The following is a 56,670-nucleotide window of genomic DNA, read 5'->3' as shown; positions in this document are numbered from 1 at the left end:
TATCATTACGAATATACACTTAAAGGTCGATTCATTGAGGTAGTAATAAGTAAGCTAGAAGAAGATGCTCCTGCTGTTGAAAAAAGTATTCTTGAGAAAGAAGGTAAATTAATCTCAATTAACTTTCAGGACATTCCTGTGCGAAATGTTCTCCAACTTATTGCCGACTACAACAGCTTTAACTTAGTGGTTTCAGACTCGGTTTCTGGAAACCTAACTTTAAGATTGGATGGCGTTCCTTGGCAGCAAGTACTTGATATTATTTTACAGGTTAAGGGGCTTGATAAACGAGTTGACGGCAATGTTATTTTAGTCGCACCTAAAGCTGAACTTGATTTGAGAGAGCAGCAAGCTTTAGAAAAATCACGACTTGAAGAAGAGCTGGGAGAGTTGAAGTCTGAAATTGTAAAAATTAATTTTGCTAAGGCTTCTGAAATCGCAGAAATGATTGGTGGTGATAGTACCGTGAGCATGCTTTCTGAGCGTGGTTCAATCACGATAGATGAGAGAACTAACTCCTTATTGTTGAGAGAGTTACCTGAAAATATTGCCGTTATTCGTGAAATTGTTGAGTCACTTGATATACCGGTTAAACAGGTACAAATTGAAGCTCGTATTGTAACGGTTACAGAGGGCAACCTTGATGAGTTAGGGGTCCGATGGGGCATATCCTCGACAAATGGAAACAACACCATAGGGGGCTCTATAGAGAGTAACCTAGCGACTATTGGTCTCTACGATGGCGGCGGCGGTGATGGTGAAGAAGGAGGCGGTGGATTACCGATCGATGATTTCTTAAATGTTAACTTAGGTGCGACCTCACCGAATGCTTCAAGTATTGCTTTTCAAGTTGCTAAACTAGGGTCAGATACTCTGCTTGATTTAGAGCTATCAGCACTACAGCAAGAATCTAAAGCTGAAATCATTTCGAGCCCGCGTTTAATTACGACGAATAAGAAACCCGCTTATATTGAGCAAGGTACTGAAATACCTTACTTGGAGTCTTCATCTAGTGGTGCTACATCGGTCGCATTTAAGAAAGCGGTTTTAAGCTTGAAAGTCACACCGCAAATTACCCCTGACAATCGATTGGTCTTGGATTTAAGCGTAACCCAAGATAGACCTGGTCAAGTTGTTAAGACTGGTACTGGTGAAGCGATAGCGATCGATACACAGAGGATAGGAACGCAAGTGCTTGTTAATAATGGGGAAACGGTTGTTCTTGGCGGTATCTTTCAACACAGTGTAACCAACACTGTGGATAAAGTACCTTTGCTCGGGGACCTTCCTTTACTTGGCGCATTATTTAGTCGTAGCTATGAAAATGTTGGTAAAAGTGAGCTGCTGATCTTCGTTACACCTAAAGTTGTGATTCAGTAATGAACAATTAGATTAAAAATAAAGTTGCATTAGTGGCACCTAACCTTGATAATTTCGGGTCTTATCACGAATTATCTGTGAGGAATCGGTGCCACAGGCCTTTTTATTTCAGTACGAGTGCTGACCTGCCTTGTGGCGATGTCATTGAATTAACGTTGTAAATTACTGCTAAAAACATGGCTGAGAAACGCAATATTTTTCTTGTTGGCCCAATGGGCGCCGGCAAAAGTACAATTGGTAGACACCTAGCTTCCCAACTTCACATGGAGTTTTTAGACTCTGATACTGTAATCGAAGAGCGCACTGGCGCTGATATCGCTTGGGTATTTGATGTTGAGGGAGAGGAAGGTTTCCGTAAACGCGAAGAATCTGTAATCAACGATCTGACGGAAGAGCAAGGTATTGTTCTAGCGACAGGCGGTGGTTCAGTAATGAGCAAAGAAAACCGTAACCGTCTATCTGCACGAGGCATCGTTGTATATTTAGAAACAACGATTGAAAAGCAACTTGCTCGCACTAACCGCGACAAGAAGCGTCCTTTACTTCAAACAGACAATCCTCGCGACGTCCTAGAAGACCTAGCGATATCACGTAATACACTTTACGAAGAAGTCGCGGATTATACCGTTCGTACTGATGATCAAAGTGCAAAAGTGGTAGCCAACCAGATCGTAAAAATGCTAGAAGAACGTTAAGTTCATTTTTCGGAGAGCAAAACCATGGAACGGATTACGGTCAATCTAGCTGAGCGTAGCTACCCAATCTCTATCGGCGCCGGGTTATTTAATGACCCGGCGTACCTTTCTTTTTTATCGAAAAAGCAGAAAGTAGTTGTTATTAGCAATGTAACGGTTGCTCCACTGTATGCAGATAAAATTCTTTCTTTACTTGAACACGTTGGCTGTCAAGCTTCTCTCTTAGAGCTGCCTGATGGTGAACAGTACAAGACGCTTGAAACGTTCAATTCAGTGATGAATTACATGCTTGAAGGGAATTACAGCCGCGATGTGGTCGTAATTGCTTTAGGTGGTGGTGTTATTGGTGATTTGGTGGGTTTTGCCGCAGCTTGTTACCAACGTGGTATAGATTTTGTTCAAATCCCTACAACATTGCTTTCCCAAGTAGATTCTTCTGTCGGCGGAAAAACAGCAGTTAACCATCCACTTGGTAAGAATATGATCGGGGCATTTTATCAGCCCAAATCTGTTGTTATCGATATTGAGTGTTTATCTACCCTGCCTGAGCGTGAGTTTGCGGCTGGTATCGCTGAAGTGATTAAGTACGGCATTATTTATGACGATGCTTTTTTCTCTTGGTTAGAAGATAACTTAGAAAGACTTTATCAACTAGATGAGCAAGCTTTGATCACTGCGATTGCCCGTTGTTGTGCAATTAAGGCTGAAGTGGTGGCTCTAGATGAAAAAGAGTCAGGAATCAGAGCGTTATTGAACCTAGGTCATACATTTGGTCATGCGATCGAAGCAGAACTAGGCTATGGTAATTGGTTACACGGTGAAGCTGTGTCTTCAGGTACTGTAATGGCTGCGAAAACAGCTCAATTACAAGGTTTGATTTCGCAGGAGCAACTTGAACGAATTATTTCTATACTCAAGAATGCAAAGCTACCAATCCATACACCAGAAAGTATGTCTTTTGATGACTTCATGAAGCATATGATGAGAGATAAAAAAGTGCTCTCTGGTCAATTACGTTTGGTTTTACCAACAGGAATTGGTACTGCTGAAGTTGTTGCTGATGTGCCTCAAGATATCATTGAGCAAGCAATCGATTTCTGCCGTACACTTTAGTTTGGTTGTTAAGCTGTTGGGGTATACCTAGCAGCTAACCCTGTTTACTGATCAACTTTATCAGTAAGGATATCCAATGAGTTTGGCTCATGAAGTAAGAGTGTTGGAATTAGAATCTCAAGTTGAATTGCTTGAGAGATTGCAGCTGCTTACTAATTTTGGTTCTAATTTAGTAACGGTGGCTGGTCAACCTGGCTCCGGTAAATCTTGGTTAGCGCAACGCTACCTTGAAGCGTGGGCGAGTGAACAAAACCAATGTCTTCTCTTGTGTCACCCCAGCCAAGATGACCAACAACGTCGTGCTTTACTTCTTAGTCAAATCGTCTCAGATCCTCTCTTTAACCAGCAAGACTCTTTATCAGATAGCTTAACCCGGTTATTAGATGGGGAATCGTGCGATGTGGTCATTGTGATCGATGATGCTCATCAATTGACAGAAGTCTTGGTATCCGAGCTTTGGATGTTAGTACTCGAAGCTCAAGCAAACCCTCTTTGGAATATTAATATTGTCTTGTTTTCCGAGTTGGGCAATTTAGATGCTTTATTGACTCGCTTAAGTTATGGGCAAGACCACAAGCCTATTGATCTAGAAATCGATACGCTTTCTCAAGTGGAAGCAGAGCAGTTTTTTGAATCTTTGGTTGTTCGTTATGTAGATGATGATTCTGAAAAGAGAGTGCGTTCAGCTTTTAAAAAAACTAAGCCTATCCCCGGCGACCTTATGGCTCTAGGAGAGTTGAAAGTGGAAAAAAGGATTATTATTCGTTCGATCATTGGGTCACCAACCACGATAGCAATATTGGTTACTTTGCTTTTGGTGGTTATTGGAGGAGGGTACTGGTGGATGTTGAATCAACCAACACCAGATGATAAGGCTCAAGCCTTGATTTCCCCAGCAGAACAAACGGCAATTCCAACGTTAGAAGTTGCTAATGATGATTCAGAAGATCTTAAAGTTGAAAGCTCTCAAAACCATTCCAACGGGCAATTACTTGACCCAAGTTATAAAGGGGCAACGGATGATTCATCAGCTTTACCTCCTGTAATTATTGAAGATATGGCTGGAGTTGGTACTGTTTCTCAAGATCAGCAGCGCGTAGTTATTACCTCTGATGTAGTTGATGCTTTGCTAGATGATAAGCCAGAAAGTGTTGATACCAGTACGATAGAAGCTGCGGTTGAAGAGAATACGGTGTCCGTGCTTGTGCCTGAAAATAACGTTCAGCAGCAGGTAACTAATCAAGACAATGTTCAACAGCCTATAAACCCTTCTAGTAGTGATGCTGTCGTTCAAGTTGAAGGTGTTAACGAGCAAGAAACAGCACCGAATAAAACGATTACTTTTTCTTTTGCTAGGGAAGAGCTGAAAGCATTGTCACCGAGAGCTTATACATTACAACTTGGTGCGATGACTTCTTTAGAAGATGTTCAATCATTTATTGAGCAATATAGTATTCAAGAGCAAGCCAGAATTTATCCAACGGTAAGAAATGGAGCTGAGTGGTTCATAATTGTTTACCAAGATTATCCAACCATACAAGTTGCTCGAGATTCAGTAGAAACATTACCTAAAGATCTACAGAATTTAGGTCCTTGGGCTAAGTCACTTAATCAAGTTCACCGAGAAATTGATCGAGTGAAATAATGAGTGGCTCTTTACGCCTATTTACTCGAAAGATAACTAATCAAGTTTCATGTTTTTTTAGTAAATAGGCTGACGATGGGCAGTAAATAATGAAGCTTGGTAAGAAAGAGCTAAGCTCAGCAATAAATATCTGGGCTCAGCAAGAAATAACTGAGCTTAGGTCGAAAATATGTTACATTCCGCAGCCTTATTTTTTGGTTGATAGACAGAGCAGTAAATGAAAAAGCAGCGTGCCTTTCTAAAATGGGCTGGTGGTAAATATGGCCTAGTTGAAGATATCAAACGCCACCTGCCACCTGCTCGTAAGCTAGTTGAGCCCTTTATTGGCGCTGGCTCTGTGTTTCTGAATACAGATTATGACCAGTACTTACTTGCAGACATCAACCCAGATTTAATCAACCTTTACAATCTGTTAAAGACCGATCCTGAAACTTATATAGCGGAATCGAAGCGTTGGTTTTGTGCTGAGAATAACCGTAAAGAAGCGTATTTAGATATACGAGCTCAATTCAATGATACTGATAACGTGATGTATCGTTCTCTTGCCTTCCTTTATATGAATCGTTTCGGTTTTAATGGTCTATGCCGTTATAACAAGAAAGGTGGCTTTAATGTTCCTTTCGGTTCATACAAAAAACCTTATTTCCCTGAAGCTGAATTAGAATTCTTTTCTGAAAAAGCGAAGAAGGCTACATTCGTGTGCGAAGGTTATTCTGAGACTTTTAGTCGAGCTCGCAAAGGGTGTGTTGTTTATTGTGATCCGCCGTATGCACCACTATCGACTACTGCGAATTTCACTTCTTATTCAGGTAATGGTTTTTCTTTAGATGACCAAGCAGCACTAGCTGATATTGCAGAAAAAGCGGCAATGGAACGTGATATACCCGTTTTAATCTCTAACCACGATACAACCCTAACGCGTCGTTTATATCACGGTGCAGATCTGAGTGTGGTTAAAGTTAAACGCACGATAAGCAGTAAAGGTTCAGGGCGGAATAAAGTGAATGAACTACTGGCACTATTCCATGCAGATAAGAATCAGCAGCATTCATCCCTTGTAAGTGAAGAGTAAGCTTCGGCAGATTCAATCATTTAAAGATGTCTAACTAAGCCTTTAAAGGCTAGCCATAACCTATCTTTAAACTGGCAGATTAAAGTGTTTCCATGAACACTTTGATAAACAAATCTATTGAACTGCTAGGATCTGCTTAATCGCTTATGTAGAATTGCCGCCTAGATAGCATTGTCTTCCGTCTTGCCGATAATGCTACTACGAATGCAATTTACTCACTCTTAAGAGGTTAGGTATGAAAGATTTTCTCATCGCTCCATCTATTTTGTCTGCAGATTTTGCTCGTCTTGGTGAAGACGTAGAAAAAGTACTAGCAGCTGGTGCTGACGTGGTGCACTTTGATGTGATGGACAACCACTATGTACCTAACCTAACTTTTGGTGCTCCAATTTGTAAAGCTTTACGCGACTACGGCATCACTGCTCCTATCGATGTTCACCTAATGGTTAAGCCAGTAGACAGTATCGTACCTGAGTTTGCTAAAGCCGGCGCATCAATGATTACCTTCCACGTCGAAGCATCTGAGCATATCGATCGCACCCTACAACTTATCAAAGAACACGGCTGTAAAGCGGGTGTGGTATTGAACCCTGCAACGCCGCTTTCTTGCCTAGATTACATTATGGATAAAGTAGACATGATTCTACTGATGTCTGTAAACCCAGGCTTCGGCGGTCAATCTTTCATTCCCCACACACTAGATAAGCTCCGCGCTGTTCGTAAGCTAATTGATGAGTCTGGTCGTGATATTCGCCTAGAGATTGATGGTGGCGTAAAGGTAGATAACATCCGTGAAATCGCAGAAGCGGGTGCAGACATGTTCGTTGCTGGTTCAGCTATCTTCAACCAACCAGATTACAAAGAAGTTATCGACGAAATGCGTGCAGAGCTTGCAAAAGTAAACGCATAATCGTAGAAATATAGATAGGTTGAATATTAAGGGGCTAATAGCCCCTTTTTTACGTCTTATAGCTCCACTTATGAGACGAATATAATTAATAGGAAAGTAAGATGTCATTAAGCTCAATAAAACTGATCGCCTTTGATTTGGACGGAACTTTATTAGATAGTGTGCCTGATTTAGCGGTTGCCGCTGACCAAGCTTGCCAGGAACTGGATTTTCCTTCAGTGAGCGAAGAACAAGTTCGTGACTATGTGGGTAATGGTGCGGATGTGCTTATCGGACGTTCACTTAGCCGCAGCATTACAGTGAGCTCTGAATTAGATCCTGAACTGCTTAAGAAAGCTCGTATCCTTTTTGATGACTTCTATGAAAAAAGTGGTCATAAGTTGAGTCACTTATATCCATCAGTTAAAGAGACGTTAGCAGAGCTACATAAAGCCGGTTTTACTTTGGCATTGGTGACTAACAAGCCATCTAAATTTGTTCCTGATGTCTTGGCGCAACACGGCATTGATAAATACTTTGTGGATGTATTGGGCGGTGACTCTTTCCCAGAGAAAAAACCAAACCCAGTAGCGTTGAATTGGCTACTTGAAAAGCATGGTGTAAAGCCAGAAGAAATGTTGATGGTGGGTGATTCAAGCAACGATATCAAAGCGGCTCAAAATGCAGGTTGCTACTCGTTTGGTCTGACTTACGGCTACAATCACGGTGAGCCGATTTCAGCATCTAATCCTGATTATGTCGCGGACAACGTCGCGCAATTACTAGATGTGGTTCTAGTTTCAGCATAAAGCGGACAAAAGTTAGCTAACCTACTAGCAAAATACTTATCAATGAGTACACTGGATGAGCCGCATAGAAAGAGCTGTGCGGCTTTTTTATTTAAGTTAAGAAGCTAACAAGCAAAGGAATTATAACCATGAGCAAGCCCATCGTATTGAGTGGTGTTCAACCATCAGGTGAACTAAGTATCGGTAATTACTTGGGTGCTCTACGTCAATGGCAACAGATGCAAGATGATTACGATTGCCAATACTGTGTTGTAGACCTTCACGCGGTTACGGTTCGTCAAGACCCGAAAGCACTGCATGAAGCGACCCTAGACGCACTAGCAATCTGTCTTGCTGTCGGTGTTGATCCAAAGAAGAGCACGCTATTTGTTCAGTCACACGTACCAGAGCATGCTCAACTTGGTTGGCTTCTTAACTGTTACACGCAAATGGGTGAACTGAGCCGTATGACTCAGTTTAAAGATAAATCTGCCCGTTACGCGAGTGATGTAAATGCAGGTCTATTTGGCTACCCAGTACTAATGGCTGCCGATATTCTGCTTTATGGTGCGCATCAAGTGCCAGTCGGTAATGATCAAAAGCAGCACCTAGAGTTAGCTCGTGATATCGCAACTCGTTTTAACAATGTGTATAGCACTCCAGAGCAACCAATCTTCCAAATTCCAGAACCGTACATTCCAACAGTGAATGCACGTGTAATGAGCTTGCAAGATGCGACGAAGAAGATGTCTAAGTCAGATGATAACCGTAAAAACGTTATTACTCTGTTAGAAGAGCCTAAGTCGATTATTAAAAAGATCAATAAAGCGCAAACTGATGCTGAAACACCACCACGTATTGCAAGTGATTGGGAAAATAAAGCGGGCATTTCTAACCTAATGAGCCTGTACTCGGCGGCTACTGGTAAAACGTTTGAAGAGATTGAGGCGCAATATCAAGACGTAGAGATGTATGGTCCATTCAAGAAGGATGTTGGTGCAGCAATCGTAGAAATGCTTGAGCCGATTCAATCTGAGTACAAGCGTATTCGTGAAGATCGTGCTTACATGGATGCGGTAATGAAAGCAGGTGCTGAAAAAGCGTCAGAGCGTGCAGCTGTTACTTTGAAAAAAGCTTATGAAGCCGTAGGTTTCGTTTCTCGCCCTTAGATACTTGATTCTGCTTAAAATAAACCGCCGACTGAGGCGGTTTTTTTATGCGTGAACAAAAAATAAAGTTCCATAAAATTGTTAACGATTATTAAATTCTGAGGGGTTCGTCAAAATAAAACGCATTTGCTTACAATTTAATCGCACTAATAACGTTATCTGTTGAAAAAAAATGGTCACTCATAAAAAAGTAGTTTTACTAGTGATAAGAGTCTCATTTGTAACGTGGATGACTTCTTACTGTTACATAAAAAGGGGATATTACGCAGCATCTACTGGTTTGTATGAGTGGTCGGTGTTGTATTTGCTCTTGTTATTGTATTCGAGTTAGCAATGGATCCTGCGCCAAACTTACCAAGCCGTTAAATAGAATAATGTCTTAGATAAGGATTTTAAAATGACTTCAAAGAATGCTATTGCATTGGCTTTGTCTTCTTTATTTGTAGCGGCTAGCGCGAATGCTGTCACTATTTACGAAGCTGATAATGGTGATTTCGTTAAGCTGTATGGCGAAGTAGGGGTTGGTGGTCACATAGGTGCTAACTATGAATACGGTGAATTTTATGCAGACCAAAACTATGTAGACGACTCTTTCGCAACTATGGGTGTGAAAGGTAAGAACGATAAAATGCATTACCGCCTAGAGCTAGATTACGAGCGTGAGAACTGGGCATACGGCACCGGCGATATGGTTCTGGCGATCGATAAAGTATTTATTGGGTACGACCTCTATAAGAGTGACGGTTATTCTCATTACGTAGAAGCTGGTTTAACGGATACGGCTTTCGATGATTACGATAAATGGGGTGACTTCACGTTCGACACTACAGTTGAAACTGGCGAAGCCGGCGACCAAGACATGACGGTCAAGTATGAAGGTAAATACTTCGGCGTAATCAAAGTAGGTGCCTCTTACACTAACCGAGCTGAATCTTCTTCTGGTTCTGAACTTGGCGATATTGTGAATGGTTATGTTGGTTACTTCGGTGATCGCTTATCTGCTGTTGTTGGCTTAGAAGGTCGTGCAGGCTCTGATGGTGCATCGAAGTACGGTGAGCAACAATTATTAGGTTTCGGTGCTCGTTTTGCAGTCACTGATGATATTCACCTAGGTGTGAATGCTTACATTGAAGATGAAGATATTGCTCAAGATAGAACGCTGGTATCGACAGACCCAATCACAGGTGAAAAAACTTACATTAATAGCAATTACCAAACTTTAGAGAATAAAGGTTACCTAGCATCGGCTAAGTATAAGTTCTCTAAAACATGGGAATTTACTGCGTCATACAACTTTGAAGAGTATGAACAGTGGTCAATTGATAATGCGAGCTCTGATGTAAGTGATCATAAGAGCTGGGGTGATGATCGTACGTGGGGCACTATTGGCGTGAACTACAAGCCAACGCGCTCGAGTGTTATCGCACTTGAGATGAACACAGGTGAAGCGGCGCAAGACGCATACGCATACGCTCGCGTTTACTTCTAATCCAATCAGAGAGAATCTAATAATGAACAAGAAAATAACTCTACTTGCTGGTGCGATTAGTGGTGTACTAAGTGGTGCAGCGCTGGCAGATGTTAATGACGTATTAATTACAGAGTACGTTGAAGGGTCTGCAAACAATAAAGCGGTTGAAATCAGTAACACGGGCACAACTGCTCATACCTTCGATGGTACATTGTCGCTTTACTACTCTTCATACAAGAATCAAATTAAAGATCCAGATGGTAATAATGTATTGCAGGGCATTACGTTAGAACCAGGTAAAAGTATCGTCGTACTTAATGGTGAAGCTGGCGCTGATATTCGTTTATACATCGAACGCCTTGGTGGTGAAGATGCATTGGTTGTGGCGGGAACTTTTGATCAAGTTAGTCATAATGCGATGAACTTTAATGGTGATGATGCCGTTTGGTTAGGCTCGGATTCTTCAGAAGCGAATGTTAAAGATATCTTTGCTACATATGGTCACTCAGGCGATAAGCTATGGGCTGACAAGACAATGCGCCGTAAAGCTGGTAGCTCTCAATCTTCTACTTACAATGAATCAGAGTGGGAAGAGTTTGGAAAAGATGCGTTTGGTGGTCTAGGTCATCCTACGGATGTTAATGATGATCCAGTAGTTGTACCTGTAGAGCAAGTATGTACAGATGCAACAGGTGTTGAGAGCAAGCTTATTGGTGAAGTGCAAGGTGAAGGTAAATTCTCTCCACTGATTCCATCTGGCAGCTATGAATCAACAGACCTGTTTAAAGTAACTGGTATTGTTTCTGCTGTAACAAGCTACCCATCAAAAGGTTTCTACCTATATGACGAAAATGCTGACGGAAAAGAATTAAGTTCTGATGGTATTTTTGTACCTACAGCAACGGCTTCTGACAGCATGGTCGGTCAGAAAGTGTGTGTTGTAGCAAAAGTTAAAGAAAACTATGGTTTGACTCAGCTTGTTGCTGAAGACGATAAGTGGGAAGTACTAGAGGCGACACCCGTTACGGTAACACCAGTAGAAATGAAGCGTATTGCAAGTGATACGACTTTTGAATCTACTCTAGAACGTTATGAAGGTATGTTGGTTAAAACTGTTGCTGATATGGATGCAACAGAAGAAGGCAACCAAGATATGCGCGTATCTCGTAGCTTTAGCTTCGACTACGATGCTTTCCGTAACAACATGGTATTAGCTTACAAGCGCCCAAATGCTCAACCAAACCAAGATCATATTGCTGGTTCAATTGACTCTATGGGTCAAGCTGCTGAAAATGATGATTTCCGTTTGATCCTTGAATCAGATGGTAAAGCACCAAATGGTCAGATCCCTTACTACTCTGATTTTGCTTCAGATCCACAAAATAATTACGTTCGTATTAATGACAGCGTAGTTGGTTTAACGGGTGTTATTGGCTATTCATACGGTGATTTCAACATCACAGTACCTAAAACGTTAGAAAGCTCAAATAACAGTTCTGTTTCTTTTGTTCATAATACAGACCGTACAAATGCGCCTGTGATTAATGAAAGCTACGGTGACGATGGCTTTACTATTAAAGTCGCAACTCAAAACGTATTGAACTACTTTAACTCGCCTTATGGTGGTTCTGATAACTCATTCGGTGATAACCGTGGTGCTGAGTCTCAGTTAGAGTTTGAACGTCAGCAAGCGAAGCTTGTTTCAGCAATCTACGGTCTAGATGCAGATATTCTTGGCTTGATGGAAATTGAGAACAATGGCTTTGGTGACTTCAGCGCTATTACTGAATTACTGACTGCAATTAACAAAAAATATTACGATGAAGATTACGGTGACCGTGGAAACCAAAACTCTATCCACAATCGTTATGTATTTGTAGGTTTTGATAAGAATGGCGATGTTATTCTTGATGACCAAGATACGGTAGGCAGTGATGCTATTACTACTGGTATTATCTACCGTCCTTCAAAAGTATCGGTTATTTCAGGTACTGTAATCCCAATGCCAGAGCAGCATGCTCCAATGATTGTGGATGAAAATGGCGCTGCGATTGTTGATTCTAAAGGTGAGATTCGTGAAAGCGGTGACAACTATCAACGTAATACAGTTGCCGCGACCTTCAATGTATTAAATACCGGTAAACAGCTAACGGTTTCAGTAAACCACTTGAAATCTAAAGGTTCTACTTGTTACGAAGACTGGGTTGGTTGGGAAACATGGAGCAACTTTGACCCTGTAAAAGATGACGTTCGTAATGATGATTACCAAGGTTCTTGTGAGAACTTCCGAGTTGCTGCTGCGTACCAATTAGGTACTGAAATGGCGAAAATCGGTGGGGATCAAGTCGTATTGGGTGATATGAACTCATACGCGAATGAAGACCCAATGTTAATCCTGACAAGTAACCCAACGAACAAAGAGATCTACGCATCTTCATATACTTTCCTTGGGAAGCAGCCATCGGCAGTTAATGGTCAACAAGTTACTCAAACATTTGGTTTCCTAAATGCAGTCGACTTGAAAACTGAAGAAGGCAAAACATCTTGGAGCTATTCGTACAACGATGAAGTAGGTTCTTTGGACCATATGCTTATTACAAGCTCTCTTGAAGACCGTTTAGTTGATGCTGTTGATTGGCACATTAATGCACCTGAGTCTTCGCTGTTTGATTACAACAGCAAGTACAAAGGTGGCGATGAGAATGAAGCAAACCCATTCTACGCTGAAACACCATTCCGCTCTTCTGACCATGATTCTGCAATTGTAAGTCTTGGTTATAAGTACGGTGAAGCTGGCGAGTCGGCTATCACAATTGCAACTAAGAGCGGTCGCGCTGATATTGGTTTCCCAGTTTCAGCTGAAGCAAAAGCAGGTGATATTGCTGAAATCACTATTTCACCACTTCCTGAGAACGTAGCGCTACCAAAAGTAACGTTAAGTTCAGATGGTACTCAAACAGTGATGTTTGATGTTGCAGGTCTTGATGCTGGCTCTTACTCAATCAACATGACGCTAAAACGCGCTGTTGCGAGCCAAGCAACTGCCGCATCAAGCACTATCGACTCAATGGCTATGTCTGTTGAAGTGACTAAGCGTGATTCAAGCAACGTAAAACCTATCTACCCATCATCTGATGGTTCAGGTGGTAGTTTTGGTTTTGGTGCACTTTTATCACTGATTGGTCTTGGCTTCTTACGCCGCCGTCGTAGCTAATTACGCACTCAATAATAAGGCTAGCATTTGCTAGCCTTATTCATATTTATATCAAGTACAGTATTGCCCTTCAGTCTTATGTCAATCATAGAAGGCATTGCTGTACGTCTAAGTTAAGAATACTCAGCACCAAATTTTAATCTTGGTGCAATAAGAGGAATCATAATGAAAAAGAGTTTAATAGCACTTGCGGTAGGGGCTGTTCTTGTTCCAACGGCAAACGCCAATATTATTATTTCTGAAATTACAGAAGGTTCTGGTAGTAATAAAGCTATCGAGGTAGCCAATGTTGGCTCTGCTTCTGTGACACTAGATGGCTATACTGTTGAATTGGCAGCAAATGGGGGAGACTGGGGAAATAAAGAGGCACTAGATGGTGTAACTTTAGCCTCTGGAGAAACCTATGTAATAGTCAACGCAAGTGCCGATGCAGAGTTAAAAGGTAAAGGCAATGTCGAATCGACGGTTACTTACTTCAACGGAAATGATGCTGTTGCGGTCAAGCAAGGCGATACAATTATTGATATTGTGGGTGCTGGCGATGGCGAAAACTTCAATAAAGATGTCACATTACGTCGTACAGATCTAACTCCAAGCGAGTCATATGATGCATCTAAATTTGAAGTAGTCGATAAAGATGATTGGAGCGATTTCGGTAACGTTGAGTTAGGTGCTCCGGCTGAAAGCATTCTGATCACTGAAGTTGTTGAGGGTTCAGGCAGTAATAAAGCTATCGAGATAGCGAATGTGGGTTCTACAGCTGTAACACTGGATGGCTACAGCTTGATGATGGAATCAAATGGTAGCGGTGACTGGGGAAATGAGTTTGATCTAGCTGGAGTCACGCTTCAAGCTGGAGAGACTTATGTGGTTGCTAACTCTAGCGCTGTAGCGGACTTGTTAGCAAAATCGGATGGTACAGGAAGCATCACTTATTTTAACGGTGATGACTCTATTGCCTTATTTAAAGATGGTTCTATTGTCGATATTTTGGGTTACGTGAATGATACGGATTACAATAAAAACGTAACTTTGAAGCGTACTACGATGACGGCGAGTACAGCTTATGACCCTGCTAAATTTGAAACGTTAGGTCAAGATGATTGGACCGATATTGGTAATGTTGACCTAGGTGGTGGCAACCCAGATCCAGACCCTGACCCAGAACCTGATCCCGACCCAGAGCCAACACCAGATACATTGATCAGTGAGCTTCAGGGTAATTCTTGGGCTTCTCCATATACCGACCCTGCAAACGGACAATTTATCTCAAATGAAGCGTTCACTGTCGTCGGTGTGATCACTGCAATTCAAAGCGAAGCTCTAGATGGTGATGTTGCAGTTGGTTTCTATATGCAAGATGAAACACCTGACAGTGATCCAAAAACATCGGACGGCATCTTTGTTGTGGGTGATGTTTCAGGTTTAGCTCTGGGCGATAAAGTCAAAGTCACTGGTCCTGTAGAAGAGAACTTTGGCTGGACACAAATTCCTGCTACAGCGATTGAAACGGTTGGAACGGGTACTGTTACCGCAACTGAATTATCTATCGCATCGAGTGATCCTGAATTTGACTTCACCCTTGAACGTCACGAAGGCATGCTAGTTAAGCTTACCTCCGCTTCTGATATGAAAGTGTCGCGTAACTACAGTTTTGATGAAGGGCCACAGCGATTCAACATGGTTCTAAGCCAAGGTGAAGTTAATGTTCACCCGAACCAATCTTTCTTCCCTGGTACGCAAGAAGCTAAACAAGCCGCTGATTGTAATGATGATAATCGCTTAGTGGTTGAATCATTTACAAAAGATACGGTTGGGGCACCTGCTTGGTACCCTGATTTTGGTCAAACCGATGTAGACCAAAATGGCACAACTGAGGACTTTATCCGCGTTGGCGATCTTGCAAGTAGCGTTCAAGGTGTCGTGGGTTACTCTTACTCAGATTATCGTTTCTATGTAACCGAAAATGTTACTAAGGATAGTTTCGCCGCTGATAACAGTAAGCGTAAAGCTGAACCTGTTCTTGATAATGGCGATATTCGTATTGCCACTTTCAACGCTAACCAGTACATCAATAGTTTAGAAGGCAGCGGTGAAACCAATCAATATTTAGAAGCGGATGCTCACCCGGGAGCTCAAAGTTCAACGGAATTTGATCATCAAACGCTTAAACTTGTTTCTGCTTTGAAGTCATTAAATGCTGACATTGTTGGTTTGATGGAAGTTGAAAACAATGGCTTTGAAGAAAGTTCTGCGATTGCTTATCTAGTTACACAACTAAACGCTGAATTAGATGAGATTGATCAGTACCACATTGCAAGTAGTGAAGGGCTAACTCACGTAGGTACGCTGGCGACAAGTAACTACGTTATTTTCCGTGCGAATAAGGTTGGTCTTGATTCATTGCAAGTCATCCCAATGCCTTCTCAAAAAAATGCTGATGATACGATGACAGCACAACATGACGCTGTTGTTCCTGTGTTCTCATTTAAAGACCGTGAAGAGAAATTGGTGGTTGCGCTCAACCACTTTGCATCAAAAAAACAAACGTGTTCAGAAGATAGTGCTGAAATTGATAGCCAAGGTGCGTGTGGAAGTTTACGCGTCTCTGCTGCTGATTATTTAGGTCAACAGTTAGCAAACCTTGAGGGTGAGAAGGTTATTCTAGGTAGCTTGAATGCTTACAATAACGAAGATGCGATTACTGTATTAACAGACCGTACTGATGCTCCAGAAGACTACGAAATCAAAACCGCAGCAAATACTTTTATCGGTGATACACCTTTACACGGTGCCGATGGTTCAGTAGTGACTGAAAGCTATGGTTATGAAAATGTTTTAGAAATCGTTGCACCGAATAGCTACAACGTAGTTAAAGGGGATGAAAGCGGAAGCTTAGATTACATTTTAACCTCAGCTGGTTTGAAAACGAAAGTTATCGGAGCAACTCAGTGGAACATAAACGCTGGTGAGTCTGAAGTGTTTGGTGCAGGCCATGAAACAGGACAAAAGTATACTGATGTGTACCGTTCAGCGGCACATGATCCTGTTGTTCTTTCCATTGATTTTGATGGCAAGCCACTAGAGCCAGTTGACCCTATCTATCCTGGTAACCCGGATCAACCGATTGTGCCTGGTACACCAATTGAGCTTCCATCTGAGCCATTGAATGAACCTCGATTCGAAGCACCGACGGACGGTGGTTTTGATTACTTCGTTGATCTGACTCAATATGCTGATTCTGCTTACCTTAAAGTAGGTGATGAAGTATCAGTAAGCTTCAGCAATGCAACTCAAGCATTTGTGGCGACTTCTTCTAATGTGCAGAAAGACGTTCTTGATCAGTTTGAAATTGCCTTCGGTTGGACTGAAGTACCAATTACAGGAGTTGGAGCAGGTGAATACACAGTAACCACGAGTGTTGCAGGCAGTGTACTTGAGACAAAAACCGTTCAAGTTGCGAAAAGTAGCAGCGATAGCGACGGTGGTTCATTTGGCTTAGGTGGCTTATTAAGCCTATTAGGTCTTGGCTTCTTACGTCGTAAGTTCAAATAACTCGTTGCTGATAGGAGAGGGGCGAATTCGCCCCTAATCGAAATATTATGATGAAAAAAACATTACTTACATTACTTATCCCATGTGCGTATGCCTCTGCCGCAACGGCAGCTTATGAACAAGCTCATGATCCACATGTTGTTGGTGGTATTCCATCGGTAACGTGTGAAATGACAATTGTAGAGCCGCCAGTACCACCTGGTGAAATACATAACCCAAATGGTTACTACGATAGCGCGTTAGACAAATCAGGCGATGAACTGAAAGCTGCCCTGAATAGTATTATCTCTACTGGTATTACTAAGTTACCGTATTCATCTAGCAGCTTTGATGTGTGGGATGCATTAGATAAAACGGATGAAGATCCGAATAACAGTAACAACGTTATTCTAATGTATACCGGTCGCTCGCAAGAGAAAGGGCAGAAGACAGGTCAAGGCAGTTTAGGTCAGGATAACTGGAACCGTGAACATACTTACCCGAAATCAAATGGTGGATTCAACGATAAGAGTGCTTACGGCTATACAGATATTCATCACCTTCGTCCTACAGATGAGTCTGTGAACAGCAAACGTGGGAATTTAGAGTTTGATAACGGCGGAAGTGAGTTGACTGAAGCGCCTGGAAACTACAGTGATGGCGACTCATTTGAGCCTCGTGATCAAGTGAAAGGCGACGTTGCTCGTATGATCTTCTACATGGCAACACGTTATGAAGGTAATGACTCTAAGACACCAGATCTAGAATTAGTACCAACAGTGGTAGATAACGGTACTGCTCTAGGGAATGTGTGTACGTTACTGGCTTGGAATACCCAAGATGCAGTAGATGAATTTGAATTTAATAGAAACACTAAAATTCAAGAGATTCAAGGTAACCGAAACCCATTCGTTGATAACCCACAATGGGTGGACTCAATCTTTGCTAAAGATTGTAAGTAGCGAATAGATCATCGCTATGCTTGTTACTAGGTGATGGGTTTTAAATAAGAAGCCAATAACTAAAGAACCAATAACAGAGAAAGGTGCCTTGTGCGCCTTTCTTTTTATTGGTGACTCCTTGGCTAATGCAAGTATCAGAGAGTTCTAGCCTTCAAAGAATAGGGAATTATTCATAGTTGGATATTTTACCTTTGAACAGAAATACTTGCCTTTCTAGCCTCTTACTGCACAATACACACCCTATTGTCCTCCCTTCAATACGGTCAACGATTTACTCATGCTATTAATCATCGATAACTACGACTCTTTTACTTATAACCTGTACCAATACTTTTGTGAGTTAGGTGCAACGGTGAAAGTGGTACGTAATGATGAGATTGATATTGCTGGCATTGAAGCACTCGCTCCATCCCATTTGGTGATCTCTCCTGGTCCTTGTACTCCCAATGATGCAGGTATCTCATTAGCTGCTATAGAGCATTTCGCCGGTAAATTGCCTTTAATGGGAGTTTGTTTAGGTCATCAAGCGATTGCCCAAGTTTTTGGTGGTGAAGTCGTACGAGCTAGGCAAGTTATGCATGGAAAAACGTCTCCAATTAGACACAATGGACGAAGTGTTTTTCAAAGCTTAAATAATCCATTAACGGTAACTCGCTATCACTCACTAGTCGTTAAAAATGGCACATTACCTGATTGTTTCGAACTAACGGCTTGGACTGAATTTGAGGATGGCAGCATGGATGAAATCATGGGTTATCAGCATAAGACGTTACCGATCGATGCGGTTCAATTCCACCCAGAGTCAATTAAAACAGAACAGGGACACCAGTTACTGGCTAACTTCCTCGCTCGTTAAGTGTTTTATTTCTTGTTTACGCATAGCCCCTAACGGACACCGATCACTTTTTATAACATTTGTTATCTCTATATTTCGTAATCCCGCCTTTGCAAACTTATTCGCCGTATTTAGTGCGGACAGTGCTATATCACCGTCTTTGCTATGTATTGTTACGGCTGAACACCTCCCTCGATAAAAAAAGCTTCATAAAACAAACTACTTGATGCATAAATAGTCAGAGGCAGTGACGTTTATTCAGTTGTTTTCCGATGTGAAAGAATAAATCACTATTGAAATGGTTAATTAAATGTAAATACAATGCTGCAGCGGGATAAAAGCGGAACAAAATAATTTTGTCTCACTTATGAATCATTACGCTTATTTGCGAAGCATGCGGTATCGATAAAGGAATGTGCGATGACAGTGGAAAATAAAGTAGAACGTAGTCTGTTTAACGAGGTGATGGTGCCTTGTTATAACCCAATGGAAATGATTCCAGTTAAAGGCGAAGGCGCACGAGTCTGGGACCAAGAAGGTCGAGAGTATATCGACTTTGCTGGTGGTATCGCAGTAAGTTGTTTAGGTCACTGTCACCCAGCAATGGTGAATGCCGTGACTGAGCAAGCAAATAAGATTTGGCATCTAAGTAATGTTATGACCAATGAGCCAGCATTACGCCTTGCTAAGAAGCTAACAGACGTTTGCTTTGCTGATAAAGTTTTCTTTGCAAACTCTGGCGCGGAAGCGAATGAAGCGGCACTTAAATTAGCTCGCCGTTGGGCTGTTGACGTGCATGGACCTGAAAAGTCAGAAATCATTGCATTTAAACAAGGTTTCCATGGTCGTACATTCTTTACTGTAACTGTTGGTGGTCAAGAAGCTTACTCTGACGGCTTTGGTCCTAAGCCAGGCGATGTTACTCATCTACCTTATAATGATATAGCCGCTTTAGAAGCACACATCTCTGAGCGCACTTGTGCTGTGATGATGGAACCATTGCAAGGTGAGGGCGGTATTATTTCGCCAACATCTGAATTCATGAATGCTGTCCGTGAACTGTGTGATAAACACAATGCGCTTCTTATTTTTGATGAAGTACAAACAGGTAATGGTCGTACTGGTGATTTCTACGCTTACCAAGGTTTAGGTGTAACGCCAGATATTCTTAGTACAGCAAAATCTCTTGGTGGCGGCTTCCCTATTGGTGCAATGCTGACTACTGACGCTTTAGCTCCTCACCTTAAAGTGGGTACTCATGGTTCAACTTACGGTGGTAACCCGTTGGCTTGTGCAGTAGCAGAAGCGGTAGTTGATGTGGTGAGCCAACCTGAAACTTTAGCGGGTGTTAAAGAGCGTGAAGCGCTATTCCGTGAAGGTTTGACTAGAATAAATGATAAGTACCAAATTTTTAGTGAAGTACGTGGTAAAGGTTTACTGCTAGGTGCTGCACTTAATGAGAAATGGCAGGGTCGAGCTCGTGATGTATTAGTTGCTGCGGGTAAAGAAGGCTTGATGGTATTGGTTGCGGGAGCGAATGTAGTCCGTTTCACACCGTCACTTGTCATCACTAAACAAGAAATTGAAGAAGGCTTAGCAAAACTAGACAAAGCAATCGCGACGTTAGTTTAGCCTCAAAGCTCGCGTCATAAGAATATTCGCCATAGAGCGATTCTATGATGACTTGCTAAAGGCCCAGACTGTCTAGTTTTGGGCCTGTTTTGCATCTGGAGGGAATATTGATGCTAGTTGTTCGCCCTATTAAATTATCTGATTATGACGCGCTGCATGCTTGCGCCGTTGAATCAGGACATGGATTCACATCTCTTCCTGTAAATGAAGAGCTCCTAACTAACCGCATTACGCATTCTGAATACAGCTTTTCCAAAGCGGATGTCACCGAACCTGGTGATGAAGGCTACCTAATGGTTGGCGTTGATAGCGAAACAGGAGAAGTGGCCGGTACCACAGGTATCGAAGCTTCTATCGGTTGGGACGTCCCATTTTACTCTTACCATATCAGCAAGGTTGTTCACTCATCACAAAAGTTGGGCGTGAACAATGTTGTTAAGCTTCTGACTTTTGGTAATAACTACACAGGCTGCAGTGAAATTTGTACTTTGTTTTTACGTCCATCTTTCCGTGGGGGATTGAATGGTCGTTTGATGTCAAAGTGCCGTTTCTTGATCATGTCTGAGCACCCAGAGCGTTTCTCCGAAACGATTTTTGCTGAGATGCGTGGCGTATCTGACGCTGATGGTAATTCACCTTTCTGGCAGTGGCTGCAAGAGCATTTCTTCTCTATTGATTTCACGCTGGCAGATTATTTAACCGGTATCGGAAAAAAAGGCTTTATTGCTGATCTTATGCCTAAGTTACCGATATACGTGAATTTACTGAGCCAAGAAGCTCAAGCGGTAATCGGACAGGTTCACGATAATACTCGCCCAGCATTAAAGCTGTTAGAGCGAGAAGGTTTTACGAACCGAGGTTATGTCGACATTTTTGACGCTGGTCCAACTGTTGAATGTGATTTACGAAATATTGAATCTGTTCGCCATTCGATCAGAGCACAGGTGAAGATCTCGGAGCATTCAAGCTCTCAAGATTACCTAATTGGTAATACCTCGTTTGAAAATTTCCGAGCGGTTGCAGCGAAAGGTGCATACGATCAAGCGAGTGATAAGGTGATCCTATCACCAGAAGTTGCTAAAGCTTTAGAAGTTAAAGAAGGCGACTTTGTTCGCATGCTCGTTCAGTAAGTCTGTTTCGGCTTCTTTGTGGAGTCGTGAAATGACTGAAGCGATAAATGACCAAAGCTAGAAATGCTCAAGGTTAGAAATGACCAAAGAAAGTGCATTAAGTACTTTTTGAAAAATTGTAAGTAAGGACAGTAGTATGACTCAGTGGATTGCAGGGCAATGGGTAGCCGGACAAGGCGAAGCGATGACATCAGTCAGCCCATTTAATAATGAGGTTGTTTGGCAAGGCGACAGTGCAACTCCAGCTCAAGTGGAATCAGCAGTTAGCGCGGCGCGTAACGCATTTGTAGGTTGGAAGAAATTAAGTTTTGCTGAGCGTGAAGCTATTGTTTTGGCTTTCGCTGAAAAAGTGAAAGAAAACAGTGAAGAAATTGCACAGATTATTGCAAAAGAAACGGGCAAACCAATTTGGGAGACTCGTACTGAAGCAGGTGCAATGGCAGGTAAGATTGCCATTTCAATTCGTGCATATCATGAACGTACAGGTGAAGCTTCTCGTGAAGCTGCTGGCAACCAAATTGTACTTCGTCACCGCCCATTGGGTGTAATGGCTGTCTTCGGTCCTTATAACTTCCCTGGTCACTTGCCTAACGGTCATATTGTTCCAGCATTGCTATCGGGTAATACCGTGGTATTCAAACCTTCAGAGCAGACGCCTTGGACGGGTGAGTTTGCTATGAAGTTATGGCAAGAGGCGGGCTTACCTGCAGGTGTCATTAACCTTGTGCAAGGCGCTAAAGAAACAGGTATCGCATTAGCTGACTCAAAAGGCTTAGATGGGGTGCTATTTACGGGTAGTGCAAATACCGGTCATATCCTACATCGTCAATTTGCAGGTCAGCCGGGTAAAATGCTGGCGCTTGAAATGGGCGGCAACAACCCTATGGTTATCTCTGACCAATATGGAGATGTCGACGCGACGGTTTATACCATTATTCAATCTGCGTTTATTAGTGCGGGTCAACGCTGTACTTGTGCTCGTCGCTTATATGTACCAGTGGGAGAGAAGGGCGACTTACTCATTAATAAATTGGTAGCCGCGACTCAGAAGATTCGTGTCGATCAACCTTTTGCAGAACCAGCACCTTTCATGGGACCACAAATTTCAGAAGCGGCTGCGAAGTTTATTCTTGATGCTCAAGCAAACCTTCAGTCTCTTGGAGGCGTTAGCCTAGTAGAAGCTAAAGGGCTTGAAGCTGCATTTGTGACTCCTGGTATTATCGATGCAACAAACATTGCTGAGTTGCCTGATGAGGAATATTTTGGACCACTTCTACAAGTTGTGCGTTACCAATCATTGGAAGAGGCCGTAAACCTAGCTAACGATACTCGTTTTGGCTTATCTGCAGGTCTTGTTTCAACGGATGACTCTGAATGGGAATATTTCGTGGATCATATCCGTGCAGGTATTGTAAACCGTAACCGACAACTGACAGGGGCAAGTGGTGATGCACCATTTGGTGGACCTGGTGCGTCGGGTAACTTACGACCAAGTGCTTACTACGCTGCGGATTACTGTGCTTATCCAATGGCTTCAATGGAAGGTGGAGAGACATTGCTGCCCGCGACATTTAGCCCAGGTATTGAACTTTAAATAAATCACTGAATATAAAGCTTAAATACTAGCCTTATCTCGATGTAAGGCTAGTCATAATAATAAAAACTCTGGTGATTGCTTATTCATGGAAAGCTTCTGCCAGTGACAATGATTGCAAAATGGCTGCGGCATAAGCGGTAGCTTATCTTCTTAATCCAATATCTCTAGCTTGCTAGTACCCTCGACAAGGAGTCACCATGACGCCCGATCTATTATTCAGCTCATTATGGAACGATTATATTCAACGTTTATGCCCTTCAGCAGCTCAAGTTCAGCAGCTGTTGAAAGAAGACGAAGCGTTGATCAACGACCATATTGCACTGCGAACTTTCAACGTAGCCCCGCTTGGCATTGATACTCTAGCCAAACCATTTATAGATCTAGGCTATCAAGCTTGTGGTGATTATCTTTTCGAAAGTAAAAAATTAGTCGCGAAGCATTTTGAACACCCAGATCCAAATCAACCAAAAGTGTTCATTAGTGAACTTAAAGTTGAAGAGTGTTCAGCGGAGTTACAAACAATCGTTGCTAAGCTTGTGAAGCAATTGGACACCAATAAGCTAAAAGGTCATGAGTTCCTATTTGGTGGGCGACTATGGGATTTAAGCTTTGTGGATTTCCAAGTGTTGGCAAAAGAAAGTGAGTACGCTTCTTGGCTTGCGGCACATGGTTATGGGGCAAACCATTTCACAGTAAGTGTGAATCAACTGAATAAGTTTGATGAAGTTCAGTCTGTGAATGACTACTTGAGAGATGAAGGTTTTACTATCAATAGTGCTGGTGGAGAAGTAAAAGGATCACCTGAAGTGCTTCTTGAACAATCTTCAACGATGGCGGATAAAGTCGCGGTTACTTTCACCGAAGGTGTCGAAATGATCCCGGGTGGCTTTTACGAATTTGCTAAGCGCTACGTGATGGCAAATGGGGAAATCTATACTGGTTTTGTTGCGGCTTCTGCCGATAAGATTTTTGAAAGTACAGATAGCTAATCTAACTTGTGTTCTCTAGAGGCTTTCATTACTAAGCCCTAGAACCTAGAACCTAGAACCTAGAACCTAGAACCTAGAACCTAGAACCTAGAACCTAGAACCTAGAACCTAGAACCTAGAACCTAGAACCTAGAACCTAGAGCCTAGAAAAGAAAAAGCCACCAACTTTGCAGCTGGTGGCTTTAATATTTGTCTCGGCTTTTAATTGCTAGCTAGAGCGATTAAAAATTAGCGAGTACCGTAAACAACGATAGTCTTACCGTGAGCTGAAATTAAGTTCTGCTCTTCTAGCATCTTCAAGATACGACCAACAGTCTCACGTGAACAGCCAACAATCTGACCGATCTCTTGACGAGTGATCTTGATTTGCATGCCGTCTGGGTGAGTCATTGCATCTGGCTGTTTAGCTAGGTTTAGTAGCGTTTGAGCGATACGACCAGTCACGTCAAGGAAAGCTAAGTCACCTACTTTTTGGCTAGTCACTTGTAGACGATTAGCCATTTGAGATGATAGACGCATTAAGATGTCTGGGTTCACTTGGATAAGTTGACGGAATTTCTTAAATGAAATTTCAGCCACTTCACAAGGAGATTTAGCACGAACCCAAGCAGTACGCTCTTGGTCTTCTTCAAATAGACCAAGCTCACCAATAAAGTCACCTTGGTTTAGGTAAGAAAGAATCATCTCCTTACCTTCTTCATCTTTGATTAGAACCGCAACAGAACCTTTTACGATGTAGTACAAGGTTTCCGCTTTTTCACCAGCGTGAATTAGCGTGCTTTTAGAAGGGTACTTATGAATATGACAATGTGACAGAAACCATTCTAATGTTGGATCGGTTTGAGGTTTACCTAGAACCATAATATCTCACTTCCTCTGCAGGGTATGCTTGCTGCTTTCCGTATTAATTAGCTAAGCCTAAATTAGGCTTTAGGGTAAGAGCACTTTTTCAGTGCTGCAAGCTATCTTTTGTTTCGGACTAAAATAGTATCCTTTTTCAGTCACTATTTCTTGATTTTAATCGTGACCAAGCTGCGATTTTTTACGCAAAATTGTGCACATGATCACGGTATGAAAAGTAACCTGATAAAATGACGTTCTGTTAACCTATTTTTCCAGTTTCAATCAGCTGTTGAAGGATAGGTCTAACAATGAGCTCCATAGCAAAGCTCATCTTCCCGCCTGGCACGACTAGCGTATTATGTCGCGACATAAATGAGCCATCAATCATTGCTAAAAGGTATGGGAAATCGACATTTTTAATGCCACGCAATCGAATGACTACGAAGCTTTCATCTAAACTAGGGATTCCTTTTGCGTTCAGAGGGTTTGATGTATCGACTGTCGGAACACGTTGGAAGTTGATATGAGTACGTGAAAATTGTGGTGTAATGTAATTCAAATAGTCGTCCATTGAACGAACAATGGAGTCCATTACCGCTTCACGAGAATGCCCTCGGTCGCGAGTATCTCGGACGAACTTTTGAATCCACTCTAAGTTTACGATGGGTACCATGCCAATCAATAAATCGACATGTTGTGAGGCATTAATGTCGCCATCCACAACACCACCGTGTAGTCCTTCATAGAACATCACATCCGAGTTTTCAGGAATATCCTGCCAAGGCGTGAAAGTGCCTGGCATTTGATTATATGGAACGGCTTCATCAAAAGTATGAAGGTAGCGGCGTACTTGCCCTGTACCTTCATTACCATATTTACGGAAAAACTCAGCCAGTGCTCCAAAGTCGTTGGCTTGTGGGCCAAAGTAACTGATGTGCTTTCCTTGTTCGCGTGCTTTACGGATCTCTACATCCATTTCTGGGCGAGTGAAGCGGTGAAAGCTATCGCCTTCTACCCATGCTGCCTTTACGTCCATCATATTGAACATTTTTCTAAAGGCTTCGGAAGTTGTAGTTGTACCGGCTCCTGATGAACCCGTTACTGCGATAATTGGATGTTTAGCGGACATGACAACCCTTGTCTTTGTAGTAACTTACTTGTTAGCAATCGCTTTCACTATAACATGGCTCACTGGCTAGCGCAGCATAGCTCCCTGCCATACGGTTACTCTACTTATTGTTGTTCTTTGATTCCATTCATTGCTTAAACTCAACTTCACATTGTATGACGTAGCTGAATATCAACAGTTTCGTGCAACTCAGAAAAGACGATATTGGCATCGCCTGTCTTCAGTTGGTTTTTTACTTGGTCAATTTTATTTTGTAGAGAAATTTCAACATCCCCGTAATCAGTACCTTCACGAAGCACAAACTCCTTAACGAGGTTTTCTAATGTTTCAGGTGCAATGTCTTGCCATGGAATGATCATAAATACATCTCTATTTTACGGTCAGCTTTTGGTTAGAACCTTATTGGTTCATGGAAATGACGAAAGAAAATAAGGCAACCATTATGCCGAATCTTGAATACTTTCATAGTAGGCAGGCAGTGCTTCTTCTAGCCAGAAGCGAGGTTTTAAGGTGTTCCCAGTGATAAATCCAACATGGCCACCATGCTGGAATAGGCGATAATCGATATTTTCTGGAAGTACAAATTTAGGGATCACGGCATCTGTCATGAATGGGTCATCTTTAGCATGAATGATCTGAGTTGGCAGTTTGATTTTTTGTAATTTTGAAAGAGCTGAACATTTTACATAGTAATCTTGAGCGTTTTTGAAACCATGCAGTGGCGCGGTAATCCTTTCATCAAATTCGTATAAGTGACGAATGTTCTTGATGGATTCAGCGCTGATCCCCAGTTCATCAAGCAGGATCTGCCCTTTTTTCAATGCATTATCTTTTAGTGAATTTAATAAGTACTTTTTATAGATTTTAGAGAAGCCTTGCTCAATTCGGCTTGAACAACTGGCAAGATCAAAAGGGGCTGAAACTATAGTTGCTGCTGATAGTAAAGGATCGTCAGCGTAATCGGCTAGATAATTAGCAAGCATGTTACCACCTAAAGAAATACCTACGGCTACTTTAGGGTTGTCTGGAAATTGTTTGTTTAAAAACTCAAGAAAGAAGCGCGCATCTTCTACTTCGCCTGAATGATAGGCTCTGGCTAATCGGTTCGGTTTTCCGCTGCATCCTCGAAAGTGCATCATGACGGATAACCACCCGTCTTTTGCGAAAGCATTCATTAAGCCGTTAGCATAAGGGCTTTCGAAACTGCCTTCTAGCCCGTGAAATAACACGAAGATAGGTTTTTTCTTTAGCTGTTCACCTGTTGGCTCTTCACTCCAAGCAAGATCGAGAAAATCACCATCTGGTGTATCTAAGGTTTGCCAAGTGGGTTTAAACAGAGTCTGTTTACGAATAAACCGTGGCACCAGAGTCTGTAGGTGAGGGTTTGATAAGCCCGCAGCTGCGGTAAATATGGTCATAGAAAAACTCAGTCCATCCGTTAATGAGTAATTATCTTTTGTATTTCATTCTTTGAGCTTGGTCTATCAGGGCGTTGAGTGCAAGTGTTGGGTTTATCTGAATGGAAGCAATGCTGGCTTATTGAACGAGTAAAGAACAACTCAACTTTCTGGATATAGTAAGCCGTAATAAGTAAATGCAATTAGGGACTTAATATTAAAATAGACAAGATAAACGGTTTTGATTATAGAAAATTTTCTGAGATTAAAAGCTATTGATTAGCGATGTTCGGAGCTGGTTCTGCAAAAGCCGAGTATAGGGATTCTCCACCCAGTAGACGGCAGTAGCGTAAAACCAGAGGCTCGTGATAGTTGGTATCGAGGGGGAGGGTATTAATGCAATCTACTAGATCCGACTGCTGTTGTTTCTCAAGCTGGAGTTCAAACTGAAGGGCTTCTCTGTATAAAGAATCAGATACATGATGCTTTAGGTGCTTTCTGAGCTCGCGATAACTGTGCAGTAAAGCCTCTGAGCGACTTAAACATTGCTGGACTTTGTGCCAGTCCTCTTCGTGAAAGCTAACTTGCTGCTCATCTAGCCATTTAAGTAGCAGCAGCAAATTAACGTTACCATGGAAATTATTTTGGAGAGATAAGCACGCATCTTTTACTTCACGCACACTGTAATACTGAAGGCTGAACTGCCAGAGTCGTTCAAGTGTTAGTGATATCGTTACGTGCTCTAGGCTCATAGGCTATCTATATCCTGTTCCATTTGCTCTAGTTCTTCTTGAGCTGCCATCCAGTCCATTTCAACTTCTTCTAATTGAGATTTGCTGGTTGCTTGCTGTGCCAATACTTTATTAAGTCTAGCTTTATTTTCAGCTTCATAAAGAGAAGTATCTGACAATTCTTGCTCGGCTTCTTCTAAAGAAAGTGTCAGCGAGTCCATTTTCTTTTCAAATTGAGTCAGCTTTTTACGAATTGGTGCAGTCAGTTTTCTGAATTCTGCCTCACGACGCTTTTGATCTTTTTTAGCGGCAGCACTATTGGTGCTTTCTTTTGCAGGAGCAAGTGCTTGCGCTTCTTTACGCTCGACTTTTTGTTGCTCTGATAACCATTTGTAATAGTCAGTTAGGTCACCATCAAAAGGAGCAACTTGCTTGTCATGTACTAAATATAGATCATCAGTTGTCGCGCGGAGTAAGTACCTATCGTGGCTGACAATAACCATTGCGCCTTCAAATGTTTGTAAGGCAAAAGTCAGAGCCTGACGCATATCCAAATCAAGGTGGTTGGTTGGTTCATCAAGTAGAAGTAAGTTCGGCTTTTGCCAAACGACTAATGCCAACACGAGGCGTGCTTTTTCGCCACCAGAGAAAGGTGCGACCTTATCCATGGCTTTTTCACCTTGGAAGCCAAAACTACCCAAGTAATCACGCAACTGCTGTTCTGTGTGCTTTGGCGCAATTTGCATCATGTGCTGCAATGGTGTTTCTTCAGGGTGCAGAGTTTCCAATTGGTGCTGAGCAAAGTATCCGATCTTAACGCCTTGTGAATAACTTAACTCACCACCTTGCTGCTTTAGTTCACCCGAGAGCAGTTTAATCAGTGTCGACTTACCTGCGCCATTACGACCAAGTAAACCAATGCGGCTGCCTGGTACTAAGTTTAAACGAATTTTTTCTAGGATGAGGTGGTCACCATAGCCAGCTGATACCTCGTCCATCATCATGATCGGATTGGGTAAGGCGTCGGGTTCTTTGAATTGGAAGCTAAATGGATTATCAAATTGAGCCGGTAGCACTTGTTCCATTTTTTCTAATGCTTTAATACGGCTTTGAGCTTGGCGAGCTTTTGATGCTTTGTAACGAAAACGGTCAATGTAGCTTTGCATATGCGACATTTGTTTCTGCTGCTTTTGGTACATAGCTTGTTGAAGGATTAGCTTCTGAGCACGCTGTGTTTCAAAAGACGAGTAGTTACCCGTGTATTCATTCAGGAGTTGGTTTTCAACATGAATAATACGGTTCACAATCGGATCTAAGAAGTCTCTATCGTGAGAAATCAGTACAAGTGTACCAGGGTAGTTTTGCAACCAGCGCTCTAACCACATCACAGCATCTAAGTCTAAGTGGTTGGTTGGTTCATCGAGTAACAGTAAATCACTTCGGCATAGCAGTGCTTGCGCTAGGTTTAAACGCATTCGCCAACCACCAGAAAACTGTGGCAAGTTCCATGACATTTGCTCTTGGCTAAAACCTAAACCATCTAACAGTTCGGCCGCGCGTGATTTAATGGTGTAGCCGCCAATCGTTTCTATTTTACCGTGAATCTCAGCCACTAAAGTGCCGTTATCATCTTGTTCAGCTTTAGCCAGTTGCTCTTCTAATCCTCGATATTCTCTATCTCCATCAATCACGTACTCAATGGCCGTTCGCTCTAATGCAGGCGTCTCTTGAGCAACCCACGCTAATTCCCAGTGAGCGGGTTGGCTAAAGGTACCGGCATCAATAGAAAGCTCATCTTTAATAAGTGCAAATAATGTAGATTTACCACAGCCATTTTTTCCGACTAAACCGACTTTATCGCCAGGTTGGATTGTTGCTGAAGCTTGTTCAAGTAATGGTTTACCGCCGCGAAGCAGTTGAATATCAGAAAAAGTAATCATAGAAGTAGCAATTGAAATTAGAGGTGGGCAGACGACAGGCATAGTAGGCGTAAACCAGATAAAAGTCGATCACAATGCAATTTGGGTTATGATGCAGATAACATATTGATAACCTTTACTTGAATACGTACGGTTTTATTTTTGATAAACCAACGTTGTTTCAACGCTTTGCTTTGTAAGGAATGTTTCGAAGGAATGAGTAATACACCATTAGCTAACGATTCAGTGCCTAAAGTGCTGATTATTTACGCTCACCCTGAGCCGAAAAGCTCAATTGCCAATCAGGTGATGATCAAAAAAATCGAGTCGTTGCATCACGTTAAAGTGCATGATATTTATGCTGCGTATCCGGATTTCTTTATTGATGTTCCTTTTGAGCATGAATTGTTAAATCAGCATGATGTGATTGTTTTCCAACATCCCTTGTTTATGTATTCATGTCCATCACTCTTAAAGGAGTGGTTTGATCGCGTGTTATGTAAAGGTTTTGCATTCGGTGACGAAACAGCGTTGCAGGGTAAATATTGGCGCAGTGTGATAACTACAGGTGGTAAAGAAGAAGCATTCGGTGAGAGCGGCTATAATAAATATCCTCTTCAAGAAATTTTACAACCGTTCGAGTTGACGGCTTTACTTTGTAAAATGAACTGGATGGAGCCTTTAGTTTTGCACTGGGCGAGAAATGTTTCGGATGCAGAGCGTTATCAACATGCTGATCAATATCGAGACTGGTTACGTAACCCTTTAGTTATTTTACCGGAAGATTTAACTCAACACTCGGGAGCGCAAGATGGCTCTGACTAATGACTTTCTTCAAGGTAGTGTGATTTTTCTATCAGCTGCAGTTATCGCAGTTCCTATTGCGCAGCGAGCTGGGCTTGGCTCTGTTCTCGGTTACCTATTAGCTGGCGTTGCGATTGGTCCATGGGGTTTTGGGCTAATAAGTGACGTGGAAGCAATATTACATTTCTCTGAATTTGGTGTTGTCTTACTCCTGTTCCTCATCGGATTAGAGCTTAACCCTAAAAAACTGTGGCAAATGCGTGGACCAATCTTAGGGTTAGGTGGCGCTCAGGTTATCTTAAGCACATTATTTATTATGGCAATTGCTAGTTTGTTTGTTGATAGCTGGCAAGTCAGCCTTGTGATAGGTATGGGGCTTGCCCTTTCTTCAACCGCAATAGCGTTAAAAGTCATCGAAGAGAGAGGGCTAGCGGGTAAAGAAGCTGGTGATTCTGGCTTCGCGGTTTTGCTATTCCAAGATATTGCCGTTATTCCTATGCTTGCTATCTTGCCACTACTTGCCGGTAGTTCTGGTGGCGGCTGGCATGATGCCGCGTGGATGATTGCTGGGGTTACTGGTTTATTTATCGGTGGTCACTATTTAGTAAGACCACTGTTTCGCTATGTTGTAATGAGTGGCGTACGAGAACTATTTACTGTTGCAGCACTATTACTGGTCATTGGTATTGCCGTTTTAATGCAGAAAATTGGGCTTTCGATGGCTCTTGGCACCTTTTTAGCGGGTGTGCTGCTTGCCGAAAGTGAATATCGCCATGAGCTAGAAATTGCAATAGAGCCATTTAAGGGATTATTGCTTGGCTTGTTTTTTATTTCGGTGGGCATGGCCGTTAATTTAGGCTTATTAGCTTTAGCACCATTTGAAGTACTGATCGCTGTTGCTGGGTTAGTAATAGCTAAAGGCTTGATTCTGTATTACTTGGCACGAGCATTTTCAATTGGACCTAAAGCCAGAAGCCGAATGGCAATGATTCTAAGCCAAGGTGGTGAATTCGCTTTTGTTATTTTTACCGCCGCAAGTACCCAAGGCATTCTAACTGCAGAGCAAGCTTCTTTTCTATTAGTGGTAGTGAGCTTATCTATGGTGACAACACCATTGATGCTGAAGTTGCAGGATAAGTTTTTTGCTAAGCAATTAAATCAAATTAGTGAAGAAGATGGTGGTATGTCTTCGGATGTGATTGATCGTAGCCCAAGGGTCATTATTGCGGGCTTTGGTCGTTTTGGTCAGATTATCGGGCGTCTTATGTATGCCAATAAAATTCGAATTACAGTACTTGAAAGCGACGCAAGCCAGATTCACCTTTTAAGAAAGTTTGGTTATAAAGTATTTTATGGTGATGCTACTCAACTTGATCTATTGAGAGCTGCAGGGGCGGATAAAGCCGAAGCTATGGTGATTTGTACGGATTCACCTGATGAAATCATGAAAATTGTTGATTTGTGTCGCCATCACTTTCCACGTTTGAAGTTACTTGCACGAGCAAGAAGCCGGGTAGAAGCGTATCAATTGATGAATCATGGCGTGGATAATTACTCTCGGGAAACTTTCTTAGGTGCACTAGATCTAGGTCGACAGACACTGACCGAATTAGGTATGCATCCATATAAAGCAAAAAGAGCCGAAGCACATTTTAGAAAGTTAGATAATGCTATGTTAAAAGAATTGCTGCCTCAGCATACTGAAGATAAAGAATTAGCCTCAAGAGCTAAAGAAGCCCGTAAAGAGCTTGAAGAGATTTTTGGTCATGAGATGGAAAATGATCGTCAATCTCGAAATTACTGGCAATAATTGTATCGGCATTTGTTGCCTAAGTGGCTTAACTACTAAAAACCAAAGCCGTAAAGGATAGATAACGTGAAACAGAAAAAACGCTTTATAGCGGGTGCTAGCTGCCCTAGTTGTAGTACTCAAGACACCCTACGCTGGTGGATTGAGAATAATATAGAGCTCGTAGAATGTGTGGAATGTGACTTCTCGGAACAAAGAAAACCGAAAGCTGTAGAAAAAAATGAACATGCTAAGCAGGAAATGATTGGTATTTTTAAGCCAGAATGATTGAGTTTCAGCAATTCATCCCCATAATGTCGATGTATAAATTTTATTCTTAGGCTCGATGCGTAAAAGAGCCTAGTTCAACCTCCTTGGAGCTCCCATGAAAATTGAAAAGAACGTAGTAGTTAGTGTCGCGTATCAAGTAAAACTTGAAGACGGCGTAGTTGTTGACCAATCGACAATCGAAGCTCCGTTAGATTACCTTCACGGTCACAACAACCTAATTACTGGTCTTGAAACTGAGCTAGAAGGTAAAGTTGCTGGTGATAAATTCTCTGCAACTGTTACTCCTGAAGACGCTTACGGCGAGCACAACGATGCTCTAGTTCAGCGTGTTCCTGCTGATGTATTCCAAGGTGTTGAGCAAATCGAAGTTGGCATGCGTTTCTTAGCAGACACTGATCAAGGTCCTATTCCTGTAGAAGTGACTGAAGTAGACGGCGACGAAGTTGTTGTTGATGGCAACCACATGCTAGCTGGCCAAACTCTAACGTTTGACGTTGAAGTGGTAGCAGTTCGTGAAGCGACTGAAGAAGAAGTTCAACACGGTCACGTACACCAAGAAGGCGGCTGTGGTCACGATCATGAGCATGATCACGAAGGCGGTTGTTGTGGTGGTGAAGATCACGACCACGGTGAAGAGAAAAAAGACGGCTGTTGCGGCGGCGGTAGCTGCGGTTCTCACTAAGAATCGAGCTTTCAGTGTATTAACGCATTGAATAAGAGCCTCCTTAAATGGGGGCTTTTTTATGCCTCAAAGAAAATTACATTGAACATCTTTCGGTTATATTGATACTGAGAAGTTCAAGTTCAAGTTCAAGTTCAAGTTCAAGTTCAACGGAGAACTGTAATGATTCAACCTTTTTCAATAGCAATTCATGGCGGTGCAGGTACGATTTTACGCTCTCAAATGAGTGATGAACTTCATCAAGAGATTATTTCTGCACTCAAAAAGTCAGTCCTGGCTGGATACCATGTACTACAGAATGGTAGTGACGCTGTAGATGCGGTAGTAGAAGCGGTAAAAGTTATGGAAGATTGCCCACATTTTAATGCGGGTAAAGGTTCTGTACTGACTCATGATGAGTTTGTTGAAATGGATGCTTCTGTTATGCATGGTTTGGAAATGGATGCTGGAGCGATTGCTGGGGTTCGTCATATTAAGAACCCTGTTGAGCTGGCTCGTGATGTGATGCATAAAAGTAACCATGTTTTATTGATTGGTGAAGGTGCTGAAAAATTCGCGTTTGAGCATGATTATGAATATACAGAACAAGATTACTTCTTTACTGAACGTCGCTATGAGCAATTATTGTCGATGAAGGAAAAAGGCTTATTTGCCCTTTCTGAGTCAAAAGATCCAGATCCATCCGAGCCACCATCAGCAAAAACTCAATATCCAGATGATAAAAAATACGGAACTGTTGGAGCTGTGGCTTTAGATATGCAAGGAAACCTTGCCGCTGCCACAAGTACTGGTGGGGTGACGAATAAAAAGTACGGACGAGTAGGAGATTCACCAATTGTAGGTGCGGGTACCATGGCTGAAAATGGCAATGTTGCTGTGTCTACTACTGGAATGGGCGAGTTCTTTTTAAGAAAAATGGTTGCCGGTGATGTTGCTGCTCGAATGAGATATTTGAAGGAAGATGTGCATACGGCTTGTGAGCATATTATTCAAGGAGACTTAAAAGCAATGGGTGGCGAAGGTGGCTTAATTGCTGTCGATAGCAAAGGGGATATTCATTTTGGAATGAATAGCTCTGGGATGTACCGAGCAAGTGTTGATATTCACGGTAAGGTCGAAGTGAAAATTTACGCGGATGAATAGATAGCCGTAAGAATGAACTTGTAGAAAGTAAGAATCCTATAAAATAAAAAGGTAACCAATATACATGGTTACCTTTTATTTTGTATACTTTTCATCAGCGATAGTAGTTATCACACCATTCTTAATAATGCGGTGGTGGTGTCTCTTCTGATACATCAGCTAAGTTGGAGTTATCCATGTTTTTTACTTTGCCAACGACAAACTTCATCTGGTCTTGCATTCTAGTTATCAATAATTGCTGCTGAGACAAAGCATCGTTTAACTCTTCAATGGTCTGTTCTTGAAAGGCTAGCTTACACTCAAGATCTTCAATGCGATCTTGCAATGGCTGAAGGTTTTTATCCGTCATAATTAGTCGTCGAGTTTCCAAGCTTGTGCAATACCAGCTGAAGTAGCGGTAATCACTCGCTGCTGTGAATCAAAGGCTGCATCATACACTACCGCACGTGGAGGGCGAGTATCTTTTAGTGGTTCCACTTGGTACTTTGACATTCGCTCACCACTCTGAGTATCCCACACATTGACTTGCCCTGCTGGAGTGCCTGTTACCAGTTTGGAGCCGTCATCTGAAAATCGTGCACTTGAGAATATAAGCTGGCGAGACCAACTTTTGAGTGGAGTCTGGTTCTCAGCATCATTCAAGTCCCAAACAATGGCTTGATTACCGCCATCAGAAGTAAAAGCGAGCTCACCATCACGCTGTAAAGCGACTCTATTCACACGTTGTTCATGCTCAAACTGTCGTATCACCAAGCCAGTTTCGGTATCCCAAAGGTAAGCTTTATAGTCATTACCACCAGAGAGTGCAAAGCGACCATTGGATGAAAGCGCAACAGAATTGACTTTTTCTCTGTGAGCAAGGAACTCTAGGCGCCGACCGGTGACTAAGTCCACATAGATAGCTTTACCGTTGGATAGCCCAAGCAATACTTTTTCACCGTTGCTTGATATATCCACATCGCGAATGAGACCGTCAGATATCGACCAAAGCCCTTCAGCTTGAGTCCAAGATAAATCCCAAACGGCAAAATTGAGTTGGCTTGCAGTAATGGCATAGCGACCATTGTCTGATATACGTATCTTGGATACTGAATTGGCAGCAGGGTCTTGTTGACCGAGTTGCGCCAATTCTTGGTCTTCTTTTAGGTCCCAAAGCAGAAGGTGTTTTTGCTTGGAGTAAAGTAAAGCAAAGCGACCATCACGGCTAAGTGCGAAGCTGGTGGTACCGCTCGGCTCTATTTCCCAGCGTTGTTCTTCTTTAGCAGAGAACAGACATCCATTTAACAGGGTGATGACAATTGCATATAGCAATGAGTGAGAAATTATTCGCATCACTTCTAATAATCCGGTTTGTGTCGACAGACATATAACTAGTATATTGGTATAACTAACCTATTCACACCAATCTAATCATAAGATTTGTGCACAATAACCAATGGCTTGGCCATTAATTGGAGATTTTAATGAAATCAGTTTTAAAAGTATCGCTTCTTGCTGCAACGGTTATGTTAGCAGTTGGTTGTCAGAAAGAAGAGCCACAAGCAGAAGCGCCACAAACTGAGCAAGTGCAAGCAGAAGCAAGCCAAGTTACTAGTTTTAAATCAGACGATGATAAAGCGGCATACGCAATTGGCGTTTCGTTCGCAAACTACCTAAGCACAAGTATTGATAAGCCAAGCGAGCTAGGTATTAATCTAGACAAAGACATCGTACTTAAGGGTATCGAAGATGTATTCGCTGGAAATTCTGAGCTGAATGAAGAAGAAACTCGCGCTGCGCTAGAATCACTAGACAAGCGTGTTGCTGAAACGATGCAAGCTCAAGCTGTTGAAAAAGCAGCAGCAGCGATGAAAGTTGGCAATGACTTCCGCAGCGAATTCGCGAAAGAGGAAGGCGTAAGTCAAACTGAATCAGGTCTACTTTACCAAGTACTGTCTTCAGCTGAAGGTGAGTCGCCAAAAGATTCAGATACTGTTCAAGTACATTACAAAGGTACTTTGATTGATGGCACTCAATTCGATAGTTCTTACGATCGTGGTGAACCAGCGACTTTCCCTCTAAATCGAGTGATCCCTGGTTGGACTGAAGGTGTTCAACTCATGCAAGTGGGTTCTAAGTACAAGTTTGTTATCCCGCCAGAATTGGCTTACGGTGAGCAAGATACACCGACAATTCCAGCAAATTCAACACTAGTATTTGAAGTTGAGCTTCTAAAAATTGATAACGGCGAAGAGACTGCCGTTCAATAATTAGCGCTTTAAGCAATACGTAAAGGTCTAATTTAGGTTAGGCCTTTTCTTTTTGTATTAAGGATAATATTTGAAAATAGAAGTTGTTCTAAATCACTAGTTCTAATGTTAGCTAGGTGTTCATTTCAAATTTTCTGATAAACTTACATAAATTTGTTGATTTTTCAGACGAAGGTAAGGGATTAGTGACAACTACAGAAACTCTCAATGCTGATATGTTGCTTGAAATGGAATCGGTCCATGTAATGCCATTCAGCGAACACGATAAAATAATTCTTCGATCTTATGAAGCGGTTGTCGATGGTATCGCTAGCCTTATCGGTCCGTTTTGTGAAATCGTTTTGCACTCATTAGAAGATCTTAATACGTCAGCGATTAAGATTGCTAACGGCGAGAACACCGGGCGCCAAGTCGGCTCGCCTATTACTGATCTAGCACTGAAAATGCTAAAAGATATAGAAGGGTCAGAAAGGAATTTCTCACGTTCATATTTTACTCGCGCAAAAGGCGGAGTATTAATGAAATCAATCACAGTTGCGATCCGAAACGGTGATCACCGAGTGATTGGTTTACTGTGTATCAACGTCAACCTTGATGCTCCTTTTTCTCAAGTATTACATTCATTTATGCCTACTCAAGAAGCTGAAGAGGCTGCATCCTCTGTGAACTTTGCGAGTGATGTAGAAGAGCTCGTTGACCAAACAGTAGAACGCACAATTGAAGAAATTAATGCGGACAAAGCCGTTTCGAATAATACTAAAAACCGTCAAATAGTGATGGAGCTTTATGATAAAGGTATCTTTGATATTAAAGATGCGATTAACCGGGTTGCTGATCGTCTTAATATTTCAAAACATACGGTTTACCTCTACATTCGTCAACGTAAGACAGAGGATGAAGAAAGTTGAGTTCTCTCCTTACATACACACTTGTAGTGAATGGACCCGTGTATGGCTCCCAGTCTGCACGTAATGCGTATTTGTTTGCAAAGGCGTTAATAGAGAAAGGGCATCAGCTTAAAAGCGTCTTTTTCTATCAAGATGGAGTCACCAATGGCTCGCGTTTAACGGTGCCCGCCAATGATGAGTTTGATCTAGTCGCGGCATGGCAAGCTCTCTCGTCTGAGCATAACGTCAGTTTAGAAACTTGTGTGGCGGCTGCATTAAGAAGAGGAATCATAGGTGAGGATGAGGCTAGTCAGCATAAGTTAAGTGCATCAAACCTAGCTGAGGGATTCTCCCAAAGTGGTTTGGGAAGCTTGGCTGAAGCGTTATTAAGCCAAGATAGGGTTGTACAGTTTTGAAGAAGTTAGCATTCGTTTTTCACCACTTTCCTCATAGCACCTCTTCAGGGCGAGAAGGACTCGACGCACTACTTGCAGCTTCAGCATATACAGAAGATATTTCCGTATTCTTTTTAGGTGATGGAGTCACTCAATTACTCAAAGATCAAAGTCCAGACAAGGTGCTTAGCCGAGATTATATATCAGCTTTTAAACTGATGGATCTATATGATATTGAGAATGTATATGTTTGCCAATCTAGCCTAAAAAAATTCGGTCTGAGTAAGGATAAGCTTCTTATCGAGGTTGAATGCCTTTCGGGAGACGACATCATAAATAAGTTATCACTTTGTGACCAACTATTAACCTTTTAAGGTCGAATATGCTTCATATCGTAAAATCTTTAAGCAAACTTCCTTTAGTTTTTCAGCTTTTTTCTGAAGGTGATCAGCTTATTTTGACTGAAGAATCGGTTTATGCTTCCCTCCCAAATCATGAATACCACGCACAATTACACGACTTAAATAAGGTATCAGTCCTAGAAGCTGATCTACAAAGTCGAGGTCTACAAAATTTAGTCAGTGAAACCTTTGAACAAGTAGATTTTGAAGGATTTGTTGATTTGACGATATTGTATTTAAAATCAATAACTTGGTAGTGATATCTAAAGGGGCTATGGATGTGTAAATTTTCCTGAGCTCTAGATGGCTAAAAAAGATCTGTATATTTCTTGACACACATCCCACTGCTGAATAGAATTTTGCGTCCCTATTTACACTCTGTGTATAGGGTCTAGATTTTTCATCAAGCTTACTTTTAAGTAAATCAGGAGCTAGTTAATGGCAACTATTAACCAGTTGGTTCGCAAACCTCGTGTAAAGCAAGTTGTTAAAAGCAACGTGCCAGCACTAGAAGCGTGCCCACAAAAACGTGGTGTATGTACTCGCGTATATACTACTACTCCAAAAAAACCGAACTCAGCACTACGTAAAGTATGTCGTGTTCGTCTAACTAACGGCTTTGAAGTTACTTCATACATCGGCGGCGAAGGTCATAACCTTCAAGAACACAGTGTTGTTCTTATCCGTGGTGGTCGTGTTAAAGATTTACCAGGTGTGCGTTACCACACTGTTCGCGGTGCACTTGACTGTGCAGGCGTTAACGACCGTAAGAAAGGTCGTTCTAAGTATGGTGTGAAACGTCCTAAGTCTTAATGCGTCTTTTTTAAAAAGAAAGCGTTAAGTAAGGCCAAACACTATTTATTTATTATTCTGAAAAGTTTTGGAAAAAACCTGAAGAAGACAACGGAGAAATTCCATGCCACGTCGTCGCGTTATAGGCCAGCGTAAGATCCTTCCAGATCCTAAGTTCAAATCTGAACTGCTGGCAAAATTCGTTAACATCCTTATGGTTGACGGAAAAAAATCTACTGCAGAGAAGATTGTTTACACTGCACTAGAAGTTATGGCTGAGAAATCTGGTAAAGATCACTTAGCTGTATTTGAAGAAGCTCTTGAAAATGTTCGCCCAGCGGTAGAAGTTAAATCTCGCCGTGTGGGTGGTTCAACTTACCAAGTACCTGTAGAAGTTCGTCCGGTTCGCCGTAACGCTCTTGCTATGCGTTGGGTAGTTGAAGCTGCGCGTAAGCGTGGTGAAAAATCTATGGCTCAACGCCTAGCTGCTGAAATGCTAGATGCGTCTGAGAACAAAGGTACTTCGGTTAAGAAACGTGAAGACGTTCACCGTATGGCTGACGCAAACAAAGCGTTCGCACATTACCGCTGGTAATACCTTTCAGTGCAGCAAGGTTCCTTGCTGCACTTCTTTAGTTCCTATGCGTATGCTAGGAACTATTGCTATTTCTAGGGCAAGCAAATTTAATCCCTAGGCATAAGCAATAGTCCCTAAGTCTCTAAGTTAAGAGGATTCAACCGTGGCTCGTAAAACTCCTATAGAGCAATACCGTAATATTGGTATCGTTGCTCACGTAGATGCAGGTAAAACAACCACTAGTGAACGTATTCTGTTCTATACCGGTCTTTCTCACAAAATCGGCGAAGTTCACGATGGTGCAGCAACCATGGACTGGATGGAGCAAGAGCAAGAGCGCGGTATTACGATCACTTCAGCAGCGACTACTACGTTTTGGCGTGGTATGGAAGCTCAGTACCCAGATCACCGTATCAATATCATCGACACTCCTGGACACGTTGACTTCACTATCGAAGTAGAACGTTCTTTGCGTGTACTTGATGGTGCTGTTGTTGTGTTCTGTGGCTCATCTGGTGTTGAACCTCAGTCAGAGACAGTATGGCGTCAAGCTGATAAATACCAAGTTCCACGTATGGTTTTCGTTAACAAAATGGACCGTACTGGCGCAGACTTCTTGCGCGTAGTTGAACAGATCAAGGATCGCCTAGGTGCGACTCCTGTTCCGATTCAACTTAACATTGGTGTTGAAGAAAACTTCCAAGGCGTTGTCGATCTTATCAAAATGAAGGCAATCAACTGGAACGAAGCTGACCAAGGCATGACCTTTACGTATGAAGACATTCCAGCAGATATGCAGGAAATGGCTGAAGAATACCGTACTGAACTTGTGGAAGCGGCTGCAGAAGCAAATGAAGAGCTGATGGATAAGTACCTTGAAGAAGGTGAGTTAACAGAAGCAGAAATCAAACAAGGTCTTCGTACTCGTACTCTTAATAATGAAATTGTACTGGCTACTTGTGGTAGTGCATTCAAAAACAAAGGTGTACAAGCTGTTCTAGATGCAGTTGTTGATTTCCTTCCTTCTCCAGTCGATGTTCCTGCAATTAAAGGTATCGATGAAGACGAGAATGAAGCAGAGCGTCATGCTGACGACAAAGAACCGTTCTCAGCACTAGCCTTTAAAATTGCAACAGACCCGTTTGTTGGTACTTTAACTTTCGTCCGTGTTTATTCTGGTGTTGTTGAAAGCGGTAAAACTGCTTATAACTCAGTTAAAAAGCAACGTGAACGTTTAGGGCGCATTGTACAAATGCACTCAAACAAGCGTGAAGAAGTGAAAGAAGTACGAGCAGGTGACATCGCCGCTATTATTGGCCTTAAAGATGTGACTACAGGTGAAACTTTATGTGACCAGAACCATAAAATTGTTCTAGAGCGTATGGAGTTCCCTGACCCAGTAATTCAGATCGTTGTAGAGCCTCGCTCTCAAGCCGATCAAGATAAAATGACCATCGCACTAGGTAAACTAGCAGCAGAAGATCCATCTTTCCGTGTAGAAACGGACGATGAGACAGGTCAGACTCTGATTTCAGGTATGGGTGAATTACATTTAGATATCATCGTTGATCGTATGAAGCGTGAGTTTAGCGTAAATTGCAACGTAGGTAACCCGCAAGTAGCTTATCGTGAAACGATTCGTGGTACTGCGAAAGCTGAAGGTAAATTTATCCGTGAGCACGGCGGCAAAGGGCAATACGGTCACGTATGGTTGAAACTAGAACCAGCTGAAGTTGGTGAAGGTTTTGTCTTTGTGAATGAAATTGATAACGGTATAGTTCCAAAAGAATTTATTAGCTCAGTCGCTAAAGGCGTAGAAGAGCAGATGAATAATGGTGTACTTGCTGGCTATCCAGTTTTGGATATCAAAGCTACACTATATGATGGTTCATACCATGAAACAGATTCAAGTGAGATGGCGTTTACAATCGCTGCCTCTATGGCTTTCAGAACAGGAGCACTTGAAGCGCAACCTGTACTGCTTGAGCCTATGATGAAAGTTGAAGTAACTACTCCAGAAGACTGGATGGGTGATGTTGTTGGCGATATTAACCGTCGCCGTGGCCTCATCGAAGGTATGGACGAGGGGACAGCTGGCCTGAAGATAATTCGTGCACAAGTTCCGTTGTCTGTCATGTTCGGTTACGCAACTGATTTACGTTCTGCGACACAAGGTCGTGCTTCTTACTCTATGGAGTTTAGTGAGTACGCTGAAGTGCCAAAAAATGTTGCTAATGCAATCATTGCAGAGCGTGGTTAAACAAAAGGGATGCATTTTTTTCATTTTTTGAAAGATCAATGCGTCCAAATATTGCGCTAGCGAGAGTTGGCGCATAAAATAGCAATTTCTGGCGCGTCTCGCTCAATAATGAACGTGGCGAATCATAACTAGGAAGGAACACGATTGTGTCTAAAGAAAAATTTGAACGTACGAAACCGCACGTAAACGTTGGTACTATCGGCCACGTTGACCACGGTAAAACAACTCTAACAGCTGCTATCTGTACTACACTTTCTAAAGTGTACGGTGGTGAAGCAAAAGACTTCGCATCTATCGATAACGCTCCAGAAGAGCGTGAGCGCGGTATCACAATCGCAACTTCTCACGTTGAGTACGATACTCCTGAACGTCACTACGCACACGTAGACTGTCCTGGACACGCCGATTATGTTAAAAACATGATCACTGGTGCTGCTCAAATGGACGGCGGTATCCTAGTTGTTGCTGCTACAGATGGCCCTATGCCACAAACTCGTGAGCACATCCTACTTGGTCGTCAAGTTGGTATCCCTTACATCATCGTATTCATGAACAAATGTGACATGGTTGATGACGAAGAGCTACTTGAGCTAGTAGAAATGGAAGTTCGTGAACTTCTTTCTGAGTACGAGTACCCAGGAGACGACCTTCCAGTAATTCAAGGTTCTGCACTTGGCGCTCTAAACGGCGAAAAGCAGTGGGAAGACAAGATCGTTGAGCTTGCAGAAGCACTAGATTCTTACATTCCACTTCCAGAGCGTGCTGTTGACCTACCATTCCTACTTCCTATTGAAGATGTATTCTCAATTCAAGGTCGTGGTACTGTTGTTACTGGTCGTATCGAGCGCGGTATCCTACGTGTAGGTGACGAAGTAGAAATCGTTGGTATCAAAGAGACTACTCTTACTACTTGTACTGGTGTTGAAATGTTCCGTAAGCTGCTTGACGAAGGTCGTGCAGGTGAGAACGTTGGCGCACTTCTACGTGGTACTAAGCGTGATGACGTTGAACGTGGTCAAGTACTTTCTGCGAAAGGTTCAATCAACCCACACACTAAGTTTGAGTCTGAAGTATACGTACTTTCTAAAGACGAAGGCGGCCGTCACACTCCTTTCTTCAAGGGTTACCGTCCACAGTTCTACTTCCGTACAACTGACGTAACAGGCGATATCACTCTACCTGAAGGCGTAGAAATGGTAATGCCAGGTGACAACGTTCAAATGACTGTTGAGCTAATCGCTCCAATCGCAATGGACGAAGGTCTACGTTTCGCAATCCGCGAAGGTGGCCGTACAGTTGGTGCTGGTGTTGTAGCTAAAATCTTCGCTTAATAGCATTTAGATTTTTGTACACTCTTCATTAGAAGAGCACGCATCTGAAAAAGGGGAGCTTCGGCTTCCCTTTTTGTATTTTAGTTATAAGTAAAACAGAACACTTTTTTTTGCTGTCTAGTAAATACTGCCAATAAATACAGTTGCTTAAAAATTTCCCTTTATGCTCATCCCTTAGCGCATTACTTCCAATCTAGTGCTTTGTCATTCTCCTATAACAAAACGTTCTAGAATTACCTTAAATAGAACTGGTAATAAGAATGATTACTTTTTATATTTGTAATTAAGCAAGTTTCTGGAAAATTATATGTTCGTTTGTTTGTGTCATGGCGTGTCGGATAAAACAATTCGTAAGCTCGTTGTCGAAGAAGGCATTACTGATATTAGAGGGCTAAAAAAATGTACGGCACTAGGTAGCCAATGTGGTAAGTGTGTACGACCAGCAAAAGAGATTATCAATGAATTCGCAAAAGACCTGTTCAAACAGGCAAGTTAGTCGCTAAAGCTTAATACTAACTTTTTGACAGTTCTCGAATTGGTTCTACAGTTAGAAGAGCCAAAGAGGAGGGCTGTGCTATGAAAGGTGATCCAATCATTATTCAACATCTCAACAAAATCCTAGGTAATGAGCTTGTTGCCATCAATCAATATTTCCTACATGCAAGAATGTACAAAGACTGGGGATTAAAACATCTCGCAGATAAAGAGTATCATGAGTCTATCGATGAAATGAAACATGCTGACCACTTAATAGAACGTATACTCTTTCTTGAAGGTCTTCCAAACTTACAAGACTTAGGGAAATTAAATATTGGTGAAGATACCAAGGAAATGTTAGAAAGTGATCTAGATGTTGAGATGAAAGCAATTCCAGATTTAAAGAATGCAATTGCATACGCTGAAGACACGCATGACTATGTTTCTCGTGATCTATTCCAAGATATTCTCGAAGATGAAGAAGAACATGTCGATTGGCTGGAAACACAGCTTGGTCTAATAAAATTAACAGGTATAGAAAATTATCTACAAGCGCAATATGTTGATGAAGACGATGCATAAAAGCAAAACAGCGGTTCTTAGTTAAAACTAAGAACCGATTCATTTCTTCCTAAAAAAATACTCTGCTGAAAACCTCTCGATTAATTTTCAAACACTACTTGCAACCTATTATGTGATCTGTATAATGCATCGCACTGGCTAACGCTGGTTGTGAACCAATAAGCGATGAGGAGCAGGCGAAGCCTGGTAATGTATACTCAGCTTATGTTCGCGGTTAATATAAATAGTTGTTCTCTCTAGAGAAAGGCTTAAAAAGTTAACTGACAATGCGTCCTAATTTTGGATGCTACGGTTTCACATAAATCAATCGGCATTCTCTCGTCTTTTCGAGCTTGAGTGGCGATATTGTTTGTGTAATTAATTATTATTGGAGCTCTGTCTCATGCAGAACCAACGTATTCGTATCCGCCTTAAAGCTTTCGATTACAAGTTAATCGATGCTTCAACTGCGGAAATCGTTGAAACAGCAAAACGTACCGGCGCACAGGTTCGTGGTCCTATTCCACTACCTACTCGTAAAGAGCGTTTCACTGTTCTTACCTCTCCACACGTCAACAAAGATGCACGTGACCAGTACGAAATTCGTACTCACAAGCGTTTGATCGACATCGTTGAGCCAACAGACAAAACTGTTGATGCTCTAATGCGTCTTGATCTTGCTGCTGGCGTTGATGTTCAAATCAGCCTAGGTTAAGGGAGATAAGAATAATGATTGGTCTAGTCGGACGTAAAGTGGGTATGACCCGCGTATTTACTGAAGAAGGCGTTTCTATCCCAGTAACTGTTGTTGAGGTTGAAGCGAACCGTATTTCTCAAGTTAAAACTCTTGAGACAGACGGCTACGCAGCAATCCAAGTAACTACTGGTGCTAAGAAAGCTAACCGTGTAACTAAGCCTGAAGCTGGTCACTTTGCGAAAGCTGGTGTTGAAGCAGGCCGCGGTCTTTGGGAATTCCGTTTAGAAAACGGTGAAGAGTTTGAAGTTGGCGCTGAGCTAAACGTAGAACTTTTCAATGAAATTAAAAAAGTAGACGTTACTGGTACATCTAAAGGTAAAGGCTTCCAAGGCGCTATCAAGCGTTGGAACTTCTCTACTCAAGATATGACTCACGGTAACTCTTTGTCTCACCGTGCACCGGGTTCAATTGGCCAATGTCAAACTCCAGGTCGCGTGTTTAAAGGCAAGAAAATGGCAGGTCACATGGGTGCTGAGCGTGTTACGACTCAAAACCTAGAGATCGTACGTGTTGACGCTGAGCGCAATCTGCTTCTTATTAAAGGTGCAGTACCAGGCTCAACAGGCGGTAACGTGATCGTAAAACCTGCTGTTAAAGCATAACGTCTAGGAGTAAGTAATGGAATTGATAGTTAAAGGTGCTGATGCACTAACTGTTTCCGAGACTACTTTCGGACGTGACTTTAACGAAGCTCTAGTACACCAAGTAGTTGTTGCATACGCAGCAGGTGCTCGTCAAGGTACTCGTGCTCAAAAGACTCGTTCTGAAGTATCAGGCGGCGGTGCTAAGCCATGGCGCCAAAAAGGTACTGGCCGTGCACGTGCTGGTACAATTCGTAGCCCAATCTGGCGTACAGGTGGTGTTACTTTTGCTGCGAAACCACAAGATCACAGCCAAAAAGTAAACAAAAAAATGTACCGCGGTGCTATGAAGAGCATTCTGTCTGAGCTAGTTCGTCAAGAGCGTTTAATCGTTGTTGATAACTTCTCTGTAGAAGCACCAAAAACAAAAGAATTAGTAGCTAAACTTAATGAACTTGAGTTAAGCGACGTTCTGATTGTAACTGGCGAAGTAGATGAGAATCTATTCTTAGCTGCTCGTAACCTATATAAAGTTGATGCACGTGATGTTGCTGGTATTGATCCAGTATCTCTAATTGCATTCAACAAGGTTCTAATGACTGCTGACGCAGTTAAGCAAGTTGAGGAGATGCTGGCATGATCACTGAAGAGCGTCTACTAAAAGTTCTACGTGCTCCACACATCTCTGAAAAAGCAACTATGGCGGCTGAGAAAGCGAACACTATCGTTTTCAAAGTAGCTAAAGATGCAACTAAGAAAGAGATCAAAGCAGCTGTAGAAAAGCTATTCGAAGTTGAAGTTAAATCTGTAAATACTCTTGTTCTTAAGGGTAAGACTAAGCGTCAAGGTATGCGTGAAGGCCGTCGTTCAGACGTTAAGAAAGCCTACGTTACTTTGAAAGAAGGTCAAGATCTTGACTTCGCTGGCGGTGCGGAATAACAGGAGTAGTTAAAAATGGCTATTGTTAAATGTAAGCCGACTTCCCCTGGTCGTCGTCACGTCGTTAAAGTTGTTAACGCTGACCTACACAAGGGTAAGCCATACGCTCCACTTTTAGAGAAAAACTCTAAGAATGGCGGTCGTAACAACAACGGTCGTATTACAGTACGTCACATTGGTGGTGGTCACAAGCACCATTACCGTGTTGTTGACTTTAAGCGTACTAAAGACGGTATCCCAGCGAAAGTTGAGCGTCTAGAATACGATCCAAACCGTAGTGCTAACATCGCTCTAGTTCTGTACGCAGACGGTGAGCGTCGTTACATCATTGCACCAAAAGGTGTTCAAGCAGGTGATCAGATCCAATCTGGTGTAGATGCTGCAATCAAAGCAGGTAACACTCTGCCGATGCGCAACATCCCAGTAGGTTCTACTGTACACTGTGTTGAACTTAAGCCTGGTAAAGGTGCTCAACTAGCTCGTTCGGCTGGTGCTTATGCTCAAATCATCGCTCGCGATGGTGCATACGTAACTATCCGTCTACGTTCTGGTGAAATGCGCAAAGTACTTTCTGAAGGTCGTGCAACGATCGGTGAAGTTGGTAACTCTGAGCATATGCTACGTGAACTTGGTAAAGCTGGTGCTTCACGCTGGCGCGGCGTACGTCCAACCGTACGTGGTGTAGTAATGAACCCGGTGGATCACCCACATGGTGGTGGTGAAGGCCGCACATCTGGTGGTCGTCACCCAGTTTCTCCTTGGGGCGTTCCTACTAAGGGCTTCAAGACTCGTAAGAACAAGCGCACTGACAAGTACATCGTACGTCGTCGCACTAAATAATTTATAAAGAGGAATCGCCATGCCACGTTCTCTCAAGAAAGGTCCTTTTATTGACCTACACTTGCTGAAGAAGGTAGAGAAAGCGGTGGAAAGCGGAGACAAAAAGCCTATTAAGACTTGGTCCCGTCGCTCAATGATCATCCCAACAATGATTGGTTTGACCATCGCTGTCCATAATGGTCGTCAGCACGTTCCAGTTTTCGTTACCGAAGAAATGATCGGTCACAAACTGGGCGAATTTGCACCAACTCGTACTTATCGCGGTCATGCTGCAGATAAGAAAGCTAAGAAGAAATAAGGAGTAGATGATGGAAGCTTTAGCTAAACATAACTTTGCTCGTATTTCTCCACAGAAAGCTCGCTTAGTTGCAGACCAAATTCGCGGTAAGTCGGTAGACCAAGCTCTAGAAATTCTAACTTTCAGCAACAAAAAAGCTGCTGTTTTAGTTAAGAAAGTTCTTGAGTCAGCTATCGCTAACGCGGAACATAACGAAGGTGCAGATATCGACGATCTAAATGTCGCTAAAATCTTCGTAGATGAGGGCCCTATCATGAAGCGTATTATGCCTCGTGCTAAAGGTCGTGCGGATCGTATCTTGAAGCGTTCAAGCCACATCACTATTGTTGTAGCAGATCGCTAAAGACTAGGAGAGTAAGCAATGGGTCAGAAAGTACATCCTAATGGTATTCGTCTTGGCATCGTCAAGCCTTGGAATGCTACATGGTTTGCTAATACCAACGAATTCGCTGACAACCTAGACGGCGACTTCAAGGTACGTCAGTTCCTTACAAAGGAACTACAAAAAGCATCATTATCTCGTATCGTTATCGAGCGTCCAGCTAAGAGCATCCGTGTGACTATTCACACTGCTCGTCCTGGCGTTGTTATCGGTAAGAAAGGTGAAGACGTAGAGAAGCTACGCGCAGCTGTAGCTAAAATCGCAGGTGTACCAGCGCAAATTAACATCGCTGAAGTACGTAAGCCTGAGCTAGATGGTCAGCTTGTAGCTGATAGCATCGCGTCTCAACTAGAGCGTCGTGTTATGTTCCGTCGTGCAATGAAGCGTGCGGTACAAAATGCTATGCGTCTAGGCGCTAAAGGCATCAAAGTACAAGTAGGTGGTCGTCTAGGCGGCGCTGAAATCGCACGTTCAGAGTGGTACCGTGAAGGCCGTGTGCCTCTACACACTCTACGTGCAGACATTGATTACGCAACTTCTTCGGCTCACACTCAATACGGTGTGATCGGCATTAAAGTTTGGATCTTCAAAGGTGAGATTCTAGGCGGTATGCCAGCTGCTAACGCAGTAGAGCCTAAAGGCGATAAGCCTAAGAAGCAGCGTAAAGGCCGTAAGTAAGGAGTCGAACGATGCTACAACCAAAACGTACTAAGTTCCGCAAGGTTATGACTGGTCGTAACCGTGGTCTAGCTAAAGGTACTGAAGTAAGCTTCGGCGAATTCGGTCTTAAAGCTGTTGGCCGTGGTCGCCTGACTGCACGTCAAATCGAAGCGGCACGTCGTGCTATGACACGTCACATTAAACGTCAAGGTCAAATCTGGATCCGTGTGTTCCCAGACAAGCCTATTACTGAAAAGCCTCTTGAAGTTCGTCAAGGTAAAGGTAAAGGTTCAGTTGCGTACTGGGTTGCTCAAATCCAACCTGGCAAGGTTATGTACGAGATGAATGGCGTACCTGAAGAGTTGGCACGTGAAGCGTTCCGCCTAGCGGCGCGTAAACTGCCTGTTAAAACTACTTTTGTAACTAAGCAGGTGATGTGATGAAAGCACAAGATCTACGCGAGAAAAACGTTGAAGAGCTTAATGCTGAGCTATTGAATTTGCTACGTGAACAGTTCAACTTGCGCATGCAAGCTGCTACTGGTCAACTTCAGCAAACTCATACTCTAAAAGCTGTACGCCGTGATATCGCACGTGTGAAAACTGTTTTGACTGAAAAGGCAGGCGCATAATGAGCGAGACTAACCGCATCCAGCAAGGCCGTGTAGTAAGTGACAAGATGGACAAGTCTATCGTAGTTGCTATTGAGCGCACTGTAAAACACCCAATTTACGGTAAGTTCATCAAACGCACGACCAAAGTACACGCACACGACGAAGACAACATTTGTGGCCTAGGCGACAAAGTTGAAATCGCTGAGTGTCGTCCTCTGTCTAAGACTAAGTCTTGGACATTGGTTAAAGTTATAGCAAAAGCGAAGATTTAATCATCGTAAAGCTATGACTTATAAGCGGCTCCAAAGTTTTTTTGGAGCCGCTTGTTTTTTGTCTACCCAATTGAAAAAAAGGGTGGTACAATTCGCGTCCCTTTTAAAGAGGCAGCCCGACCCGAGAGGGTCTAGTTTTAAACATATAGCGGAGCACTAACAATGATCCAAATGCAAAGTACACTTGACGCTGCAGATAACTCTGGTGCGCGCAAGGTAATGTGTATTAAGGTCCTGGGTGGCTCTCACCGCCGTTATGCACATATCGGTGACATCATCAAGGTTACAGTGAAAGAAGCAATTCCTCGCGGTAAAGTAAAAAAAGGTGATGTTCTGAAGGCGGTAGTAGTGCGCACCCGTAAAGGCGTTCGTCGCCCAGACGGTTCTGTCATTCGCTTCGACAGTAATGCTTGTGTATTGTTAAATGACACTACTGAGCAACCAGTCGGCACACGTATCTTTGGTCCTGTGACTCGTGAACTTCGTAATGCGAAATTCATGAAGATTGTGTCACTAGCACCTGAAGTTCTGTAAGGAGCGGCAACATGGCAGCTAAAATCCGTCGTAACGACGAAGTAATCATTCTTGCTGGTAAAGATAAAGGCAAGAAAGGTAAAGTAACTAAGGTTCTGACAACTGGTAAAGTTATCGTTGAAGGCATCAACCTTGTTAAAAAACACCAAAAGCCTGTACCGGCTCTAGGTCAACAAGGCGGCATCGTTGAACAAGAAGCAGCAATTGATGCTTCTAACGTTGCAGTTTTCAACGCGGCTACTGGTAAAGCAGACCGCATCGGTTTCCGTATTGAAGATGGTAAGAAAGTTCGTTTCTTTAAATCTAACGGCGAAATCGTTTCTAACTAATTAGAAGTAATTTGGAGTTCTACTATGGCGAAACTGCATGATTACTACAAGTCGTCTGTAGTCGCTGAGCTTACCAAAGAGTTCAGCTACACAAGCGTCATGCAAGTCCCTAGGATTGATAAAATCACCCTAAACATGGGCGTTGGTGAAGCAATCAACGATAAGAAACTGCTAGAAAACGCAGCATCTGATATGGCAACGATCTCTGGTCAAAAGCCACTTATCACGAAAGCTCGTAAATCTGTAGCTGGTTTCAAAATTCGTGAAGGCTACCCAATTGGTTGTAAAGTAACCTTGCGTGGTGAGCGCATGTGGGAATTTTTAGAGCGTTTAATCTCTATTGCTCTTCCACGTGTACGAGATTTCCGTGGTGTTAGCGCTAAGTCTTTTGACGGACGCGGTAACTACAGCATGGGCGTTCGCGAGCAAATCATCTTTCCGGAAATCGACTACGATAAAGTCGATCGTATCCGCGGTCTTGATATCACTATCACGACAACCGCTGGTTCCGATGAGGAAGGCCGAGCTCTGCTGGCTGCCTTTAACTTCCCATTCCGTAAATAGGGTGTAGGGTTACTGTTATGGCTAAACAATCAATGAAAGCACGTGAAGCTAAACGTGCGAAACTAGTAGCAAAATTCGCTGAAAAGCGTTCTGCGCTAAAAGTTATCATTAGCGATGTTAACGCATCTGAAGAAGATCGTTGGAATGCGGTTCTTAAACTGCAATCCCTTCCACGTGATTCAAGTGCATCACGTCAGCGCAACCGTTGCAACCAAACTGGTCGTCCACACGGTTACCTACGTAAATTCGGTCTAAGCCGTATTAAGGTTCGCGAAGCTTGCATGAAAGGCGAGATTCCGGGTCTTCGTAAGGCTAGCTGGTAATTGCCACTTAATCATTTGGAGTATATCTTATGAGCATGCAAGATCCGATTTCGGATATGCTGACCCGCGTTCGTAACGGTCAGGCAGCAAACAAAGTTGCTGTAAAAATGCCTTCTTCAAAGCTTAAAGTTGCAATTGCTGCATTACTTAAAGCTGAAGGTTACATCGTAGACTTCGCTGTTAACAGCGAAGCAAAACCTGAGCTAGAAGTTACTCTTAAGTACTTCCAAGCTAAACCTGTAATCGAGCAAATCAAACGTGTATCACGTCCAGGTCTTCGAGTTTATAAAAATAAAGACTCGCTACCGACTGTGATGGGTGGTCTTGGTATTGCTGTTGTTTCAACTTCCAAGGGTCTGATGTCTGACCGTGCTGCTCGCAAGGCAGGTCTTGGCGGTGAAATCATCTGTTACGTAGCTTAATAAGGAGTAGATTATGTCTCGTGTTGCTAAAGCACCTGTCGCTATTCCAGCTGGCGTAGAGGTGAAACTAAACGGCCAAGAAATCACTGTAAAAGGTGACAAAGGTGAGCTAACTCGCGTTCTAAACAACGCAGTAGTGATTGCACAGGAAGAAAACAACCTAACTTTCGGTCCACGCGAAGGTGTTGCTAACGCTTGGGCACAAGCAGGTACTGCTCGTGCACTTGTTAACAACATGGTTGTTGGTGTTACTCAGGGCTTTACTAAGAAGCTAACTCTTAAAGGTGTAGGTTACCGTGCTGCTATGAAAGGCAACGCTGTAGGCCTTACTCTTGGCTTCTCACATCCAGTAGAGCACGCTCTACCTGAAGGTATTAAAGCAGAGTGCCCTAGCCAAACTGAGATCGTTATTACTGGTTGCGATAAGCAATTAGTTGGTCAAGTTGCGGCTGACATTCGTTCTTACCGTGAACCTGAGCCTTATAAAGGTAAAGGTGTTCGTTACGCAGATGAAAATGTGCGTACTAAAGAAGCTAAGAAGAAGTAAGGTAACACTATGGATAAGAAAGCATCTCGCATCCGTCGTGCTACACGCGCACGTCGTAAGATTGCAGAACTTGGTGCAACTCGCTTGGTAGTACATCGTACTCCACGCCATGTGTACGCTCAAGTTATCGCATCTAATGGCTCTGAGGTTATCGCCGCAGCTTCTACTGTAGAAAAAGCGATCCGTGAGCAAGTGAAGAGTACTGGTAACATCGATGCAGCTGCAGCAGTTGGTAAAGCTGTTGCTGAGCGCGCTCTTGAAAAAGGCGTAGCTTCAGTTGCATTTGATCGTTCTGGTTTCCAATACCACGGTCGAGTAGCGGCGCTAGCAGATTCTGCTCGCGAAGCTGGTCTGAAATTCTAAGGTAGGGTTGGAAGATGGCTAAAGAACAACAACAAGCTAATGATTTGCAAGAAAAGCTAATCGCAGTTAACCGTGTATCTAAGACGGTTAAAGGTGGTCGAATCATGAGCTTTACTGCACTAACTGTAGTTGGTGACGGTAATGGTCGCGTAGGTTTCGGTTACGGCAAAGCTCGTGAAGTACCTGCTGCGATTCAAAAAGCAATGGAAAAAGCGCGCCGTAACATGGTTACAGTTGCACTTAACGAAGGCACACTTCACCACCCGGTGAAAGGTCGTCATTCGGGCTCTAAAGTTTACATGCAGCCAGCTGCAGAAGGTACAGGTGTAATCGCCGGTGGCGCAATGCGTGCTGTACTTGAAGTTGCAGGCGTACATAACGTACTTTCTAAAGCATACGGTTCAACGAACCCTATCAACGTTGTTCGCGCAACGATTGGTGCTCTAGCAGACGTTAAGTCACCAGAAATGGTTGCTGCTAAACGTGGTCTAACTGTTGAATCTATTTCGGAGTAAGAACACGATGGCAACTATTAAAGTAACTCAAACTAAAAGCTCAATTGGTCGCCTACCTAAGCACAAAGCGTGTCTTAAAGGTTTAGGTCTTCGTCGCATCAACCATACAGTAGAACTTGAAGATACTCCGTGCGTACGCGGTATGATCAACAAGGTTTACTACATGGTTAAGATTGAGGAGTAATCAGAAATGCGTTTGAATACTCTATCACCGGCTGCTGGCTCTAAACCTTCTAAGAAGCGTGTAGGTCGTGGTATCGGTTCTGGCCTTGGCAAAACTGCTGGCCGTGGTCATAAAGGCCAAAAGTCACGTTCTGGCGGCTCTGTTCGTCCAGGTTTTGAAGGCGGTCAAATGCCTCTAAAACAACGTTTACCTAAATTCGGTTTCACTTCTCGTAAGAGCCTAGTGTCTGCTGAAGTTCGTCTAGCTGAGCTAGCGAAAGTAACAGGTGACGTAGTTGATCTTAACAGCCTTAAAGCTGCTAACGTTATCACTAAGAACATTGAATTTGTAAAAATCGTTCTTTCTGGTGACCTTAGTAAAGCTGTGACTGTTAAAGGTCTACGCGTGTCTAAAGGCGCTAAAGCTGCAATCGAAGCTGCAGGCGGCAAAATCGAGGAATAATCTCGAGGAACGAGGTACAGATGGCTAAGAAACCAGGACAAGATTTTCGTAGTGCTCAGAGCGGCTTAAGTGAACTAAAGTCGCGCTTATTATTCGTAATTGGTGCACTTTTAGTATTCCGAGCCGGCTCTTTTGTGCCGATCCCTGGTATTGACGCGGCTGTACTTGCCGATTTGTTCGAACAGCAAAAAGGTACCATCGTAGAAATGTTTAACATGTTCTCCGGTGGTGCTCTTGAGCGTGCATCTATATTAGCATTGGGCATTATGCCGTATATTTCGGCATCTATTGTTGTCCAATTGCTAACTGTAGTTCATCCAGCGTTAGCGGAACTCAAGAAAGAGGGTGAAGCAGGCCGTCGTAAGATAAGCCAATATACACGCTACGGCACGCTTGTACTTGCAACATTCCAAGCTATTGGTATTGCAACTGGCTTACCAAACATGGTCGATAATCTGGTTGTTATCAACCAAACCATGTTTACGCTAATTGCTACCGTGAGTTTAGTAACTGGTACCATGTTCTTAATGTGGTTAGGTGAACAAATCACTGAGCGAGGAATCGGTAATGGTATTTCCATTCTGATTTTTGCAGGTATTGTTGCTGGATTGCCTTCAGCAATCGGTCAAACAATCGAGCAAGCGCGTCAAGGTGAATTGCACGTACTTCTTCTACTGTTTATTGCGGTATTATCTTTTGCTGTAATCTACTTCGTAGTTTTCATGGAGCGTGGTCAACGTCGTATCGTCGTTAACTATGCAAAGCGTCAACAAGGTCGTAAGGTTTTTGCAGCACAAAGTTCACACTTGCCTCTTAAAATTAATATGGCAGGCGTAATACCCGCAATTTTTGCATCTAGTATTATTTTGTTCCCAGGAACATTAGCGCAGTGGTTTGGTCAAAATGGTGAGAGCAGCGCATTCGGTTGGTTAACTGATGTGTCTTTGGCTCTTAGCCCTGGTCAGCCTTTGTATGTAATGCTTTATGCAGCAGCGATTATTTTCTTCTGTTTCTTTTATACAGCGTTGGTATTTAACCCTCGCGAAACAGCAGATAACTTGAAGAAGTCTGGTGCATTCGTACCCGGTATCCGCCCAGGTGAGCAGACAGCGAAATATATCGATAAAGTGATGACTAGATTAACCCTTGCAGGTGCTCTATACATTACCTTTATATGTCTGATTCCTGAGTTCATGATGGTCGCGTGGAACGTTCGTTTCTACTTTGGCGGCACTTCACTACTAATCGTAGTGGTAGTTATCATGGATTTCATGGCACAGGTACAGACTCATCTGATGTCACAACAGTATGATTCTGTGTTAAAGAAAGCGAATTTGAAAGGCTACGGTCGTTAATCGACAGTAACATTTCAATTCCATTTACGGAGTTTAGCAATGAAAGTTCGTGCTTCCGTTAAAAAAATCTGCCGTAACTGTAAAGTTATCAAGCGTAACGGTGTCGTTCGCGTGATTTGCAGTGAGCCAAAGCATAAGCAACGCCAAGGCTAATTAGCAGAAATTTTTACTTGAAATACAAGGTAGAGTCGAGTATATTTCTCGGCCTACCTTTTGCGTGCAAAAGAAGTAGTATGCCGCAGCGTATCCATAACGGGCTTTGCTGCGGATAATTCTTTTATGAACCCCTTAGGAGTGAATAATGGCCCGTATAGCCGGCATTAACATTCCTGATCATAAGCATTCTGTAATTGCATTAACTGCAATCTACGGTATTGGTAAAACTCGCTCTCAAGCTATTCTAGCTGAAGTGGGTATTGCTGAAGATGCTAAGATCAGTGAACTAACTGAAGAGCAGATCGATCAACTGCGTGATGGTGTAGCTAAATACACTGTAGAAGGTGATCTACGTCGTGAAGTATCGATGAACATCAAGCGTCTTATGGACCTTGGCTGTTACCGCGGTCTTCGTCATCGTCGCAGTCTACCACTACGTGGACAGCGTACTAAAACCAACGCTCGCACCCGTAAGGGTCCGCGCAAGCCGATCAAGAAATAGTCGGATAAGGTAGAGTACAATGGCAAAACAACCAACTCGCGCGCGCAAGCGCGTACGCAAGCAAGTAGCTGATGGCGTAGCGCACATCCATGCTTCTTTCAACAACACAATCGTAACTATCACTGACCGTCAAGGCAATGCTCTTGCATGGGCTACAGCAGGTGGTTCAGGTTTCCGTGGTTCTCGTAAATCTACTCCGTTCGCAGCACAAGTTGCAGCTGAGCGTTGTGGTGAAATGGCTAAAGAATATGGCCTAAAGAACTTGGAAGTTATGGTTAAGGGTCCAGGTCCAGGTCGCGAATCTACTGTTCGTGCACTGA

Annotated in this window: 66 protein-coding genes (2 of these 66 running past the window's edge); 58 read left to right on the top strand and 8 right to left on the bottom strand. The window is 42.7% G+C overall.

The genetic code is table 11. From position 1 onward, the window contains the following. The 17 genes from OCU78_RS13150 to OCU78_RS13070 form a co-directional block, all read left to right on the top strand. A protein-coding gene (locus OCU78_RS13150; RefSeq protein ID WP_137375094.1) for a type IV pilus secretin PilQ crosses the window boundary here: on the top strand, positions 1-1,380 show its 3' portion. 333 nt of this gene lie to the left of the window's left edge; the window shows 1,380 of its 1,713 coding nt (coding positions 334-1,713); its start codon lies off the left edge, out of view; it ends in the stop codon at positions 1,378-1,380. Positions 1,381-1,556: 176 nt separating this feature from the next. Beyond that, positions 1,557-2,075 (top strand): shikimate kinase AroK, encoded by a 519-nt coding sequence (gene aroK, locus OCU78_RS13145; protein ID WP_137375095.1) that lies wholly within the window; start codon positions 1,557-1,559, stop codon positions 2,073-2,075. Positions 2,076-2,099: 24 nt separating this feature from the next. Beyond that, complete coding sequence (gene aroB / locus OCU78_RS13140; RefSeq protein WP_137375096.1) at positions 2,100-3,188, top strand: 3-dehydroquinate synthase; 1,089 nt, start codon at positions 2,100-2,102, stop codon at positions 3,186-3,188. 76 nt (positions 3,189-3,264) lie between these two features. Further along, entirely contained in the window at positions 3,265-4,833 is a 1,569-nt protein-coding gene (locus tag OCU78_RS13135; protein ID WP_137375097.1) for an AAA family ATPase, read from the top strand. Positions 4,834-5,050: 217 nt separating this feature from the next. Beyond that, positions 5,051-5,905 carry a Dam family site-specific DNA-(adenine-N6)-methyltransferase gene (locus OCU78_RS13130; RefSeq protein WP_137375098.1) on the top strand — a complete coding sequence of 285 codons (855 nt, stop codon included), beginning with the start codon at positions 5,051-5,053 and terminating at the stop codon, positions 5,903-5,905. A 235-nt stretch (positions 5,906-6,140) separates the two neighbouring features. Beyond that, positions 6,141-6,815: a ribulose-phosphate 3-epimerase gene (rpe, locus tag OCU78_RS13125; protein ID WP_017068835.1), complete on the top strand. Its 675-nt coding sequence runs from the start codon at positions 6,141-6,143 to the stop codon at positions 6,813-6,815. Positions 6,816-6,916: 101 nt separating this feature from the next. Continuing rightward, positions 6,917-7,603, top strand: coding sequence for a phosphoglycolate phosphatase (locus tag OCU78_RS13120; protein ID WP_137375099.1), 687 nt, complete (start codon positions 6,917-6,919; stop codon positions 7,601-7,603). Between the two features lie 128 nt (positions 7,604-7,731). Then, entirely contained in the window at positions 7,732-8,751 is a 1,020-nt protein-coding gene (trpS, locus tag OCU78_RS13115) for a tryptophan--tRNA ligase (protein WP_137375100.1), read from the top strand. Positions 8,752-9,148: 397 nt separating this feature from the next. Continuing rightward, positions 9,149-10,240, top strand: coding sequence for a porin (locus tag OCU78_RS13110; protein WP_137375101.1), 1,092 nt, complete (start codon positions 9,149-9,151; stop codon positions 10,238-10,240). Between the two features lie 22 nt (positions 10,241-10,262). Continuing rightward, positions 10,263-13,436 carry an ExeM/NucH family extracellular endonuclease gene (locus OCU78_RS13105; RefSeq protein ID WP_137375102.1) on the top strand — a complete coding sequence of 1,058 codons (3,174 nt, stop codon included), beginning with the start codon at positions 10,263-10,265 and terminating at the stop codon, positions 13,434-13,436. Positions 13,437-13,601: 165 nt separating this feature from the next. After that, on the top strand, positions 13,602-16,991 hold the full coding sequence (locus tag OCU78_RS13100; RefSeq protein WP_137375103.1) for an ExeM/NucH family extracellular endonuclease: 3,390 nt from the start codon (positions 13,602-13,604) through the stop codon (positions 16,989-16,991). 50 nt (positions 16,992-17,041) lie between these two features. Then, entirely contained in the window at positions 17,042-17,932 is an 891-nt protein-coding gene (locus tag OCU78_RS13095) for an endonuclease I family protein (protein ID WP_137375223.1), read from the top strand. Between the two features lie 277 nt (positions 17,933-18,209). Next, on the top strand, positions 18,210-18,788 hold the full coding sequence (locus OCU78_RS13090; RefSeq protein WP_137375104.1) for an aminodeoxychorismate/anthranilate synthase component II: 579 nt from the start codon (positions 18,210-18,212) through the stop codon (positions 18,786-18,788). A gap of 399 nt (positions 18,789-19,187) precedes the next feature. Beyond that, positions 19,188-20,399 (top strand): aspartate aminotransferase family protein, encoded by a 1,212-nt coding sequence (locus OCU78_RS13085; protein ID WP_137375105.1) that lies wholly within the window; start codon positions 19,188-19,190, stop codon positions 20,397-20,399. Between the two features lie 110 nt (positions 20,400-20,509). Continuing rightward, positions 20,510-21,529, top strand: a complete 1,020-nt coding sequence (gene astA, locus OCU78_RS13080) for an arginine N-succinyltransferase (protein ID WP_137375106.1) — start codon at positions 20,510-20,512, stop codon at positions 21,527-21,529. Positions 21,530-21,665: 136 nt separating this feature from the next. Further along, entirely contained in the window at positions 21,666-23,123 is a 1,458-nt protein-coding gene (gene astD / locus OCU78_RS13075; RefSeq protein ID WP_137375107.1) for a succinylglutamate-semialdehyde dehydrogenase, read from the top strand. 200 nt (positions 23,124-23,323) lie between these two features. Then, positions 23,324-24,115 (top strand): DUF1338 domain-containing protein, encoded by a 792-nt coding sequence (locus OCU78_RS13070; protein ID WP_137375108.1) that lies wholly within the window; start codon positions 23,324-23,326, stop codon positions 24,113-24,115. Positions 24,116-24,343: 228 nt separating this feature from the next. On the opposite strand, the gene crp is transcribed toward OCU78_RS13070, so the two are convergent. The 6 genes from crp to OCU78_RS13040 all read right to left on the bottom strand — a co-directional run bounded on the left by crp (position 24,344) and on the right by OCU78_RS13040 (position 30,155). Then, a complete protein-coding gene (crp, locus tag OCU78_RS13065; RefSeq protein WP_017036097.1) occupies positions 24,344-24,976 on the bottom strand; it encodes a cAMP-activated global transcriptional regulator CRP in 633 nt (210 codons plus the stop codon). Between the two features lie 241 nt (positions 24,977-25,217). Beyond that, positions 25,218-26,087, bottom strand: a complete 870-nt coding sequence (locus tag OCU78_RS13060; RefSeq protein ID WP_137375109.1) for a phosphoribulokinase — start codon at positions 26,085-26,087, stop codon at positions 25,218-25,220. 146 nt (positions 26,088-26,233) lie between these two features. Then, positions 26,234-26,446 carry a YheU family protein gene (locus tag OCU78_RS13055; RefSeq protein ID WP_137375110.1) on the bottom strand — a complete coding sequence of 71 codons (213 nt, stop codon included), beginning with the start codon at positions 26,444-26,446 and terminating at the stop codon, positions 26,234-26,236. Between the two features lie 81 nt (positions 26,447-26,527). Continuing rightward, positions 26,528-27,505, bottom strand: a complete 978-nt coding sequence (locus OCU78_RS13050; protein ID WP_137375111.1) for a hydrolase — start codon at positions 27,503-27,505, stop codon at positions 26,528-26,530. Between the two features lie 251 nt (positions 27,506-27,756). After that, positions 27,757-28,236: a TIGR02444 family protein gene (locus OCU78_RS13045; RefSeq protein ID WP_137375112.1), complete on the bottom strand. Its 480-nt coding sequence runs from the start codon at positions 28,234-28,236 to the stop codon at positions 27,757-27,759. Further along, positions 28,233-30,155 carry an ABC transporter ATP-binding protein gene (locus OCU78_RS13040; protein WP_137375113.1) on the bottom strand — a complete coding sequence of 641 codons (1,923 nt, stop codon included), beginning with the start codon at positions 30,153-30,155 and terminating at the stop codon, positions 28,233-28,235. Before OCU78_RS13040 ends, OCU78_RS13045 begins: the two co-directional genes overlap by 4 nt. A gap of 195 nt (positions 30,156-30,350) precedes the next feature. On the opposite strand from OCU78_RS13040, the gene kefG reads away from it, so the two are divergent. From kefG to OCU78_RS13015, 5 genes are all read left to right on the top strand, one after another. Beyond that, entirely contained in the window at positions 30,351-30,959 is a 609-nt protein-coding gene (gene kefG / locus OCU78_RS13035; RefSeq protein WP_137375114.1) for a glutathione-regulated potassium-efflux system ancillary protein KefG, read from the top strand. Then, positions 30,946-32,748: a glutathione-regulated potassium-efflux system protein KefB gene (kefB, locus tag OCU78_RS13030; protein ID WP_137375115.1), complete on the top strand. Its 1,803-nt coding sequence runs from the start codon at positions 30,946-30,948 to the stop codon at positions 32,746-32,748. The genes kefG and kefB overlap by 14 nt, the downstream gene beginning before the upstream one ends. Positions 32,749-32,814: 66 nt before the next feature. After that, a complete protein-coding gene (locus tag OCU78_RS13025; RefSeq protein ID WP_137375116.1) occupies positions 32,815-33,015 on the top strand; it encodes a YheV family putative zinc ribbon protein in 201 nt (66 codons plus the stop codon). A gap of 97 nt (positions 33,016-33,112) precedes the next feature. Further along, positions 33,113-33,700 carry a peptidylprolyl isomerase gene (gene slyD / locus OCU78_RS13020; RefSeq protein WP_137375117.1) on the top strand — a complete coding sequence of 196 codons (588 nt, stop codon included), beginning with the start codon at positions 33,113-33,115 and terminating at the stop codon, positions 33,698-33,700. Between the two features lie 162 nt (positions 33,701-33,862). Further along, the gene (locus tag OCU78_RS13015; protein WP_137375118.1) at positions 33,863-34,843 is read left to right on the top strand and encodes an isoaspartyl peptidase/L-asparaginase family protein; all 981 of its coding nucleotides are present in this window, start codon (positions 33,863-33,865) and stop codon (positions 34,841-34,843) included. A 121-nt stretch (positions 34,844-34,964) separates the two neighbouring features. Here OCU78_RS13015 and OCU78_RS13010 read toward each other — a convergent pair whose 3' ends face one another. Beyond that, a complete protein-coding gene (locus OCU78_RS13010; RefSeq protein ID WP_137375119.1) occupies positions 34,965-35,192 on the bottom strand; it encodes a SlyX family protein in 228 nt (75 codons plus the stop codon). Between the two features lie 2 nt (positions 35,193-35,194). Continuing rightward, positions 35,195-36,175, bottom strand: a complete 981-nt coding sequence (locus OCU78_RS13005) for a WD40 repeat domain-containing protein (RefSeq protein ID WP_137375120.1) — start codon at positions 36,173-36,175, stop codon at positions 35,195-35,197. Between the two features lie 131 nt (positions 36,176-36,306). Between OCU78_RS13005 and fkpA the strand changes: the two genes are divergently transcribed. The 36 genes from fkpA to rpsK all read left to right on the top strand — a co-directional run. Continuing rightward, positions 36,307-37,092 (top strand): FKBP-type peptidyl-prolyl cis-trans isomerase, encoded by a 786-nt coding sequence (fkpA, locus tag OCU78_RS13000; protein ID WP_137375121.1) that lies wholly within the window; start codon positions 36,307-36,309, stop codon positions 37,090-37,092. Between the two features lie 185 nt (positions 37,093-37,277). Beyond that, positions 37,278-38,000 carry a helix-turn-helix transcriptional regulator gene (locus OCU78_RS12995; RefSeq protein WP_137375122.1) on the top strand — a complete coding sequence of 241 codons (723 nt, stop codon included), beginning with the start codon at positions 37,278-37,280 and terminating at the stop codon, positions 37,998-38,000. Continuing rightward, the gene (gene tusD, locus OCU78_RS12990) at positions 37,997-38,395 is read left to right on the top strand and encodes a sulfurtransferase complex subunit TusD (protein ID WP_137375123.1); all 399 of its coding nucleotides are present in this window, start codon (positions 37,997-37,999) and stop codon (positions 38,393-38,395) included. Before OCU78_RS12995 ends, tusD begins: the two co-directional genes overlap by 4 nt. Beyond that, positions 38,392-38,748, top strand: coding sequence for a sulfurtransferase complex subunit TusC (gene tusC, locus OCU78_RS12985; RefSeq protein ID WP_137375124.1), 357 nt, complete (start codon positions 38,392-38,394; stop codon positions 38,746-38,748). The genes tusD and tusC overlap by 4 nt, the downstream gene beginning before the upstream one ends. A gap of 8 nt (positions 38,749-38,756) precedes the next feature. Next, positions 38,757-39,032: a sulfurtransferase complex subunit TusB gene (gene tusB, locus OCU78_RS12980; RefSeq protein WP_137375125.1), complete on the top strand. Its 276-nt coding sequence runs from the start codon at positions 38,757-38,759 to the stop codon at positions 39,030-39,032. Positions 39,033-39,213: 181 nt separating this feature from the next. Next, a complete protein-coding gene (rpsL, locus tag OCU78_RS12975; RefSeq protein WP_017035800.1) occupies positions 39,214-39,588 on the top strand; it encodes a 30S ribosomal protein S12 in 375 nt (124 codons plus the stop codon). Positions 39,589-39,691: 103 nt separating this feature from the next. Next, the gene (gene rpsG / locus OCU78_RS12970) at positions 39,692-40,162 is read left to right on the top strand and encodes a 30S ribosomal protein S7 (RefSeq protein ID WP_012604916.1); all 471 of its coding nucleotides are present in this window, start codon (positions 39,692-39,694) and stop codon (positions 40,160-40,162) included. A gap of 145 nt (positions 40,163-40,307) precedes the next feature. Continuing rightward, complete coding sequence (gene fusA / locus OCU78_RS12965) at positions 40,308-42,404, top strand: elongation factor G (protein WP_137375126.1); 2,097 nt, start codon at positions 40,308-40,310, stop codon at positions 42,402-42,404. A gap of 146 nt (positions 42,405-42,550) precedes the next feature. Further along, positions 42,551-43,735 (top strand): elongation factor Tu, encoded by a 1,185-nt coding sequence (gene tuf, locus OCU78_RS12960; protein ID WP_137375015.1) that lies wholly within the window; start codon positions 42,551-42,553, stop codon positions 43,733-43,735. Between the two features lie 307 nt (positions 43,736-44,042). After that, positions 44,043-44,231: a (2Fe-2S)-binding protein gene (locus tag OCU78_RS12955; protein WP_137375127.1), complete on the top strand. Its 189-nt coding sequence runs from the start codon at positions 44,043-44,045 to the stop codon at positions 44,229-44,231. Between the two features lie 80 nt (positions 44,232-44,311). After that, positions 44,312-44,794: a bacterioferritin gene (bfr, locus tag OCU78_RS12950; RefSeq protein WP_137375128.1), complete on the top strand. Its 483-nt coding sequence runs from the start codon at positions 44,312-44,314 to the stop codon at positions 44,792-44,794. Positions 44,795-45,176: 382 nt separating this feature from the next. Next, complete coding sequence (gene rpsJ, locus OCU78_RS12945; protein ID WP_004736761.1) at positions 45,177-45,488, top strand: 30S ribosomal protein S10; 312 nt, start codon at positions 45,177-45,179, stop codon at positions 45,486-45,488. Positions 45,489-45,502: 14 nt separating this feature from the next. After that, entirely contained in the window at positions 45,503-46,132 is a 630-nt protein-coding gene (gene rplC, locus OCU78_RS12940; protein WP_004736763.1) for a 50S ribosomal protein L3, read from the top strand. Positions 46,133-46,148: 16 nt separating this feature from the next. After that, the gene (gene rplD / locus OCU78_RS12935) at positions 46,149-46,751 is read left to right on the top strand and encodes a 50S ribosomal protein L4 (RefSeq protein ID WP_137375129.1); all 603 of its coding nucleotides are present in this window, start codon (positions 46,149-46,151) and stop codon (positions 46,749-46,751) included. Further along, the gene (gene rplW / locus OCU78_RS12930) at positions 46,748-47,050 is read left to right on the top strand and encodes a 50S ribosomal protein L23 (RefSeq protein ID WP_137375130.1); all 303 of its coding nucleotides are present in this window, start codon (positions 46,748-46,750) and stop codon (positions 47,048-47,050) included. The genes rplD and rplW overlap by 4 nt, the downstream gene beginning before the upstream one ends. 15 nt (positions 47,051-47,065) lie before the next feature. After that, positions 47,066-47,890, top strand: coding sequence for a 50S ribosomal protein L2 (gene rplB, locus OCU78_RS12925; RefSeq protein WP_137375131.1), 825 nt, complete (start codon positions 47,066-47,068; stop codon positions 47,888-47,890). 19 nt (positions 47,891-47,909) lie between these two features. Then, positions 47,910-48,188 carry a 30S ribosomal protein S19 gene (gene rpsS, locus OCU78_RS12920; protein WP_004736729.1) on the top strand — a complete coding sequence of 93 codons (279 nt, stop codon included), beginning with the start codon at positions 47,910-47,912 and terminating at the stop codon, positions 48,186-48,188. A gap of 10 nt (positions 48,189-48,198) precedes the next feature. Next, complete coding sequence (gene rplV / locus OCU78_RS12915; RefSeq protein ID WP_004736732.1) at positions 48,199-48,531, top strand: 50S ribosomal protein L22; 333 nt, start codon at positions 48,199-48,201, stop codon at positions 48,529-48,531. 18 nt (positions 48,532-48,549) lie between these two features. Then, entirely contained in the window at positions 48,550-49,248 is a 699-nt protein-coding gene (rpsC, locus tag OCU78_RS12910; protein WP_004736734.1) for a 30S ribosomal protein S3, read from the top strand. A gap of 11 nt (positions 49,249-49,259) precedes the next feature. After that, positions 49,260-49,670 carry a 50S ribosomal protein L16 gene (rplP, locus tag OCU78_RS12905; RefSeq protein WP_004736736.1) on the top strand — a complete coding sequence of 137 codons (411 nt, stop codon included), beginning with the start codon at positions 49,260-49,262 and terminating at the stop codon, positions 49,668-49,670. Beyond that, positions 49,670-49,861 (top strand): 50S ribosomal protein L29, encoded by a 192-nt coding sequence (rpmC, locus tag OCU78_RS12900; protein ID WP_004736737.1) that lies wholly within the window; start codon positions 49,670-49,672, stop codon positions 49,859-49,861. Before rplP ends, rpmC begins: the two co-directional genes overlap by 1 nt. Next, on the top strand, positions 49,861-50,115 hold the full coding sequence (gene rpsQ / locus OCU78_RS12895; RefSeq protein WP_137375132.1) for a 30S ribosomal protein S17: 255 nt from the start codon (positions 49,861-49,863) through the stop codon (positions 50,113-50,115). Before rpmC ends, rpsQ begins: the two co-directional genes overlap by 1 nt. Positions 50,116-50,277: 162 nt before the next feature. After that, a complete protein-coding gene (gene rplN / locus OCU78_RS12890) occupies positions 50,278-50,649 on the top strand; it encodes a 50S ribosomal protein L14 (RefSeq protein ID WP_004738793.1) in 372 nt (123 codons plus the stop codon). A gap of 11 nt (positions 50,650-50,660) precedes the next feature. Beyond that, positions 50,661-50,978: a 50S ribosomal protein L24 gene (gene rplX / locus OCU78_RS12885; RefSeq protein ID WP_137375133.1), complete on the top strand. Its 318-nt coding sequence runs from the start codon at positions 50,661-50,663 to the stop codon at positions 50,976-50,978. A gap of 24 nt (positions 50,979-51,002) precedes the next feature. Next, a complete protein-coding gene (gene rplE, locus OCU78_RS12880) occupies positions 51,003-51,542 on the top strand; it encodes a 50S ribosomal protein L5 (RefSeq protein WP_137375134.1) in 540 nt (179 codons plus the stop codon). Positions 51,543-51,559: 17 nt separating this feature from the next. Beyond that, positions 51,560-51,865, top strand: coding sequence for a 30S ribosomal protein S14 (gene rpsN / locus OCU78_RS12875; protein WP_004738789.1), 306 nt, complete (start codon positions 51,560-51,562; stop codon positions 51,863-51,865). 29 nt (positions 51,866-51,894) lie between these two features. Further along, positions 51,895-52,287 carry a 30S ribosomal protein S8 gene (gene rpsH, locus OCU78_RS12870; protein WP_017061309.1) on the top strand — a complete coding sequence of 131 codons (393 nt, stop codon included), beginning with the start codon at positions 51,895-51,897 and terminating at the stop codon, positions 52,285-52,287. A 13-nt stretch (positions 52,288-52,300) separates the two neighbouring features. Beyond that, positions 52,301-52,834: a 50S ribosomal protein L6 gene (gene rplF, locus OCU78_RS12865; protein WP_137375135.1), complete on the top strand. Its 534-nt coding sequence runs from the start codon at positions 52,301-52,303 to the stop codon at positions 52,832-52,834. Positions 52,835-52,843: 9 nt separating this feature from the next. Next, positions 52,844-53,197, top strand: a complete 354-nt coding sequence (gene rplR, locus OCU78_RS12860) for a 50S ribosomal protein L18 (RefSeq protein WP_137375136.1) — start codon at positions 52,844-52,846, stop codon at positions 53,195-53,197. 14 nt (positions 53,198-53,211) lie between these two features. Next, positions 53,212-53,712 (top strand): 30S ribosomal protein S5, encoded by a 501-nt coding sequence (gene rpsE, locus OCU78_RS12855; protein WP_137375137.1) that lies wholly within the window; start codon positions 53,212-53,214, stop codon positions 53,710-53,712. A gap of 7 nt (positions 53,713-53,719) precedes the next feature. Further along, entirely contained in the window at positions 53,720-53,896 is a 177-nt protein-coding gene (gene rpmD, locus OCU78_RS12850; protein ID WP_004736756.1) for a 50S ribosomal protein L30, read from the top strand. Between the two features lie 6 nt (positions 53,897-53,902). Next, positions 53,903-54,337 carry a 50S ribosomal protein L15 gene (gene rplO, locus OCU78_RS12845; RefSeq protein WP_137375139.1) on the top strand — a complete coding sequence of 145 codons (435 nt, stop codon included), beginning with the start codon at positions 53,903-53,905 and terminating at the stop codon, positions 54,335-54,337. Positions 54,338-54,357: 20 nt separating this feature from the next. Then, positions 54,358-55,692, top strand: coding sequence for a preprotein translocase subunit SecY (gene secY / locus OCU78_RS12840; protein WP_137375140.1), 1,335 nt, complete (start codon positions 54,358-54,360; stop codon positions 55,690-55,692). Positions 55,693-55,731: 39 nt separating this feature from the next. Continuing rightward, entirely contained in the window at positions 55,732-55,845 is a 114-nt protein-coding gene (gene rpmJ, locus OCU78_RS12835) for a 50S ribosomal protein L36 (RefSeq protein ID WP_000868186.1), read from the top strand. A 148-nt stretch (positions 55,846-55,993) separates the two neighbouring features. Continuing rightward, positions 55,994-56,350 (top strand): 30S ribosomal protein S13, encoded by a 357-nt coding sequence (gene rpsM, locus OCU78_RS12830; protein ID WP_004738779.1) that lies wholly within the window; start codon positions 55,994-55,996, stop codon positions 56,348-56,350. 19 nt (positions 56,351-56,369) lie between these two features. After that, on the top strand, positions 56,370-56,670 hold the 5' portion of the coding sequence (gene rpsK, locus OCU78_RS12825; RefSeq protein ID WP_004738778.1) for a 30S ribosomal protein S11. The gene runs 89 nt beyond the window's last position; 301 of the gene's 390 nt are visible here — the first part of the coding sequence; the start codon lies at positions 56,370-56,372; its stop codon lies off the right edge, out of view.

It is taken from the genome of Vibrio gallaecicus (assembly GCF_024347495.1).
Taxonomy (GTDB): Bacteria; Pseudomonadota; Gammaproteobacteria; order Enterobacterales; family Vibrionaceae; genus Vibrio; species Vibrio gallaecicus.
This window is presented reverse-complemented; position numbering and strand designations above follow the sequence as displayed.

Coding starts and splice junctions, on each gene's coding strand:
- aroK (WP_137375095.1), top strand. CDS start 1,557: ATGGCTGAGAAACGCAATATTTTTCTTGTTGGCCCAATGGGCGCCGGC.
- aroB (WP_137375096.1), top strand. CDS start 2,100: ATGGAACGGATTACGGTCAATCTAGCTGAGCGTAGCTACCCAATCTCT.
- OCU78_RS13135 (WP_137375097.1), top strand. CDS start 3,265: ATGAGTTTGGCTCATGAAGTAAGAGTGTTGGAATTAGAATCTCAAGTT.
- OCU78_RS13130 (WP_137375098.1), top strand. CDS start 5,051: ATGAAAAAGCAGCGTGCCTTTCTAAAATGGGCTGGTGGTAAATATGGC.
- rpe (WP_017068835.1), top strand. CDS start 6,141: ATGAAAGATTTTCTCATCGCTCCATCTATTTTGTCTGCAGATTTTGCT.
- OCU78_RS13120 (WP_137375099.1), top strand. CDS start 6,917: ATGTCATTAAGCTCAATAAAACTGATCGCCTTTGATTTGGACGGAACT.
- trpS (WP_137375100.1), top strand. CDS start 7,732: ATGAGCAAGCCCATCGTATTGAGTGGTGTTCAACCATCAGGTGAACTA.
- OCU78_RS13110 (WP_137375101.1), top strand. CDS start 9,149: ATGACTTCAAAGAATGCTATTGCATTGGCTTTGTCTTCTTTATTTGTA.
- OCU78_RS13105 (WP_137375102.1), top strand. CDS start 10,263: ATGAACAAGAAAATAACTCTACTTGCTGGTGCGATTAGTGGTGTACTA.
- OCU78_RS13100 (WP_137375103.1), top strand. CDS start 13,602: ATGAAAAAGAGTTTAATAGCACTTGCGGTAGGGGCTGTTCTTGTTCCA.
- OCU78_RS13095 (WP_137375223.1), top strand. CDS start 17,042: ATGAAAAAAACATTACTTACATTACTTATCCCATGTGCGTATGCCTCT.
- OCU78_RS13090 (WP_137375104.1), top strand. CDS start 18,210: ATGCTATTAATCATCGATAACTACGACTCTTTTACTTATAACCTGTAC.
- OCU78_RS13085 (WP_137375105.1), top strand. CDS start 19,188: ATGACAGTGGAAAATAAAGTAGAACGTAGTCTGTTTAACGAGGTGATG.
- astA (WP_137375106.1), top strand. CDS start 20,510: ATGCTAGTTGTTCGCCCTATTAAATTATCTGATTATGACGCGCTGCAT.
- astD (WP_137375107.1), top strand. CDS start 21,666: ATGACTCAGTGGATTGCAGGGCAATGGGTAGCCGGACAAGGCGAAGCG.
- OCU78_RS13070 (WP_137375108.1), top strand. CDS start 23,324: ATGACGCCCGATCTATTATTCAGCTCATTATGGAACGATTATATTCAA.
- crp (WP_017036097.1), bottom strand. CDS start 24,976: ATGGTTCTAGGTAAACCTCAAACCGATCCAACATTAGAATGGTTTCTG.
- OCU78_RS13060 (WP_137375109.1), bottom strand. CDS start 26,087: ATGTCCGCTAAACATCCAATTATCGCAGTAACGGGTTCATCAGGAGCC.
- OCU78_RS13055 (WP_137375110.1), bottom strand. CDS start 26,446: ATGATCATTCCATGGCAAGACATTGCACCTGAAACATTAGAAAACCTC.
- OCU78_RS13050 (WP_137375111.1), bottom strand. CDS start 27,505: ATGACCATATTTACCGCAGCTGCGGGCTTATCAAACCCTCACCTACAG.
- OCU78_RS13045 (WP_137375112.1), bottom strand. CDS start 28,236: ATGAGCCTAGAGCACGTAACGATATCACTAACACTTGAACGACTCTGG.
- OCU78_RS13040 (WP_137375113.1), bottom strand. CDS start 30,155: ATGATTACTTTTTCTGATATTCAACTGCTTCGCGGCGGTAAACCATTA.
- kefG (WP_137375114.1), top strand. CDS start 30,351: ATGAGTAATACACCATTAGCTAACGATTCAGTGCCTAAAGTGCTGATT.
- kefB (WP_137375115.1), top strand. CDS start 30,946: ATGGCTCTGACTAATGACTTTCTTCAAGGTAGTGTGATTTTTCTATCA.
- slyD (WP_137375117.1), top strand. CDS start 33,113: ATGAAAATTGAAAAGAACGTAGTAGTTAGTGTCGCGTATCAAGTAAAA.
- OCU78_RS13015 (WP_137375118.1), top strand. CDS start 33,863: ATGATTCAACCTTTTTCAATAGCAATTCATGGCGGTGCAGGTACGATT.
- OCU78_RS13010 (WP_137375119.1), bottom strand. CDS start 35,192: ATGACGGATAAAAACCTTCAGCCATTGCAAGATCGCATTGAAGATCTT.
- OCU78_RS13005 (WP_137375120.1), bottom strand. CDS start 36,175: ATGCGAATAATTTCTCACTCATTGCTATATGCAATTGTCATCACCCTG.
- fkpA (WP_137375121.1), top strand. CDS start 36,307: ATGAAATCAGTTTTAAAAGTATCGCTTCTTGCTGCAACGGTTATGTTA.
- tusB (WP_137375125.1), top strand. CDS start 38,757: ATGCTTCATATCGTAAAATCTTTAAGCAAACTTCCTTTAGTTTTTCAG.
- rpsL (WP_017035800.1), top strand. CDS start 39,214: ATGGCAACTATTAACCAGTTGGTTCGCAAACCTCGTGTAAAGCAAGTT.
- rpsG (WP_012604916.1), top strand. CDS start 39,692: ATGCCACGTCGTCGCGTTATAGGCCAGCGTAAGATCCTTCCAGATCCT.
- OCU78_RS12955 (WP_137375127.1), top strand. CDS start 44,043: ATGTTCGTTTGTTTGTGTCATGGCGTGTCGGATAAAACAATTCGTAAG.
- bfr (WP_137375128.1), top strand. CDS start 44,312: ATGAAAGGTGATCCAATCATTATTCAACATCTCAACAAAATCCTAGGT.
- rpsJ (WP_004736761.1), top strand. CDS start 45,177: ATGCAGAACCAACGTATTCGTATCCGCCTTAAAGCTTTCGATTACAAG.
- rplC (WP_004736763.1), top strand. CDS start 45,503: ATGATTGGTCTAGTCGGACGTAAAGTGGGTATGACCCGCGTATTTACT.
- rplD (WP_137375129.1), top strand. CDS start 46,149: ATGGAATTGATAGTTAAAGGTGCTGATGCACTAACTGTTTCCGAGACT.
- rplW (WP_137375130.1), top strand. CDS start 46,748: ATGATCACTGAAGAGCGTCTACTAAAAGTTCTACGTGCTCCACACATC.
- rplB (WP_137375131.1), top strand. CDS start 47,066: ATGGCTATTGTTAAATGTAAGCCGACTTCCCCTGGTCGTCGTCACGTC.
- rpsS (WP_004736729.1), top strand. CDS start 47,910: ATGCCACGTTCTCTCAAGAAAGGTCCTTTTATTGACCTACACTTGCTG.
- rplV (WP_004736732.1), top strand. CDS start 48,199: ATGGAAGCTTTAGCTAAACATAACTTTGCTCGTATTTCTCCACAGAAA.
- rpsC (WP_004736734.1), top strand. CDS start 48,550: ATGGGTCAGAAAGTACATCCTAATGGTATTCGTCTTGGCATCGTCAAG.
- rplP (WP_004736736.1), top strand. CDS start 49,260: ATGCTACAACCAAAACGTACTAAGTTCCGCAAGGTTATGACTGGTCGT.
- rpmC (WP_004736737.1), top strand. CDS start 49,670: ATGAAAGCACAAGATCTACGCGAGAAAAACGTTGAAGAGCTTAATGCT.
- rpsQ (WP_137375132.1), top strand. CDS start 49,861: ATGAGCGAGACTAACCGCATCCAGCAAGGCCGTGTAGTAAGTGACAAG.
- rplN (WP_004738793.1), top strand. CDS start 50,278: ATGATCCAAATGCAAAGTACACTTGACGCTGCAGATAACTCTGGTGCG.
- rplX (WP_137375133.1), top strand. CDS start 50,661: ATGGCAGCTAAAATCCGTCGTAACGACGAAGTAATCATTCTTGCTGGT.
- rplE (WP_137375134.1), top strand. CDS start 51,003: ATGGCGAAACTGCATGATTACTACAAGTCGTCTGTAGTCGCTGAGCTT.
- rpsN (WP_004738789.1), top strand. CDS start 51,560: ATGGCTAAACAATCAATGAAAGCACGTGAAGCTAAACGTGCGAAACTA.
- rpsH (WP_017061309.1), top strand. CDS start 51,895: ATGAGCATGCAAGATCCGATTTCGGATATGCTGACCCGCGTTCGTAAC.
- rplF (WP_137375135.1), top strand. CDS start 52,301: ATGTCTCGTGTTGCTAAAGCACCTGTCGCTATTCCAGCTGGCGTAGAG.
- rplR (WP_137375136.1), top strand. CDS start 52,844: ATGGATAAGAAAGCATCTCGCATCCGTCGTGCTACACGCGCACGTCGT.
- rpsE (WP_137375137.1), top strand. CDS start 53,212: ATGGCTAAAGAACAACAACAAGCTAATGATTTGCAAGAAAAGCTAATC.
- rpmD (WP_004736756.1), top strand. CDS start 53,720: ATGGCAACTATTAAAGTAACTCAAACTAAAAGCTCAATTGGTCGCCTA.
- rplO (WP_137375139.1), top strand. CDS start 53,903: ATGCGTTTGAATACTCTATCACCGGCTGCTGGCTCTAAACCTTCTAAG.
- secY (WP_137375140.1), top strand. CDS start 54,358: ATGGCTAAGAAACCAGGACAAGATTTTCGTAGTGCTCAGAGCGGCTTA.
- rpmJ (WP_000868186.1), top strand. CDS start 55,732: ATGAAAGTTCGTGCTTCCGTTAAAAAAATCTGCCGTAACTGTAAAGTT.
- rpsM (WP_004738779.1), top strand. CDS start 55,994: ATGGCCCGTATAGCCGGCATTAACATTCCTGATCATAAGCATTCTGTA.